General features: G+C 63.1%; 48 protein-coding genes and 1 pseudogene (2 of these 49 running past the window's edge). 23 read left to right on the forward strand and 26 right to left on the reverse strand.

What is annotated here, in order from left to right; genetic code table 11:
* A pseudogene (locus ACLEJW_RS10895) lies at nucleotides 1-570 on the reverse strand (BCCT family transporter) (it extends 986 nt beyond the left edge of the window).
* Between the two features lie 532 nt (nucleotides 571-1,102).
* Here ACLEJW_RS10895 and betI point away from each other — a divergent pair.
* From betI to selO, 6 genes are all read left to right on the forward strand, one after another.
* Nucleotides 1,103-1,759 carry a transcriptional regulator BetI gene (gene betI, locus ACLEJW_RS10900; protein ID WP_313298125.1) on the forward strand — a complete coding sequence of 219 codons (657 nt, stop codon included), beginning with the start codon at nucleotides 1,103-1,105 and terminating at the stop codon, nucleotides 1,757-1,759.
* A 39-nt stretch (nucleotides 1,760-1,798) separates the two neighbouring features.
* Nucleotides 1,799-3,271: a betaine-aldehyde dehydrogenase gene (gene betB / locus ACLEJW_RS10905; protein WP_313298122.1), complete on the forward strand. Its 1,473-nt coding sequence runs from the start codon at nucleotides 1,799-1,801 to the stop codon at nucleotides 3,269-3,271.
* A 156-nt stretch (nucleotides 3,272-3,427) separates the two neighbouring features.
* Nucleotides 3,428-5,119, forward strand: a complete 1,692-nt coding sequence (gene betA / locus ACLEJW_RS10910) for a choline dehydrogenase (protein WP_145191374.1) — start codon at nucleotides 3,428-3,430, stop codon at nucleotides 5,117-5,119.
* Nucleotides 5,120-5,283: 164 nt separating this feature from the next.
* Nucleotides 5,284-7,026, forward strand: coding sequence for a potassium/proton antiporter (locus ACLEJW_RS10915; RefSeq protein ID WP_313298175.1), 1,743 nt, complete (start codon nucleotides 5,284-5,286; stop codon nucleotides 7,024-7,026).
* Nucleotides 7,027-7,060: 34 nt separating this feature from the next.
* On the forward strand, nucleotides 7,061-10,369 hold the full coding sequence (gene mscK, locus ACLEJW_RS10920; protein WP_145191371.1) for a mechanosensitive channel MscK: 3,309 nt from the start codon (nucleotides 7,061-7,063) through the stop codon (nucleotides 10,367-10,369).
* A gap of 122 nt (nucleotides 10,370-10,491) precedes the next feature.
* Nucleotides 10,492-11,952: a protein adenylyltransferase SelO gene (gene selO, locus ACLEJW_RS10925; RefSeq protein WP_313458209.1), complete on the forward strand. Its 1,461-nt coding sequence runs from the start codon at nucleotides 10,492-10,494 to the stop codon at nucleotides 11,950-11,952.
* A gap of 24 nt (nucleotides 11,953-11,976) precedes the next feature.
* Here selO and ACLEJW_RS10930 read toward each other — a convergent pair whose 3' ends face one another.
* Nucleotides 11,977-12,750 (reverse strand): ParA family protein, encoded by a 774-nt coding sequence (locus tag ACLEJW_RS10930; protein ID WP_440777533.1) that lies wholly within the window; start codon nucleotides 12,748-12,750, stop codon nucleotides 11,977-11,979.
* A 104-nt stretch (nucleotides 12,751-12,854) separates the two neighbouring features.
* Entirely contained in the window at nucleotides 12,855-13,751 is an 897-nt protein-coding gene (locus ACLEJW_RS10935; RefSeq protein WP_313298112.1) for a LysR family transcriptional regulator, read from the reverse strand.
* Between the two features lie 108 nt (nucleotides 13,752-13,859).
* Between ACLEJW_RS10935 and ACLEJW_RS10940 the strand changes: the two genes are divergently transcribed.
* On the forward strand, nucleotides 13,860-15,101 hold the full coding sequence (locus ACLEJW_RS10940; protein WP_313458018.1) for an MFS transporter: 1,242 nt from the start codon (nucleotides 13,860-13,862) through the stop codon (nucleotides 15,099-15,101).
* A gap of 55 nt (nucleotides 15,102-15,156) precedes the next feature.
* On the opposite strand, the gene hemE is transcribed toward ACLEJW_RS10940, so the two are convergent.
* The 10 genes from hemE to pilM form a co-directional block, all read right to left on the reverse strand.
* Entirely contained in the window at nucleotides 15,157-16,221 is a 1,065-nt protein-coding gene (hemE, locus tag ACLEJW_RS10945; RefSeq protein WP_145191356.1) for a uroporphyrinogen decarboxylase, read from the reverse strand.
* A 150-nt stretch (nucleotides 16,222-16,371) separates the two neighbouring features.
* Nucleotides 16,372-17,790: an FAD-dependent oxidoreductase gene (locus ACLEJW_RS10950; protein ID WP_440777534.1), complete on the reverse strand. Its 1,419-nt coding sequence runs from the start codon at nucleotides 17,788-17,790 to the stop codon at nucleotides 16,372-16,374.
* A gap of 124 nt (nucleotides 17,791-17,914) precedes the next feature.
* Nucleotides 17,915-22,360 (reverse strand): glutamate synthase large subunit, encoded by a 4,446-nt coding sequence (gene gltB, locus ACLEJW_RS10955; RefSeq protein ID WP_145191327.1) that lies wholly within the window; start codon nucleotides 22,358-22,360, stop codon nucleotides 17,915-17,917.
* A gap of 371 nt (nucleotides 22,361-22,731) precedes the next feature.
* On the reverse strand, nucleotides 22,732-24,348 hold the full coding sequence (locus tag ACLEJW_RS10960; RefSeq protein ID WP_440777535.1) for an AAA family ATPase: 1,617 nt from the start codon (nucleotides 24,346-24,348) through the stop codon (nucleotides 22,732-22,734).
* 15 nt (nucleotides 24,349-24,363) lie between these two features.
* Nucleotides 24,364-25,461 (reverse strand): 3-dehydroquinate synthase, encoded by a 1,098-nt coding sequence (aroB, locus tag ACLEJW_RS10965; protein WP_145191321.1) that lies wholly within the window; start codon nucleotides 25,459-25,461, stop codon nucleotides 24,364-24,366.
* 94 nt (nucleotides 25,462-25,555) lie between these two features.
* Nucleotides 25,556-26,074, reverse strand: coding sequence for a shikimate kinase AroK (aroK, locus tag ACLEJW_RS10970; RefSeq protein WP_145191318.1), 519 nt, complete (start codon nucleotides 26,072-26,074; stop codon nucleotides 25,556-25,558).
* Nucleotides 26,075-26,078: 4 nt separating this feature from the next.
* Nucleotides 26,079-27,323 carry a type IV pilus secretin PilQ gene (locus ACLEJW_RS10975; RefSeq protein WP_440777536.1) on the reverse strand — a complete coding sequence of 415 codons (1,245 nt, stop codon included), beginning with the start codon at nucleotides 27,321-27,323 and terminating at the stop codon, nucleotides 26,079-26,081.
* A complete protein-coding gene (locus tag ACLEJW_RS10980; protein WP_440777537.1) occupies nucleotides 27,268-28,197 on the reverse strand; it encodes a pilus assembly protein PilP in 930 nt (309 codons plus the stop codon). Before ACLEJW_RS10980 ends, ACLEJW_RS10975 begins: the two co-directional genes overlap by 56 nt.
* A gap of 83 nt (nucleotides 28,198-28,280) precedes the next feature.
* Nucleotides 28,281-28,823, reverse strand: coding sequence for a PilN domain-containing protein (locus tag ACLEJW_RS10985; protein WP_313298093.1), 543 nt, complete (start codon nucleotides 28,821-28,823; stop codon nucleotides 28,281-28,283).
* Nucleotides 28,820-29,677 carry a type IV pilus biogenesis protein PilM gene (gene pilM / locus ACLEJW_RS10990; protein WP_313298090.1) on the reverse strand — a complete coding sequence of 286 codons (858 nt, stop codon included), beginning with the start codon at nucleotides 29,675-29,677 and terminating at the stop codon, nucleotides 28,820-28,822. The genes ACLEJW_RS10985 and pilM overlap by 4 nt, the downstream gene beginning before the upstream one ends.
* Before the next feature lie 175 nt (nucleotides 29,678-29,852).
* On the opposite strand from pilM, the gene ACLEJW_RS10995 reads away from it, so the two are divergent.
* Nucleotides 29,853-32,306, forward strand: coding sequence for a penicillin-binding protein 1A (locus ACLEJW_RS10995; protein ID WP_145191304.1), 2,454 nt, complete (start codon nucleotides 29,853-29,855; stop codon nucleotides 32,304-32,306).
* Between the two features lie 81 nt (nucleotides 32,307-32,387).
* On the opposite strand, the gene ACLEJW_RS11000 is transcribed toward ACLEJW_RS10995, so the two are convergent.
* From ACLEJW_RS11000 to rpmE, 3 genes are all read right to left on the reverse strand, one after another.
* Nucleotides 32,388-33,656 carry a malic enzyme-like NAD(P)-binding protein gene (locus ACLEJW_RS11000; RefSeq protein WP_145191300.1) on the reverse strand — a complete coding sequence of 423 codons (1,269 nt, stop codon included), beginning with the start codon at nucleotides 33,654-33,656 and terminating at the stop codon, nucleotides 32,388-32,390.
* A gap of 178 nt (nucleotides 33,657-33,834) precedes the next feature.
* A complete protein-coding gene (locus ACLEJW_RS11005) occupies nucleotides 33,835-34,653 on the reverse strand; it encodes a thermonuclease family protein (RefSeq protein ID WP_313298085.1) in 819 nt (272 codons plus the stop codon).
* 2 nt (nucleotides 34,654-34,655) lie between these two features.
* Complete coding sequence (rpmE, locus tag ACLEJW_RS11010) at nucleotides 34,656-34,871, reverse strand: 50S ribosomal protein L31 (RefSeq protein ID WP_054891182.1); 216 nt, start codon at nucleotides 34,869-34,871, stop codon at nucleotides 34,656-34,658.
* A gap of 167 nt (nucleotides 34,872-35,038) precedes the next feature.
* Between rpmE and ACLEJW_RS11015 the strand changes: the two genes are divergently transcribed.
* From ACLEJW_RS11015 to ACLEJW_RS11025, 3 genes are all read left to right on the forward strand, one after another.
* A complete protein-coding gene (locus ACLEJW_RS11015) occupies nucleotides 35,039-37,258 on the forward strand; it encodes a primosomal protein N' (RefSeq protein ID WP_440777538.1) in 2,220 nt (739 codons plus the stop codon).
* A gap of 162 nt (nucleotides 37,259-37,420) precedes the next feature.
* Nucleotides 37,421-39,157, forward strand: coding sequence for an arginine--tRNA ligase (gene argS, locus ACLEJW_RS11020; protein WP_145191292.1), 1,737 nt, complete (start codon nucleotides 37,421-37,423; stop codon nucleotides 39,155-39,157).
* 1 nt (nucleotide 39,158) lies between these two features.
* Entirely contained in the window at nucleotides 39,159-39,860 is a 702-nt protein-coding gene (locus tag ACLEJW_RS11025; protein WP_313297900.1) for an SPOR domain-containing protein, read from the forward strand.
* A 57-nt stretch (nucleotides 39,861-39,917) separates the two neighbouring features.
* Here ACLEJW_RS11025 and ACLEJW_RS11030 read toward each other — a convergent pair whose 3' ends face one another.
* Nucleotides 39,918-40,337: an NINE protein gene (locus tag ACLEJW_RS11030; RefSeq protein WP_440777539.1), complete on the reverse strand. Its 420-nt coding sequence runs from the start codon at nucleotides 40,335-40,337 to the stop codon at nucleotides 39,918-39,920.
* Nucleotides 40,338-40,503: 166 nt separating this feature from the next.
* On the opposite strand from ACLEJW_RS11030, the gene ACLEJW_RS11035 reads away from it, so the two are divergent.
* On the forward strand, nucleotides 40,504-41,133 hold the full coding sequence (locus ACLEJW_RS11035; RefSeq protein WP_145191283.1) for a C40 family peptidase: 630 nt from the start codon (nucleotides 40,504-40,506) through the stop codon (nucleotides 41,131-41,133).
* 51 nt (nucleotides 41,134-41,184) lie between these two features.
* Here ACLEJW_RS11035 and ACLEJW_RS11040 read toward each other — a convergent pair whose 3' ends face one another.
* On the reverse strand, nucleotides 41,185-42,183 hold the full coding sequence (locus tag ACLEJW_RS11040; protein ID WP_313297891.1) for a type IV pilus twitching motility protein PilT: 999 nt from the start codon (nucleotides 42,181-42,183) through the stop codon (nucleotides 41,185-41,187).
* Nucleotides 42,184-42,249: 66 nt separating this feature from the next.
* On the opposite strand from ACLEJW_RS11040, the gene ACLEJW_RS11045 reads away from it, so the two are divergent.
* From ACLEJW_RS11045 to ACLEJW_RS11085, 9 genes are all read left to right on the forward strand, one after another.
* Nucleotides 42,250-42,936: a YggS family pyridoxal phosphate-dependent enzyme gene (locus tag ACLEJW_RS11045; protein ID WP_145191277.1), complete on the forward strand. Its 687-nt coding sequence runs from the start codon at nucleotides 42,250-42,252 to the stop codon at nucleotides 42,934-42,936.
* Nucleotides 42,937-42,974: 38 nt separating this feature from the next.
* Nucleotides 42,975-43,793 carry a pyrroline-5-carboxylate reductase gene (gene proC, locus ACLEJW_RS11050; protein ID WP_440777540.1) on the forward strand — a complete coding sequence of 273 codons (819 nt, stop codon included), beginning with the start codon at nucleotides 42,975-42,977 and terminating at the stop codon, nucleotides 43,791-43,793.
* 10 nt (nucleotides 43,794-43,803) lie between these two features.
* Nucleotides 43,804-44,394, forward strand: coding sequence for a YggT family protein (locus tag ACLEJW_RS11055; RefSeq protein ID WP_145191271.1), 591 nt, complete (start codon nucleotides 43,804-43,806; stop codon nucleotides 44,392-44,394).
* A gap of 88 nt (nucleotides 44,395-44,482) precedes the next feature.
* Nucleotides 44,483-45,622, forward strand: a complete 1,140-nt coding sequence (metX, locus tag ACLEJW_RS11060) for a homoserine O-succinyltransferase MetX (protein WP_145191268.1) — start codon at nucleotides 44,483-44,485, stop codon at nucleotides 45,620-45,622.
* A 7-nt stretch (nucleotides 45,623-45,629) separates the two neighbouring features.
* On the forward strand, nucleotides 45,630-46,250 hold the full coding sequence (metW, locus tag ACLEJW_RS11065; protein ID WP_145191265.1) for a methionine biosynthesis protein MetW: 621 nt from the start codon (nucleotides 45,630-45,632) through the stop codon (nucleotides 46,248-46,250).
* Nucleotides 46,251-46,272: 22 nt separating this feature from the next.
* On the forward strand, nucleotides 46,273-46,707 hold the full coding sequence (locus ACLEJW_RS11070; RefSeq protein WP_313297881.1) for a DUF4426 domain-containing protein: 435 nt from the start codon (nucleotides 46,273-46,275) through the stop codon (nucleotides 46,705-46,707).
* Complete coding sequence (gene rdgB, locus ACLEJW_RS11075; RefSeq protein ID WP_440777541.1) at nucleotides 46,704-47,300, forward strand: RdgB/HAM1 family non-canonical purine NTP pyrophosphatase; 597 nt, start codon at nucleotides 46,704-46,706, stop codon at nucleotides 47,298-47,300. The genes ACLEJW_RS11070 and rdgB overlap by 4 nt, the downstream gene beginning before the upstream one ends.
* On the forward strand, nucleotides 47,297-48,472 hold the full coding sequence (gene hemW, locus ACLEJW_RS11080) for a radical SAM family heme chaperone HemW (protein WP_440777542.1): 1,176 nt from the start codon (nucleotides 47,297-47,299) through the stop codon (nucleotides 48,470-48,472). Before rdgB ends, hemW begins: the two co-directional genes overlap by 4 nt.
* A gap of 9 nt (nucleotides 48,473-48,481) precedes the next feature.
* Nucleotides 48,482-48,808, forward strand: coding sequence for a DUF3392 family protein (locus ACLEJW_RS11085; RefSeq protein WP_145191253.1), 327 nt, complete (start codon nucleotides 48,482-48,484; stop codon nucleotides 48,806-48,808).
* A 72-nt stretch (nucleotides 48,809-48,880) separates the two neighbouring features.
* Here the strand turns inward: ACLEJW_RS11085 and trmB are convergent, their stop codons facing one another.
* The 4 genes from trmB to ACLEJW_RS11105 all read right to left on the reverse strand — a co-directional run bounded on the left by trmB (nucleotide 48,881) and on the right by ACLEJW_RS11105 (nucleotide 51,166).
* Entirely contained in the window at nucleotides 48,881-49,603 is a 723-nt protein-coding gene (trmB, locus tag ACLEJW_RS11090) for a tRNA (guanosine(46)-N7)-methyltransferase TrmB (protein WP_440777543.1), read from the reverse strand.
* Between the two features lie 9 nt (nucleotides 49,604-49,612).
* Nucleotides 49,613-50,425: a thiazole synthase gene (locus tag ACLEJW_RS11095; RefSeq protein WP_145191247.1), complete on the reverse strand. Its 813-nt coding sequence runs from the start codon at nucleotides 50,423-50,425 to the stop codon at nucleotides 49,613-49,615.
* Nucleotides 50,426-50,491: 66 nt separating this feature from the next.
* A complete protein-coding gene (gene thiS / locus ACLEJW_RS11100) occupies nucleotides 50,492-50,692 on the reverse strand; it encodes a sulfur carrier protein ThiS (protein ID WP_060513567.1) in 201 nt (66 codons plus the stop codon).
* Nucleotides 50,693-50,794: 102 nt separating this feature from the next.
* A complete protein-coding gene (locus ACLEJW_RS11105; RefSeq protein ID WP_145191244.1) occupies nucleotides 50,795-51,166 on the reverse strand; it encodes a DUF423 domain-containing protein in 372 nt (123 codons plus the stop codon).
* A 64-nt stretch (nucleotides 51,167-51,230) separates the two neighbouring features.
* Between ACLEJW_RS11105 and mtgA the strand changes: the two genes are divergently transcribed.
* Entirely contained in the window at nucleotides 51,231-51,941 is a 711-nt protein-coding gene (mtgA, locus tag ACLEJW_RS11110; protein ID WP_145191241.1) for a monofunctional biosynthetic peptidoglycan transglycosylase, read from the forward strand.
* Between the two features lie 78 nt (nucleotides 51,942-52,019).
* On the opposite strand, the gene rpoH is transcribed toward mtgA, so the two are convergent.
* The 4 genes from rpoH to ftsY all read right to left on the reverse strand — a co-directional run bounded on the left by rpoH (nucleotide 52,020) and on the right by ftsY (nucleotide 56,176).
* Entirely contained in the window at nucleotides 52,020-52,874 is an 855-nt protein-coding gene (gene rpoH, locus ACLEJW_RS11115; RefSeq protein ID WP_145191238.1) for an RNA polymerase sigma factor RpoH, read from the reverse strand.
* 112 nt (nucleotides 52,875-52,986) lie between these two features.
* Entirely contained in the window at nucleotides 52,987-54,015 is a 1,029-nt protein-coding gene (gene ftsX / locus ACLEJW_RS11120) for a permease-like cell division protein FtsX (RefSeq protein ID WP_313458060.1), read from the reverse strand.
* Entirely contained in the window at nucleotides 54,012-54,683 is a 672-nt protein-coding gene (ftsE, locus tag ACLEJW_RS11125; RefSeq protein ID WP_145191232.1) for a cell division ATP-binding protein FtsE, read from the reverse strand. The genes ftsX and ftsE overlap by 4 nt, the downstream gene beginning before the upstream one ends.
* Before the next feature lie 2 nt (nucleotides 54,684-54,685).
* Entirely contained in the window at nucleotides 54,686-56,176 is a 1,491-nt protein-coding gene (gene ftsY / locus ACLEJW_RS11130) for a signal recognition particle-docking protein FtsY (RefSeq protein WP_313458063.1), read from the reverse strand.
* A 232-nt stretch (nucleotides 56,177-56,408) separates the two neighbouring features.
* Between ftsY and ACLEJW_RS11135 the strand changes: the two genes are divergently transcribed.
* Nucleotides 56,409-57,449 carry the 5' portion of a M16 family metallopeptidase gene (locus ACLEJW_RS11135; RefSeq protein WP_313297852.1) on the forward strand. 315 nt of this gene lie beyond the right edge of the window, so the window shows 1,041 of its 1,356 coding nt (coding positions 1-1,041); it begins with the start codon at nucleotides 56,409-56,411; its stop codon lies beyond the right edge, outside the window.

Genomic DNA, 57,449 nt, shown 5'->3' on the forward strand with positions numbered 1-57,449 from the left:
CCCCAGCAAGGTGACGAACATGCCGAAGATGTCCACGGCATTGCCCGCAGCGCCTTTGACCCAGCGCTCGCCGACCAACGGATACAGCGCCGAACGCAGCGCCAACGGCTGGTTGTGGCGATAGGCGAAGTAGCCCACGGCCAGGCCAACCAAGGCGTAGATCGCCCAGCCATGAAGCCCCCAATGCAGGAACGTCAACTGCAGCCCCTGACGCGCAGCCTCAAGGCTCGCCGGCGTGCCTTCAGGCGGGTTGAAGTAATGGTCCAGCGGCTCGGACGCGCCGAAGTACAGCAGCGAGATGCCGATCCCGGAGGAGAACAGCATGCCGGCCCAGGCGCCGTAGCTGAAATCGGGTTGATCGTCCTTGCCACCGAGCTTGAGGCTGCCGTAGTCGGAGAAAGCCAGGTAAATGACGAATACCAGGTACCCGCAGATGACCAGCATGTAGTACCAGCCAAAGGTGCGAGTCAGCCATTTCTGGGCAACCCCCAGGACCTGGCCGGCGGTTTCCGGTACGGCGATAAGCAAGGCAGTCAGAACGAGGATCATCAGCGCGGAGGTGAAGAACACCACGCGGTTGACCCGGACCCTCTCGGCGGGGGGTTGGGTGAGTGAGGCAGAAGTCATTGCACGAATGCTCCGGGCAGTGCGGCTGTGGAGGCTAATCAATCTTTCCCGAGCAATTGGTGGAATACCCCCACTGCGTCAGGTGTTATAAAAGCACCTTGGAAACCGTGAACCCGAATCGATACGTTGCAAAAAACAGACAGGTGGCCTGCTACAAATGCCTTCCCTCAGCCCGAGGTGCGCGCATTCGTCACAGAGCACCGCGCCCGCTCCAAGGGCCTGTCGCAAGGCCAGGGCCATACGACAGAATCTGCATTTCGCCACGCTCATACCCGTCAACGCCTTGTATTCCGGGGGTTACGCGATTTCCTGGGGTGTCAATCCGTGCGCTTTGAAACGCCCTTCAGGCTGTCAATGGCACAAATTGTCGCAGAGCTTATTCTTTATTGATTGAACGTTCAATCAAAACAAAATAGACTGGTCCTCGCCGAGTCAGCCGCATTTCGTCTGCTCGCAGGCCTGAGGAGAAAGCAAGATGCCCAAGGTCGGTATGCAACCCATCCGCCGCCAGCAGTTGATCGAAGCCACATTGCAGGCGGTCGATCAGGTCGGTCTGGGGGATGCCAGCATTGCGCTGATTGCCCGTTTGGCCGGCGTGTCGAACGGCATCATCAGTCACTACTTTCGGGACAAGAACGGCCTGATCGCAGCGACGATGGGTTACATCATGAACATGCTCAACGAAGGCGTTCGAGCACGTCGCCAGGCCCTTGCCGACGACAGCCCGCGCGCCCACCTGAAGGTGATCATCGAGGGCAACTTCGATGCCAGCCAGGTGAACGGCCCGGCGATGAAAACCTGGCTGGCCTTCTGGGCCTCCAGCATGCACCAGCCCGATTTGCACAGGTTGCAGCGGATCAATGACCACCGCTTGTACTCCAACCTGTGCTGCCAGTTTCGCCGCGTCTTGCCGCTCTACCATGCGCGCAAGGCTGCCCGCGGCCTGGCGGCCCTGATCGATGGCTTGTGGCTGCGTGGCGCGTTGTCGGGCGATGCCTTCGACACCGCCCAGGCAATACGGATTGCTTACGAATACATGGATCTACAACTGGCTAAGCAGCACACCCTGGGCACTGACGACCAGGCTGCTGACCCAACGCGCACGGCCCTTGTCGACCCGGCAGGAGCGTAACGCGCGAGCCTAACCACACACTGCACTTGCGAGGACACTATGGCCCGTTTCGGAACGCAAAAACTCTACATCGATGGCGCTTACGTCGACGCTGGCAGCGATGCCACCTTTGAAGCCATCAACCCGGCGACCGGCGAAGTCCTCGCCCACGTGCAACGTGCCACCGAGGCTGACGTCGAGAAAGCCGTCGAAAGCGCCGAGCGCGGCCAGAAAGTCTGGGCGGCGATGACCGCCATGCAGCGTTCGCGCATCCTGCGCCGCGCCGTCGACATCCTGCGCGAGCGCAACGACGAGCTGGCCATGCTGGAGACCCTGGATACCGGCAAGTCGTACTCCGAAACCCGCTACGTCGACATCGTCACTGGCGCCGATGTCCTGGAGTACTACGCAGGCCTGGTGCCGGCCATCGAAGGCGAGCAGATTCCACTGCGTGAATCGTCCTTCGTCTATACCCGCCGCGAGCCACTGGGCGTCACCGTGGGTATCGGCGCCTGGAACTACCCGATCCAGATCGCCCTGTGGAAGTCCGCGCCGGCCCTGGCTGCCGGTAACGCGATGATCTTCAAGCCCTCGGAGGTCACTTCGCTGACCACCCTGAAGCTGGCCGAGATCTACACCGAAGCCGGCCTGCCGAACGGGGTGTTCAACGTCCTGACCGGCAGCGGCCGCGAAGTCGGCACCTGGCTGACCGAACACCCACGCATCGAGAAGGTTTCCTTCACCGGCGGCACCACCACCGGCAAGAAAGTCATGGCCAGCGCCTCGAGTTCGTCGCTCAAGGAAGTCACCATGGAACTGGGCGGCAAATCGCCGCTGATCATCTGCGCAGACGCCGACCTCGACAAGGCCGCCGACATTGCCATGATGGCCAACTTCTACAGCTCCGGTCAGGTCTGCACCAACGGCACCCGTGTGTTCGTCCCGGCTGAACTGAAAGCCGCTTTCGAAGCCAAGATCGTCGAGCGCGTAGCCCGCATCCGTGCTGGCAACCCGGAAGACGAAAACACCAACTTCGGCCCACTGGTCAGCTTCCAGCACATGGAAAGCGTGCTGGGCTACATCGCCAAGGGCAAGCAGGAAGGCGCCCGTGTGCTGTGCGGTGGTGAGCGCCTGAACGAGGGTGAATTCGCCAAGGGTGCCTTCGTGGCGCCGACCGTATTCACCGACTGCCGCGACGACATGACCATCGTCAAGGAAGAGATCTTCGGCCCGGTGATGAGCATTCTGTCCTACGAGACCGAAGACGAAGTGATCCGCCGCGCCAACGACACCGAGTACGGCTTGGCGGCCGGCGTCTGCACCAACGACATCAGCCGCGCCCACCGCATCATCCACAAGCTTGAAGCCGGTATCTGCTGGATCAACGCCTGGGGCGAGTCGCCGGCAGAGATGCCGGTCGGTGGCTACAAGCAGTCGGGCGTCGGCCGTGAAAACGGCATCAGCTCGCTGGCTCAGTACACCCGCATCAAGTCGGTGCAGGTCGAACTGGGCGACTACGCGTCGGTCTTCTGATCTACCGCTGCAAGACGCACGCTTCAAGCTGCAAGAAGAGCCGGTCGGCACCCTGCCACCGGCCCTTGCAGGCCTCATTCATCCGCAAGCTTTGCGCGGCTGCCTGTTCTTGCAGCTTGCAGCGCCAAGCTTGCCGCTGCTTCCGGAGGAAGCTCCATGGAATATGATTACATCATCGTCGGCGCAGGCTCGGCCGGTAACACCCTGGCGACGCGCCTGACCGAAGACGCCAGCGTCACCGTGCTGCTGCTCGAAGCCGGTGGCCCGGACTACCGCTTCGACTTCCGCACGCAAATGCCGGCTGCACTGGCCTTCCCACTGCAAGGTCGGCGCTATAACTGGGCCTACGAAACCGACCCAGAGCCGCACATGGACGGCCGCCGCATGGAATGTGGACGCGGCAAGGGCCTGGGCGGTTCGTCGCTGATCAACGGCATGTGCTACATCCGTGGCAACGCCATGGACTTCGATGGCTGGGCCGAACTGCCAGGCCTGGAAGACTGGACCTACTCGGACTGCCTGCCGTACTTCCGCAAGGCCGAAACCCGCGACATCGGCCCCAATGACTACCACGGCGGCGAAGGCCCGGTCAGCGTCACCACACCCAAGGCTGGCAACAACCCGCTGTTCAACGCCATGGTCGAGGCCGGCGTGCAGGCCGGCTATCCGCGCACCGAAGACCTGAACGGTTACCAGCAGGAAGGCTTCGGTCCGATGGACCGTACCGTGACCAAGAAGGGTCGTCGCGCCAGCACCGCCCGTGGTTACCTGGACCAGGCCAAGAAACGCCCGAACCTGACCATCGTTACCCACGCCCTGAGCGACCGCGTGCTGTTCGAAGGCAAGCGCGCCGTTGGCGTGACCTACCTGGTGGGCGACAGCGAAGAGCGCGTCGAAGCCCGTGCGCGCAAGGAAGTCATCGTCAGCTCTGGCGCCATCGCTTCGCCGCAGCTGCTGCAACGCTCCGGCGTCGGCCCGCGCGCCCTGCTCGAAAGCCTGGATATCCCGGTGGTGCACGACCTGCCAGGGGTAGGTGAGAACCTGCAGGACCACCTGGAGCTGTACCTGCAGTACGCCTGCACTCAGCCAGTATCGCTGTACCCTTCGCTGCTCTGGTGGAACCAGCCGGCCATCGGCGCCGAGTGGCTGTTCAACGGTACCGGAATCGGCGCCAGCAACCAGTTCGAGGCAGGCGGTTTCATTCGCTCGCGTCCTGAGTTCGAGTGGCCGAACATCCAGTACCACTTCCTGCCGGTGGCGATCAATTACAACGGCTCCAAAGGCGTGCAGGAACACGGCTTCCAGGCGCACATGGGCTCGATGCGTTCGCCAAGCCGCGGGCGTATCCAGGCCAAGTCCAAAGACCCGCGTCAGCACCCGAGCATCCTCTTCAACTACATGGCCACCGAGCAGGATTGGCAGGAATTCCGCGACGGCATCCGCCTGACCCGGGAAATCATGGCCCAGCCGGCGCTCGACCCGTACCGCGGGCGCGAGATCAGCCCGGGCGAGCACGTGCAAACCGATGAAGAGCTGGACAAGTTCATCCGCGAGCACGCCGAAACCGCGTATCACCCGTCCTGTTCCTGCAAGATGGGCACCGACGAGATGGCTGTGGTCGATGGCGAAGGTCGCGTCCATGGCATGCAAGGTCTGCGCGTGGTCGACGCCTCGATCATGCCGATCATCATCACCGGCAACCTGAATGCCACCACGATCATGATCGCGGAAAAGATCTCGGACAAGATCCGTGGTCGCAAGCCACTGCCGCGCAGCACGGCCAAGTACTACAAGGCCAATGGTGCTCCGGTCAAAGGCAAGGCGATGCGCGAAGTGAAGCAGGGCTAAGCCAACCCTGGTTGGTGACCTGGCGGCACTGAAAGGCACCCTCGCGGTGCCTTTTTTACATCTGCAGAAACGCTTTACATGCTGCCAATTCATCAGGTTAGAATCGATTGGCACGCGACTTGCCCATTCAAGTTCCTTTCCGCACGACCCCGGAGTACCTGCCTTTGGATGCCAGCACCATCAACAGCCTGTTTCTGATCGGCGCATTGCTGGTGGGCGCGAGTATCCTGGTCAGCTCGCTGTCGTCGCGTCTGGGTATCCCGATTCTGGTCATCATCCTGGCGGTAGGCATGGTTGCCGGGGTCGACGGTGGCGGCATCATCTTCAACAACTACCCCACCGCTTACCTGGTAGGCAATCTGGCCCTGGCGGTGATCCTGCTCGATGGCGGGCTGCGCACACGGGTGGCGAGCTTTCGCGTGGCCCTGTGGCCGGCGCTGTCGCTGGCCACTGTCGGGGTGATGATCACCACGGCGCTGACCGGCCTGGTCGCGGCCTGGTTGTTCAACCTGAGCCTGATCCAAGGCTTGCTGATTGGTGCCATCGTCGGTTCCACGGACGCGGCGGCGGTGTTCTCGCTGCTTGGCGGCAAGGGCCTGAACGAACGGGTCACGGCCACCCTGGAAATCGAATCGGGCAGCAACGACCCGATGGCAGTATTCCTCACCGTTACCTTGATCGACATGATCGCCAGCGGCCAGACCGGCTTGCACTGGAGCCTGCTGACCCACCTGCTGCGCGAGTTCGGCATCGGCGGGCTGCTCGGCCTGGGTGGCGGCTGGCTGATGCTGCAACTGGTCAATCGCATCAACCTGGCCGGTGGCCTGTACCCGATTCTGGTGGTGGCCGGTGGCCTGGTGGTGTTCTCGCTGACCAACGCCCTGCATGGCAGCGGCTTCCTGGCCGTATACCTGTGCGGCCTGGTGCTGGGTAACAAGCCGATCCGCAGCCGCCACGGCATCCTGCACATGCTCGATGGCATGGCCTGGCTCGCGCAGATCGGCATGTTCCTGGTCCTGGGGTTGCTGGTCACGCCCCACGACCTGCTGCCGATCGCCGTACCGGCGCTGGGCCTGGCGCTGTGGATGATCCTGGTGGCGCGGCCGTTGTCGGTGGTGGCCGCACTGCTGCCATTCAAGGCCTTCCACGGCCGCGAAAAAGGCTTCATCAGCTGGGTCGGCCTGCGCGGTGCGGTGCCGATCATTCTGGCGGTGTTCCCGTTGATGGCGGGGCTGCCCGATGCGCAGCTGTTCTTCAACCTGGCGTTCTTCATCGTGCTGGTATCGCTGCTGGTGCAAGGCACCAGCTTGCCGTGGATGGCCAAGCTGCTGAAAGTCACGGTACCACCAGACCCGGCACCCATTTCCCGCTCGGCGCTGGAGGTGCATGTGACCAGCGAGTGGGAGCTGTTCGTGTACCGCCTGGGTGCGGAAAAGTGGTGCATCGGCGCAGCCTTGCGCGAATTGAAGATGCCCGAGGGCACACGCATCGCCGCCCTGTTTCGCAACGAGCAACTGCTGCACCCCTCGGGCAGCACGGTGCTGGAGGTGGGCGACATGCTCTGCGTGATCGGCCACGAACATAACCTGCCGGCCTTGGGCAAGCTGTTCAGCCAGGCACCGCAGCGCGGGCTGGACCTGCGCTTCTTCGGCGACTTCGTGCTCGAAGGCGATGCCGAGCTGGGCGCGGTCGCTGCGCTGTATGGCCTCAAGCTCGACGGCCTGGACGCGAAAATGCCGCTGGCGCAGTTCATCCGACAAAAGGTCGGAGGCGCTCCAGTAGTAGGCGACCAGGTCGAATGGCATGGCACGATCTGGACCGTGGCGACCCTGGACGGGAACAAGATCCAGAAAGTCGGCGTCAGATTCCCCGAAGGAACGCGACCCGGACCAGGATTGTTCCTCTAAACTCCGTTTCCGCCTGATCCAAAGTAGTCTGCCTATGTCCCTGCGCGTGTACCTTCGCACAGCCCTGCTCGGGTTGTGCCTGTGCCTTTGTTTCGCCGCCAACGCGGCAGAAGCCCCGACCACCGCCAGCATCCAGAGCAGCCTCGACAAGATTGCCGAGCGCAAGCTGCCCGAAGCCGATCAGAAGGCCTTGCAGCAGGTGCTGGAGCAAACCCTGGGCCTGCTCAACAGCAAGCAAGACAGCGAGCGCAAGCTGGCCGAGCTCAAGCAACAGTTGGCCGATGCGCCCAAGGAAACCAGCGACAATCAGAAGGAGCTGGCCAAGCTCAAGCAGAGCAAGGCGCAGCCGCTGGCTCAGCGCTACGCCAACTTGAGCGTACCGCAGCTCGAGCAGATGCTCAGTGAGCGCAACACCCAGCAGGGTGAGTTGCAAAAGGCCCTGTCCGAGGCCAACAGCCTGATCATCAACTCGCAAACTCGCCCTGAGCGTGCCCAGGCCGAGATCAGCAACAACCAGACCCGCGCCCAACAGATCAACAACAGCCTCAAGAGTGGCAAGGACGGCGGCAAGCCGATCAACGCCGACCAGCGCAACCAGTTGCTCGCCGAACTGGCCTCGCTCAATGCCACGACCTTGCTGCGCCGCCAGGAGCTGGCCGGCAACGGCCTGCTGCAGGACCTGGGCAATGCCCGCCACGACCTGCTCATCGAGCGTACCGCGCGCCTGGAGCAGGAAATCCAGGACTTGCAGACGCTGATCAACGAAAAGCGCCTGGCCCAGTCGCAGCAAACCGTCACCCAGCAGTCCATCGAGGCGCAGAAGGCCGGCGGCAGCAGCCTGCTGGCTACCGAAAGTGCAGCCAACCTCAAGCTGTCCGACTACCTGCTCAAGAGCACCGACCGCCTCAACGAGCTGACCCAACAGAACCTGCGCACCAAACAGCAGCTCGATAGCCTGACCCAGGCTGACCAGGCCCTGGACGAGCAGATCAACGTGCTCAAGGGCAGCCTGCTGCTGTCCAAGATCCTCTACAAGCAGAAACAGGCGCTGCCGCACCTGAAGCTGGACCGCGACCTGGCCGACCAGATTGCCGATATCCGCCTGTACCAGTTCGAGATCAACCAGCAGCGCGAGCAGATGAGCAGCCCGGTGACCTACGTCGACCGTTTGCTGGCCACTCAGCCCGAACAGGATGTCACCCCCCAGCTGCGCCGGGCCTTGCTCGAGGTGGCGATCACCCGCAGCGACCTGCTAGAGCGCCTGAACCGCGAATTGTCGGCACTGCTCAACGAATCGATCACCCTGCAGCTCAACCAGAAGCAACTGCTCGGCACCGCCATCGGCCTGCGCAACACCCTCGACGAACAGATGTTCTGGATTCCCAGCAACAAGCCGCTGGACTGGGATTGGTTGCGCCTGGTGCCAGAGCGCTTGCCGGAGCAGGTTGCCAGCCTGCCGTGGGCCTCGGGGGTCAAGGAACTGGGCGATGGCTTGATCCAGCGCCCGCTGCTGTTCCTGCCGCTGCTGCTGGTGATCGGCGCCCTGCAATGGCGGCGCAAGTACCTGTATCAGCGCCTGGGCAAGGTGCACCAGGATATCGGCCACTTCCGCCGCGACAGCCAGTGGCACACGCCCCAGGCGATCCTCATCAACATTCTCCTGGCAATGCCGGTCAGCCTGGGCCTGGCGCTTTGCAGTTATGCCTTGCAGATCGACGCCCGCGGGCAGAACGCCAACCTGGGTGCCGCCTTGTGGCAGCTGGCCCAGGCCTGGCTGGTGTTCTACACCGCCTATCGCATTCTTTCGCCGGGCGGGGTGGCCGAAATCCACTTCCGCTGGCACAAGCCGCAGGTCGAATTCCTGCGTGGCTGGGTGCGCCGCCTTGGCACGGTGGTGCTGGCGTTGGTCGGCGTGGTGGCGGTGGCCGAGCACCAGCCCTCGGCGCTGGCTGAAGATGTGCTGGGCATCGGTGTGGTGCTGACCTGCTACGCATTGATGGCCTGGTTGCTCAGCCGCCTGCTGTTGAGCAGCCCTGCGCATCGCGACACCTCGCTGTTCCGTAAGGCCGTGGGGGTGGCGTTCACCGCCCTGCCGATCGCCTTGTTCGTCGCGGTGTGCTTCGGCTATTACTACACCGCGCTGAAGCTCACCGACCGCTTGATCTACACCTTGTACCTGCTGCTGTTCTGGCTGGTGATCGAAGCGGCGTTCGTGCGCGGGCTGTCGGTGGCGGCGCGGCGCCTGGCCTATCAACGCGCCTTGAGCAAGCGTCAGGCCGCCAAGGAAGGGCTGGACGGCGAAGTGATCAGCGAAGAGCCCACCCTGGACATCGAGCAGGTCAACCAGCAATCGCTGCGCCTGATCCGCCTGGCGCTGCTGGGCGGCTTCATCGCCGGGTTGTACTGGGTCTGGTCGGACCTGCTGTCGGTATTCGCCTACCTCAACAACTTCGTCCTCTACGAATACACCAGCGGCACCGGCGCTGCCGCCAGCATGGTACCGATCAGCCTCGGCGACCTGCTCGGCGCCCTGGTGATCGTCGGCATCACCTTCGCCCTGGCGGGCAACTTGCCGGGCCTGCTCGAGGTGCTGGTGCTGTCGCGCCTGAACCTCGCCCAGGGCAGCGCCTACGCAACGACCACGCTGCTGTCCTACACCATCGTCGGCGTCGGGATCGTCAGTACGTTGTCGACCCTGGGGGTGAGCTGGGACAAGCTGCAGTGGCTGGTCGCGGCCTTGTCGGTGGGCCTGGGCTTCGGCATGCAGGAGATCTTCGCCAACTTCATCTCCGGCATCATGATCCTGTTCGAGCGCCCGGTGCGCATCGGCGACACCATCACCATCGGCAACCTGTCCGGCACCGTGAGCAAGATTCGCATCCGCGCTACCACCATCACCGACTTCGACCGCAAGGACATCATCGTTCCCAACAAGACCTTCATCACCGGGCAGTTGATCAACTGGTCGCTGACCGATACGGTCACGCGGGTAACACTGAAGCTGGGCATCGACTACGGCTCTGACCTTGATCTGGTGCGCGACCTGCTGCTCAAGGGCGCCCATGAAAACCCGCGGGTACTCAAGGACCCTGAGCCCATCGTGTACTTCCTGAACTTCGGCGAGAGCTCGCTGGACCACGAACTGCGCATGCATGTACGCGACCTTGGCGATCGCAACCCGACGCTCGACGAGATCAATCGCTACATCAACCGCGAGTTCAAGGCCCACGACATCAAGATCTCGGTGCGCCAGGTGGAAGTGTTCCTGATGGACCCCAAAGGCGGCAAGCAGCAGCTGATAGCGATGGAGCAGCCAAAATCGGATGGCACTGCTCCGGCTTGATGGGGCTCCAATACTTTACTCTGTGCACAATGCCGGGAAGGCTCGCCGCCAATCAGGGGCGAGCCGTCTTGCCCGCGTAGGGCCGCAAGGCGGCCCCAATGGCCCCCAACCAGGAGCAGCCTGTGAAAGCCCTCGACCAACTGACCTTCGACAACCGCTTCGCCCGTCTGGGCGATGCATTTTCCACCCAGGTGCTGCCCGATCCCATCGCCGACCCGCGCCTGGTGGTGGCCAGCGAGTCGGCCATGGGGCTGCTCGATCTCGACCCTGCCCAGGCGCAACTGCCGCTGTTCGCCGAGCTGTTCAGCGGCCACAAGCTCTGGGAAGAAGCCGACCCCCGCGCAATGGTCTACTCTGGGCATCAATTTGGCTCTTACAACCCGCGCCTGGGCGATGGTCGCGGTTTGCTCCTGGCTGAGGTGCGCAATGAGCGCGGCGAGCACTGGGACCTGCACCTCAAGGGTGCTGGCCAGACCCCGTATTCACGCATGGGCGACGGGCGCGCCGTGCTGCGCTCGTCGATCCGCGAATTCCTTGCCTCCGAAGCCCTGCATGCGCTGGGCATTCCCAGCAGCCGGGCACTCTGCGTAATTGGCTCGAGCACCACGGTTTGGCGCGAAACCCGCGAAAGCGCAGCGATGCTGACGCGCCTGGCGCCCAGCCACGTGCGCTTCGGCCACTTCGAGTATTTCTACTACACCAAGCAGCCTGAACAGCAACGGGTGTTGATCGACCACGTGCTCGCCGAGCATTACCCCGAATGCCGGGACGCCGAACAGCCCTACCTGGCCATGTTCCGCACCATCGTCGAACGCAATGCCGAGCTGATCGCCTACTGGCAGGCCTACGGTTTCTGCCACGGCGTGATGAACACCGACAACATGTCGATCCTGGGCATCACCTTCGACTTCGGACCGTTCGCCTTCCTCGATGATTTCAACGCCAACTTCATCTGCAACCATTCCGATGACCGTGGCCGTTACAGCTATGCCAACCAGGTGCCCATTGCCCACTGGAACCTCAGCGCCCTCGCCCAGGCCTTGACCACGGTGATCGAGGTCGAAGCGCTCAAGCAGACCCTGGAGTTGTTCCTGCCGCTGTACCAGGCCCATTACCTGGACCTGATGCGCCGCCGCCTGGGCCTGACCAGCGCCGAAGATGAGGACATGGCCTTGGTCGAACGGCTGCTGCAGCGCATGCAGAGCGGTGGCGTGGATTACACCTTGTTCTTCCGCAGGCTGGGCGAGCAGCCGGTGGCTGACGCCCTGCAGCTGCTGCGTGATGATTTCATCGACCTGGCCGGTTTCGACGCCTGGGCTGCCGACTACCTGGCGCGCTGCCAGCGCGAAGCCGACAATGCGACCGGCCGACGCGAGCGCATGCATGCGGTGAACCCGTTGTACATACTGCGCAACTACCTGGCGCAGCGGGCCATCGAAGCGGCTGAGGCAGGCGACTACAGCGAGGTGCGGCGCCTGCATCAGGTGCTGACCAGACCGTTCGAAGAACAGGCTGGCATGCAGGCCTATGCCGAGCGTCCACCTGAATGGGGCAAGCACCTGGAAATCAGCTGCTCCTCCTGACGACAGCTCGCGCCCGCGCGATCCTCAGCCATCGCCCTCAAGCAAATCGTGCAATTCGACAAACTGCTGGGTCAGCTTGTGCCGCGGCTCCAGATGGATCAGCGGCAGGCTTGCATGATGCGATTCGCGCATCTTTACCGAGCTGCCCAGATACACCGGTAGCACCGGCAGGCCCTCGGCCAGCAACTCATCGAGCATCTGCTGGGGCAGGCTGGCGCGGGACTGGAACTGATTGACCACGATGCCCTCGACCTCGAGAGCTTCATTGTGGTCGTCTTTGAGGTCATCGATTTCCGCTAGCAGGCCGTACAGGGCTTGCCGCGAGAAGCTGTCGCAGTCGAAAGGAATCAGTACGCGATCGGCGGCGATCAACGCTGATACGGCGTAGAAATTGAGCGCCGGCGGCGTGTCGATGTAAATCCGCTCATAGTCTTCGTCCAGCGCGTCGAGCAGCTTTCGCAGCTTGTTGATCTTGTGCTTGGCTTCGAGCTTGGGCTGCAGGTCGGCAAGCTCCGCAGTGGCGGTGACCACATGCAGGTTGTCGAACGGGGTTTCGTAGATATCGACCTTGTTCTTCTTGCTGAATGGCCCGCTGGACAGGCTCTGCTTGAAGAAATCGGCGATACCCATGGGGATGTCGTCGCCGGTCAGCCCGGTCAGGTACTGGGTCGAATTGGCCTGGGCATCCAGGTCGATCAGCAGGGTTCGGTAGCCTTCGCTGGCGCTCACCGCTGCCAGGTTGCAAGCGATGCTCGACTTGCCAACGCCACCTTTCTGATTGAACACCACGCGCCGCATGATTGACCTCCGTGTATCAACGAATGCCCGAGTATGTGTCGGTGCAGCGGCAATGGCCAGTACTGTCGATGGCTACCTGATGCCGGCTTGATCTCGGTTCGGATTCACTCGGCGTAGACCTGCCCGGTCACCAATTCGGCGAAAGCCCTGGCCATCGCCGAGCTGCCGCGCTCGCGCTGGACCAGCCACACGGCCGAAGTCGCCTCGGCATCGAGCAGCGTGCGATACACCACGCCTTCGATCTGCATGCGCTTGAACGACGCCGGCAGTACCGACACACCCAGCCCGGCCGATACCAGGCCGATGATGGTCATCGCCTCGCCCGCCTCCTGGGCAAAATGCGGACTGAACCCGGCCTGGCGGGCCAGGCTCAGCAGCTGCGCATACAAGCCGCTGCCGTAGCTGCGCGGGAAGAACACGAACGGCTCCTGCGCCAGCGCTGCCATGTATACGCCCTCGTCGCTGCCGTGGGCCAGAGGATGAGAGGCGTTGATCACTGCCACCAGCGGCTCGCGAAACAGTTCGGTAGCCACCAGCCCCTCAGGCAACGGCATCGGCCGCATCAGGCCAACTTCGATGGACTCATCGAAAACCCCCTCGGCGACATCGCGGCTGCTCATTTCCTGCAGGTGCAAATGGACCGCCGGAAAGCGCTGGCGAAACGCATGAATCGCCTTGGGAATCTTCGACGTGAAGGGTGCGGACGAGGTGAAACCGATCTTCATCTCGCCCAGCTCCCCCAACTGCGCCCGACGTGCCACATCCGCCGCTTTCTCGACTTGTGCCAGGACCTGGCGGGCCTCTTGCAGAAACAAGCGCCCAGCCTCGCTCAGCTCGACCCGCCGGTTGGTGCGTTCAAACAGGCGGGCGCCCAGTTCGTGTTCCAACGCCTGGATCTGCTGACTCAGCGGCGGCTGCGAGATCCCCAGCTGCTGGGCCGCACGGCCGAAATGCAGCTCCTCCGCCACAGCGATGAAATAACGCAGGTGCCGCAGCTCCATGAGCTTTCTCCAATAGGTCGCCAAACAACTTAAATAGGTCGAACAATATATTGGATCAAATCATTAGCCGGCTATATGCTTTTTTCATTGCACCAGAGGTACCGCCGCGTGAAAACTGCAGTCGCCCCCCTCCCCGCTTGCTCGGCAGCCATCGCACCGGACAGGTGGATCGAAAAAGGCACGCCCGCTTTTCTCAGGACCGTCCTGGCCTTGTTCAGCGGTGGCTTCGCCACCTTCGCCCTGCTCTACTGCGTGCAGCCGATGATGCCGCTGTTGTCCCAGGAGTTCGCCATCAATGCCGCGCAAAGCAGCCTGGTGCTGTCGGTAGCGACGGCGATGCTGGCCTGCGGCTTGTTGATCACCGGGCCGATTTCCGACCGCGTGGGCCGCAAGCCGGTGATGGTATTCGCCCTGGTGTGCGCGGCGCTTTCCACACTGGCCAGCGCCGTGATGCCAACCTGGGAGCTAGTGCTGGCCACGCGGGCGCTGGTGGGCCTGTCGTTGAGCGGCCTGGCGGCGGTGGCCATGACTTACCTCAGCGAAGAGATCCACCCGCAGCACATTGGCCTGGCCATGGGCTTGTACATCGGTGGCAACGCCATCGGCGGCATGAGCGGACGCCTGATCACTGGGGTGCTGATCGATTTCGTCAGCTGGCACACGGCAATGCTGACCATCGGTGCCTTGGCGCTGATCGCTGCCGTGGTGTTCTGGAAAGTGCTGCCGGAGTCGCGCAACTTCCGCGCCCAATCGATGAACCCGCGCAGCCTGCGCGACGGCTTTCTCATGCACTTCAAGGATGCCGGGTTGCCTTGGCTGTTCCTTGAAGCCTTCCTGCTGATGGGCGCTTTCGTCACCTTGTTCAACTACATCGGTTATCGCCTGCTCGCCGAGCCCTATCACATGAACCAGGCCTTGGTAGGACTGCTCTCGGTGGTCTACCTGTCTGGCATCTACAGCTCTGCCCAAGTCGGTGCCCTGGCCGACAAGCTCGGCCGGCGCAAGGTGTTCTGGGCCAGCATCGTGGTGATGGCCAGCGGTATGCTGATGACCCTGGCCACGCCCTTGCCGGTGGTGATCACCGGCATGCTGGTGTTCACTTTCGGTTTCTTCGGCGCTCACTCGGTAGCCAGCAGCTGGATCGGTCGCCGCGCGTTGAAGGCCAAAGGCCAAGCCTCATCCCTGTATCTGTTCAGCTATTACGCAGGTTCGAGCGTGGCCGGCACAGCCGGGGGCGTGTTCTGGCACCACTGGGGTTGGAATGGCATCGGCGTGTTCATTGGCGCCCTGCTGGCCGCAGCGCTGTTGATCGCCTTGCGCCTGAGCAGGCTGGCGCCGAAAACCGCATAGGCGACAGGCGAAAAAAAGCCCGGCTCAACAGGCCGGGCTTTGTCGTTTGCAGCGCCTAGCCGTGGTATTGCGCGGACAGTTCATGCACAGCGTTGATGAATGCACCGGCGTGCTCGGGGTCGACTTCCGGGGTGATGCCATGGCCCAGGTTGAAGACGTGACCGCTGCCATGACCGTAGCTGGCCAGGATGCGCGCCACCTCCTGGCGGATGGCCGCGGGCCTGGCGTACAACACGGTCGGGTCCATGTTGCCTTGCAGCGCCACTTTGTCGCCGACCCGGCGGCGGGCATCGCCAATGTCGCAGGTCCAGTCCAGGCCCAGGGCATCGGCCCCAGCCTCGGCGATGCTTTCCAACCACAGGCCGCCGTTCTTGGTGAACAGGATCACCGGCACCTTGCGCCCTTCGTGTTCGCGAATCAGACCGCTGACGATCTTGCGCATGTAGGCCAGGGAAAACTCCTGGTAAGCCGCGGCTGACAGGTTGCCACCCCAGGTATCGAAGATCTGCACCGCCTGCGCGCCGGCCAGGATCTGCCCGTTCAAGTAGCTGGTAACCGACTGGGCGAGCTTTTCCAACAGCAGGTGCAGGGCTTGCGGATTGTCGTAGGCCATGGCCTTGGTCTTGCGGAAGTCTTTCGACGAGCCGCCTTCGACCATGTACGTGGCCAACGTCCACGGGCTGCCGGAGAAGCCGATGAGCGGTACACGACCATTGAGTTCGCGGCGGATGGTGCTGACCGCATCCATCACGTAGCCGAGGTCTTTCTGCGCATCGGGCACCGGCAGTGCTTCGATGTCGGCCGGGGTGCTGACGACCTTCTTGAAACGCGGGCCTTCGCCGGTTTCGAAGTACAGGCCCAGGCCCATGGCATCCGGAATGGTGAGGATGTCCGAGAACAGGATCGCCGCGTCCAGAGGATAACGGTCGAGCGGCTGCAGGGTCACCTCGCAGGCGAACTGCGGGTTCTTGCACAGGCTCATGAAGTCACCGGCCTTGGCCCGGCTGGCACGGTATTCCGGCAGGTAACGGCCGGCCTGGCGCATCATCCAGACCGGGGTGACATCCACAGGTTGCTTGAGCAGCGCACGCAGGAAACGATCGTTCTTCAAGGCAGTCATGTCGGCATCCGGAAAAAGAGTGCCGGCATTTTCTCAGACGCGCGCATAAAAGGCACGGCCGAGGCCATGGGTTTTGGCTATCGCGTGCTGTAGATCAACTGATTTTGTATACAAAATGTGCTGGGGCTGGCTGACAGCCCCAGCTGGCGATCAGAGTTCCAGGTAGTCCAGGATCCCCTCAGCGGCGTTGCGCCCTTCGAAGATCGCCGTCACCACGAGGTCCGAGCCACGCACCATATCGCCCCCGGCGAAGATCTTCGGGTTGCTGGTCTGGTGCTTGAACTTGCCTTTCTCCGGCGCGACCACGCGACCCTGGCTGTCGAGCTGAATGCTGTGCTGCTCGAACCATGGCGCAGGGCTCGGGCGGAAGCCGAATGCGATGACCACGGCATCGGCCGGCAGGATCTGCTCGGAACCTGGAATCGGCTCAGGGCTGCGACGGCCGCGGGCGTCAGGCTCACCCAAGCGGGTCTCCACCACCTTCACCCCTTCGACCTTGTCTTCGCCGACGATAGCGATAGGCTGGCGGTTGTAGAGGAATTTCACGCCTTCTTCCTTGGCGTTCTTCACCTCTTTGCGCGAACCGGGCATGTTGGCCTCGTCGCGACGATAGGCGCAGGTCACCGACTTGGCACCCTGGCGAATCGAGGTGCGGTTGCAGTCCATGGCCGTGTCACCACCGCCGAGCACCACGACCTTCTTGCCCTGCATGTCGACGAAGTCTTCCGGCGACTTCTCGAAGCCCAGGTTGCGGTTGACGTTGGCGATCAGGAAGTCCAGCGCATCGTGCACACCCGGCAGGTCCTCACCGGGGAACCCGCCTTTCATGTAGGTGTAGGTACCCATGCCCATGAACACCGCATCGTATTCGGCGAGCAGCTGCTCCATGCTGATGTCGGTGCCCACCTCGGTGTTGAGGCGGAATTCGATACCCATGCCGGTGAAGACCTCGCGGCGGTGGCTCAGCACCGTCTTCTCCAGCTTGAATTCAGGGATACCGAAGGTCAGCAAACCGCCGATTTCCGGGTTCTTGTCGAACACCACCGGGGTCACGCCAGCGCGTACCAGCACGTCGGCGCAACCAAGGCCCGCCGGGCCGGCGCCAATGATGGCGACGCGCTTGCCGGTTGGCTTGACCTTGGACATGTCCGGGCGCCAGCCCATGGCGAAGGCGGTGTCGGTGATGTACTTCTCGACCGAGCCAATGGTGACCGCACCAAAGCCATCGTTGAGTGTGCAGGCGCCTTCGCACAGGCGGTCTTGCGGGCATACGCGACCGCACACTTCCGGCAGGGTGTTGGTCTGGTGCGACAGTTCGGCGGCGGCCAGGATGTTGCCTTCGGCGACCAGCTTCAACCAGTTGGGGATGAAGTTGTGAACCGGGCACTTCCATTCGCAATACGGGTTACCGCAGCCCAGGCAGCGATGGGCCTGCTCCACGGACTGCTGGGGCTTGAACGGCTCGTAGATTTCCACGAACTCTTTCTTGCGCTGGCGCAGCAGCTTTTTCTTCGGGTCCTTGCGGCCCACTTCGATGAACTGGAAGTCGTTGTTCAGACGTTCAGCCATTTTTCAAAACCTCTTTACAGCAGCTGCTAGCTACACGCTGCAAGCCGCAAGACGATCACTTAAGCCGGGCAAACCTCGTGCAGCTTCTGACTTGCAGCTCGAGGCTCGCCACTTGCAGCTGGTTTTACTGCGGATTGGCACGGGTGCTGGACAACAGCTGCTTGAGGTTGGCGGCCTTGGGCTTGACCAACCAGAAGCGGCGCACGTAGTCGTCCAGGTTCTCCGAGAGCTCACGCCCCCACGCGCTGCCGGTTTCTTCCACGTACTCGCCCAGAACCCGCGCCAGATGGCTGCGGTAGGCTTCCATCGCCTCACCACTGATGCGCTGGATTTCCACCAGCTCATGGTTGAGTTTGTCGACGAAGCTGTTGTCCATGTCGAGCACGTAGGCGAAGCCGCCAGTCATGCCAGAACCGAAGTTGTAACCGGTCTTGCCCAACACGCAGACAAAGCCACCGGTCATGTATTCACAGCAGTGATCGCCCGTTCCCTCGACGACCGCGTGGGCGCCGGAGTTACGTACAGCGAAACGCTCGCCGGCAGTGCCGGCGGCGAACAACTTGCCACCGGTGGCGCCGTACAGGCAGGTGTTACCAACGATGGCGCTGTGCTGGGTTTCGAACGGGCTGCCGGCTGGCGGCACGATGGTCAGCTTGCCACCCGTCATGCCCTTACCGACGTAGTCGTTGGCATCGCCCTCCAGGTGCAGGTTCAAGCCGCCGGCGTTCCAGACCCCGAAGCTCTGCCCGGCAGTGCCCTTGAAGCGGAACGTGATCGGCTTGGCGGCCATGCCCTGGTTGCCATACAGCTTGGCGATTTCACCGGAAATCCGCGCGCCGATGGAGCGGTCACAGTTGCAGATATCCAGATCGAACTCACCACCGGCCTGATCGCGGATCGCCGGCAACGCCATCTCGACCATCTTCTCGGCCAGCTCGCCCTTGTCGAACGGCGGGTTCTTGTCGACTTCGCAGAACTGCGGCTTGTCGGCCGGAATGTGCGAGCTGCCCAGTAAAGGCGTCAGGTCAAGGTGCTGCTGACGCTCGGTGTCGCCGGGCAGCACGTCGAGCAGGTCGGTGCGGCCGATCAGCTCGCCGAGGCTGCGAACGCCCAGCTTGGCCAGCCATTCGCGGGTTTCTTCGGCGACGAAGGTGAAGAAGTTGATCACCATGTCGACGGTGCCGATGTAGTGGTCCTTGCGCAGCTTGTCGTTCTGCGTGGCAACGCCGGTGGCGCAGTTGTTCAGGTGACAGATACGCAGGTATTTGCAGCCCAGGGCGATCATTGGCGCGGTGCCGAAGCCAAAGCTCTCGGCGCCGAGGATCGCCGCCTTGATCACGTCCAGACCGGTTTTCAAGCCACCATCGGTCTGCACCCGGACCTTGCCGCGCAAGTCGTTGCCGCGCAGGGTCTGGTGGGTTTCCGCCAGGCCCAGTTCCCATGGGGCGCCGGCATACTTGATCGAGGTCAGCGGCGAGGCGCCGGTGCCGCCATCGTAGCCAGAGATGGTGATCAGGTCGGCATAGGCCTTGGCCACACCTGCAGCGATGGTGCCGACGCCGGCTTCTGCTACCAGCTTGACCGACACCAGCGCCTGCGGGTTGACCTGCTTGAGGTCGTAGATCAGCTGGGCCAGGTCTTCGATCGAATAGATGTCGTGGTGCGGTGGCGGCGAGATCAGGGTCACGCCCGGCACTGCATAACGCAGCTTGGCGATCAGGCCATTGACCTTGCCGCCGGGCAGCTGACCGCCCTCGCCAGGCTTGGCACCCTGGGCCACCTTGATCTGCAGCACTTCGGCATTGACCAGGTACTCCGGCGTCACACCGAAGCGGCCGGTCGCGACCTGCTTGATCTTGGAACTGCGCACGGTGCCGTAGCGGGACGGGTCTTCTCCACCCTCCCCGGAGTTGGAGCGCGCGCCCAGGCGGTTCATCGCCTCGGCCAACGCCTCGTGCGCTTCCGGCGACAGCGCGCCCAGCGAGATGCCGGCTGAGTCGAAGCGCTTGAGGATGGCTTGCAGCGGCTCGACCTCGTCCAGCGCCAGGGGCTGCTCGGCCACTTTCACCTTGAGCAGGTCGCGGATCATCGACACCGGGCGCTGATCGACCAGCGTGGTGTATTCCTTGAATTTGGCATAGTCGCCCTGCTGCACAGCCGCTTGCAGGGTGTTGACCACATCCGGGTTGTAGGCGTGGTATTCGCCACCGTGGACGAACTTGAGCAGGCCACCTTGCTGGATGGGCTTGCGCGCGCTCCAGGCTTCGGCGGCCAGCAGCTTCTGGTCGCTTTCCAGGTCGACGAATCGTGCGCCCTTGATGCGGCTGGACACGCCCTTGAAGCTCAGGCCGACGACTTCCTCGGCCAGGCCCACCGCTTCGAACAACTGCGCGCCGCGGTACGAGGCGATGGTGGAAATGCCCATCTTCGAGAGGATTTTCAGCAGGCCCTTGGAAATGCCCTTGCGGTAGTACTTGAACACTTCGTCCAGATCGCCCAGCACTTCACCGGTACGAATCAGGTCGGCCAGCACTTCATAGGCCAGGTACGGGTAGACCGCCGAGGCGCCGAAGCCCAGCAGCACGGCGAAGTGATGCGGGTCACGCGCAGTGGCAGTCTCTACCAGGATGTTGCTGTCGCAGCGCAGACCCTGTTCGGTCAGGCGGTGGTGCACGGCACCCACCGCCAGCGAAGCGTGCACGGGCAGCTTGCCGGGGGCGATGTAGCGGTCGCTCAGCACCAACTGAGTCTTGCCGGCACGAACGGCTTCTTCAGCCTGGTCGGCGATGTTGCGAATCGCCGCTTCCAGGCCCAGGCCTTGCTCGTAGTTGAGGTCGATCAGCTGACGGTCGAAACCTTCGCGCTCCAGGTTCATCAGCGAGCGCCACTTGGCGGGCGAGATCACCGGCGAGCTGAGGATGACCCGCGAAGCATGCTCCGGCGACTCCTGGAAGATATTGCGCTCGGCACCTAGGCAGATTTCCAGGGACATGACGATCGCTTCGCGCAGCGGGTCGATCGGCGGGTTGGTCACCTGGGCAAACTGCTGGCGGAAGAAGTCGTAAGGCGAACGCACCCGCTGCGACAGCACCGCCATAGGCGTGTCGTCACCCATCGAACCCACGGCTTCCTGGCCTTGCTCACCGAGCGGGCGCAGCACCTGGTCACGCTCTTCGAAGGTGACCTGGAACATCTTCATGAATTGCTTGAGCTGGTCAGCGTCGTAGCTGGCCACGCCCTGATCGTCGCTCAGCGTGGCCTGGATGCGCGTAGCGTGCTGACGCAGCCAGCGCTTGTACGGATGACGCGACTTCAAACGGTTGTCGATGGCGTCGGTGTCGAGAATCTGACCGGTTTCGGTATCCACCGCCAGGATCTGCCCTGGGCCGACACGGCCCTTGGCCACGACGTCTTCAGGCTGATAGCCCCAGACACCGATTTCCGACGCGATGGTGATGTAGCCGTTGGTGGTGGTGACCCAACGCGCCGGACGCAGGCCGTTACGGTCGAGCAGGCACACTGCGTGGCGGCCCTCGGTCATGACGATACCGGCCGGGCCATCCCACGGCTCCATGTGCATGGAGTTGTATTCGTAGAAGGCGCGCAGGTCGGCGTCCATGGTCTCGACGTTCTGCCAGGCTGGTGGCACCAGCATGCGCACGCCACGGAACAGGTCGATGCCGCCGGTGACCATCAGCTCGAGCATGTTGTCCATGCTCGAGGAGTCGGAGCCGACACGGTTGACCAATGGGCCGAGGGCCTCGAGGTCGGGAATCTGGTCGTTGGCGAACTTGGTGCGACGGGCCATGGCCCAGTTGCGGTTGCCGGTGATGGTGTTGATTTCGCCGTTGTGGGCGAGGAACCGGAATGGCTGGGCCAGCGGCCATTTCGGCAAGGTATTGGTGGAGAAACGCTGGTGGAACACGCAGATCGCGGTCTGCAGGCGTTCGTCACCGAGGTCTGGATAGAACGCCGCGAGATCGCGCGGCATCATCAAGCCCTTGTAGATGATGGTCTTGTGCGAAAAGCTGCAGATGTAGTGGTCGGCATCGTGGGCGTTGGCTACCGACGAACGGCGGCGGGCACTGAACAGCTTGATGGCGAACTCCTGGTCGCTCAGGCCATCAGCGCCGATGAACACCTGCTCGATCTGCGGCAGGCGCTCGAGGGCCAGGCGACCCAGCACGCTGGTGTCGATCGGGACTTTGCGCCAGCCTACCAATTGCAAGCCGGCTGCCAGGATTTCACGATCCATGTTGGCACGAGCGGCCTGGGCTTTGACCGGGTCCTGGTTGAAGAACACCATGCCGACGGCGTACTGCTTGGGCAGCTCTACGGCGAAGTGTTCCTGGGCCACTGCACGCAGGAAACGGTCAGGCTTCTGCATCAACAGACCGCAACCGTCGCCGGTCTTGCCGTCGGCATTGATGCCGCCACGGTGGGTCATGCACGTCAGCGCCTGCATGGCGGTTTGCAGAAGGTGGTGACTTGGCTCGCCCGTCATATGGGCGATCAGGCCAAAACCACAGTTGTCCTTGAATTCTTCGGGATGGTACAGACCTGTTTTCATAGACACTTTCTCACCAGGTTCACCTCTCAACCGGAGGCAAATCTCTTTTATGTACAACCACTTACCATCCACGCCGATCAAACGCCAGCTTTTTTGCGGTGGCCATGGAAAACCATTGTTGCACAGCGACAGTCTTGCCCACAAATTTTCATGTCTCACCATTGAAAATTTATGTCGCTATTTTGAATGTTTTTAGCCGCAAACCATGGGTTGGCAGGGCTTGACTCTGAAGCGTTTCAGCCAACACTGCGCGCGGGGCTTGTGGCCGGCAGGCTGGGACAGAAAAGCCTGCCGCGCAGGGCGCAGCAGGCTTATCAGGTGTCAGTAATCGCTCAGCAACTGGGCGGCGGGGTGGTGCCGCCCGGCAGGTATCAGCGGGCCGAGGCCAGCTCTTGTTGGACGCTGGCGACAGTACGTGGCCAAGGTTTACCAGCCTGGACCTTCGCTGGCAAGTTCTTGATTGCGGCAACTGCCGCATCACGGTTGGCAAAGTTGCCATAGGTGACCACATACAGGGGTTTGCCCTGCAGGTTCTTCTTGAAGTAGCGATAGTCGCCACCCTGCGCCTTGACGAAGGCCTGGGCCGACGCCTCGGAGCTGGTACCGAGGATCTGCACCACGTAGTTGCCAGGCTTCTGACCACTGTACCAGCCGCTGTTGCCGGCACCGGCCGCTGCCGCAGGCTTCTCGGTGGCCTTGACCGCCGGCTTGGCACTGGCCACCTGGGTTGGCGCAGGCGCAGGCTTGGCCACCGGCTTGGCCGGTTGGCTGGTGACTGGATTGGCCACAGGCGCGGCAGGCTGGGACGGCGCGGTCGCCTGGGCCATGCTCGGTGCCGGACCCGCCGCGACGCCCTGCGGCGGTGCGGTGGTGGTCACGGTCGGCGGCGCTGAAGGTTGCAGGGCAGTGTTGCCTGCCGGCCCACCCTCTTCACCGTCGCCCATGCCAGCAGCCTGGGCCAGCGGCTCACGCATCACCGGTTGCGACTGGCCCACCAGCGGCAACGGCATCGGCTGGGACTGGCCGGAGAATTCGATGGCCGGGTTGCCGTTATTGGATTGAGCAGCACCTGGCTGGCCCTCGCCCAAGGGCAACTGGGCCTGCGCCACCGGCGCCTCGCTTGGCGCCTTGTCGCTTTTCTTGGGCATCAGCACCGCAGCGCCTACGGCAACCACGACGACTGCGGACAGCGCGAGCACGTGTTTCTTAGGCATTTTGAACCCCATGGATGGTCGCTTCACCGTGGTCCGGCTAGCGATCATGGCTTCGATCAAGGTATCGCGGGCGACCTGGTTGATGTTGCCAGGCCATCCGCCAGAGTTTTCGTGGATATCGACCAGCTGCTCGCGGGTGAACACCTCGATGCCCCGGCCCGCGCCATCCAGACGCTGCTCCAGGTATTCGTTGGTTTCCTCCTCGCTGTAGGGGGCGAGTTCGATGACGTGGAAACGCTCTTCCTCGACCTCGATCTCATCCAACCCGGCAATCAGCGACGGTTCGCCAAACAGGAACACATGCGGGCGCGCCTCTGGCAAGCCGCCGGCCAGTTCCAGCAACGCTTGGAGTGCCGACTCGTCAAGTTGTTCCGCATCGTCCACCAACAGATAGACTTCCTGCCCGGTGAGTGCCAACTGCACCACCTTGTTCAGGATCGCCTGGACCTCGGGCTGGGCCACCTCCAGGGTCTGCGCCACTTGCCCGAGGACGCTGGCCGCATCGCTGGCACCGCGAGCGGAAACCACGACGCTCTGTACCGATTGCTTGTTGGTGCTGGCCACCAGGGCCTGGCGCAGCAGCGTCTTGCCACTGCCCAACGGCCCTGTGACCACCAGCATCAATTGGCTGTAGCGTGCCAGATGATGCAGTTGGCCAAGCACCGGCTTGCGCTGGGCGGGGAAGAATTTGAAGCCGGGCACACGCGGCGCGAACGGATCGTGGCTCAGCTGGTAGTGATCGAGAAACGCCTCATCGGCATGCAAACTGGTCATTGCGCTGTCACAACCTCAAAGCTGGGCCACGATCGCGCGGTAATCCGCCGACAGCGTGGCCTGAAGAATCTCTTTCGGATAGTCGTCGGTGATCACCGCATCGCCCAGCTGGCGCAGCAGCACCAGACGCAAGCGACCGTCGAGCACCTTCTTGTCGACCGCCATATGCTCCATGAACTGCGCCGGGGTCATTTCCTGTGGAGGCACCACCGGCAACCCTGCGTGCTGCAGCAAGCGAATGCCGCGATCACGTTCGGCCTGATCGATCCAACCCAGGCGCATGGACATTTCCAGGGCCATGACCGTACCCGCAGCTACTGCCTCGCCGTGCAGCCAGACCCCGTAACCCATATGGGTCTCGATAGCGTGGCCAAAGGTGTGGCCCAGGTTCAGCGTGGCACGCACGCCCGATTCGCGCTCGTCGGCGCCTACTACCGCAGCCTTGGCGGCGCAGGAGCGGCGAATCGCTTCCGTCAGCGCGGCAGGCTCGAGCGCCCGCAGGGCCGGCATATGTTCTTCGAGCCAGGCCAGGAACGGCTTGTCGCAGATCAGGCCGTACTTGATCACCTCGGCCAGACCAGCGGAGAGCTCGCGAGCAGGCAGTGTGTTCAGGCTGGTAGTGTCGATCAGCACCGCGTTGGGCTGGTAGAACGCACCGACCATGTTCTTGCCCAGCGGGTGGTTGATGCCGGTCTTGCCACCCACCGACGAGTCCACCTGGGACAACAAGGTGGTCGGCACCTGGATGAAGTCGACCCCGCGCTGATAGCAGGCGGCCGCGAACCCGGCCATGTCACCGATGACGCCGCCACCCAGGGCGACCACGGTGGTCCGCCGGTCATGCCGTGCCGTCAGCAGGCCGTCGAAGATCAGCTGGAGCGTCTGCCAGTTCTTGTAGGCTTCGCCGTCAGGGAGAATCACCGACTGCACCGCATAGGCACCGAGGGTCTTGCTCAGGCGTTCCAGATACAGAGGTGCGACGGTCTCGTTGGAAACGATCGCCACCTGCCGCCCGCGAATGTGCGGCGCCAGCAGCTCTGGCTGATCCAGTAGGCCTTCGCCAATGTAGATCGGGTAGCTACGCTCGCCGAGATCGACCTTAAGTGTCTGCATGTGTCCCCACAGTGTACTTGGGCGTGGCGCCGGCTGTGCGACCCACGCGCTTACGTTGAACCTTGCCCCGGCGCTGGCCGAGAATAGTCCCGGCTTAGCGGGGCGGCAACTGCTGCAGGCGCTCGAGAATATCCAGCACCACCATACGCGGCGGCCGTTCGTCGGTTTCCACCACTAGGTCGGCGATCTCCCGATACAGCGGGTCGCGGGTTTCGAGCAGATTGCGCAGGGTCGCCTCCGGGTTGGCCGTGCGCAGCAACGGACGGTTGCGATCCCGCGCGGTACGCCCTACCTGCTGCTCGACCGAGGCGTGCAAGTAGATGACGCGGCCGCCGGCATGCAGCGCCTGGCGATTTTCCGCACGCATGACGGCGCCACCGCCGGTTGCCACGACCACGCCATCAAGGGCGCAGAGCTCGGCGATCATCGCCTGCTCACGGTCACGAAAACCCGGTTCGCCTTCTTTATCGAAGATCCACGGGATGTTGGCGCCGGTGCGCAGTTCGATTTCCTTGTCGGAATCTTTGAACAGCAGGCGCAGCTCTTTGGCCAACAGGCGCCCGATGGTGCTCTTACCAGCGCCCATGGGCCCTACAAGTATCAAATTTCGCACAGAATCAACGACTCACAGCAATCGCCTGGTCATTCATGATACGCGGAGTCAGGAAGACCAGCAGCTCGGATTTTTTCTCTTGTAATGCATCGCGTCGAAATAGCCGCCCAACATACGGCAGATCGCCGAAAAATGGCACCTTGGCGACCACATTGTTTTGCGTGGTGGAATACACCCCGCCGATCACGATGGTATCGCCATCGGCCACCCGAACCTTGGCATTGACCTCGTTCTTGCGAATCGGCGGCACGTCGTTCAGGGCATTGACGTAGTCGGGTTCATCCTTGGTCACCTTGACCGTCATGATGACCTTGCCGTCCGGGGTGATCTGCGGGGTGACCTCAAGCGACAGCGAGGCCTCGCGAAACGCCACCGAGGTCGCGCCATTGCGGCTGGTTTCCTGGTATGGCACCTCGGTGCCCTTGAGGATCCTCGCGGTCTCTTTGTCTGCCGTGACCACCTTGGGCTGCGAGATGATTTCGCCATTGCCGCTTTTTTCCATGGCGCTGAGTTCCAGATCCAGCAACAGGCCGCCACGCAGCAGGCCAACGGCAACGCTGCCAGTGGCGCGCTCCAGCCCCAGGTCAACGAATACATCCTTGCCCAACTGCGGTGCTTCGCCGTGAAACTGCCGCCCCCAACGCACGCCAAGGCCGTTCTCGTAGTCGACGTTGGCCTCGACGATGCGCGCCTCGATCTCGACCTGGCGCACCGGTACATCGAGCTGGGCCACCAACTGGCGCAGCTCCGCCAGGCGCTCGGCCGGTTGGTGCGCGATCAGGGTGTTGGTACGGGCATCGACACTCAAGCTGCCGCGCCCGGTCAAAATGCCCTCGTCGGCCAGCGCGGCCAGCAACAGCTCGGCAAGATCTGCCGCCCTGGCGTGATGAATCGGCAGCAATTCACGGCGCAAGGGCGGCAGCTGTGCGTCCATCTGCTCACCACCGGCAGCCATCGATTGTTCGGCAAGCTCGGCGGCGGGCGCGATCAGCAACACATTGCCCTGCTCATGGCGCCCCAGCCCTTTGCTGCGCAGTACCGCCTCAAGGGCCTGGTCCCAAGGCACATCATGCAGGCGCAAGGTCACCTGGCCCTGCACCGAGTCGCTGGCCACCAGGTTGATGTCAGCGAAATCTGCCAATACCTGCAGCGCCGAGCGCACTTCCACATCCTGGAAATTGAGCGATATGAGCTCATCCCGAAGGGGCGCTGCGGCGCACCACGGGCTGAGCGACAGGCCTACTATCATCGGTATCCACAGCTGTCTCATCGTCTTGCCTGGCCTCCGTTGCCACTCGCCTTGCCAGCGCCAGCGTCACCAGACGCTCACGCGGCTCACCTTCAAGCAGCACGCGTTCGAGCACCTGCACCTGGTGTTCGCCGACGTGCTGTACCACACCATCCTCTTGCCCGAGCCGGTCGCCTGGGCGCACGCGATGGAGGCGACCGGCCGCCGCCAACAGCGCTTCTTGCGATGCCCCACGGCGCAAGAAGCCGACCATTTGCATCTGGGTCAGCGGGAGGTTGGCGAGGTCGACCTGGGCGTTGCCCAAGGCCGAGCGGGAAAAAGGATCGACCCGCACCGGCTGTGCTTGCGCGCGGGCTGGCCAATCTGCAAGCCCCGCCGGCGCCGCGAGTGGCTCGTCGGCACGGTAGGCCTGCACGCGCATGTCCAGGCGCAACGCCTCAGGGCTGCCCTCGACAGGCGTCAGCTGCAATGTCTCGCTGCGCAGCAGGCGCATCTGCCCCAGCCAGTCGTCCAACCACGGGCGCAGGCCCGCGTAGGGACCGACGACTCGCACATCGATCGGCGTCTGCCAATAACCGGGTTGCTGCTGTGCAGCCCCTACATCGACCTGTTCGATACGCAAGCCATGGGCATGACCGGAAGCCGCGAACTGCTCCAACAGGTCGCTCATGTCGCCATCGGCTGCCAGGCGCCAGCGCGCCGCTTGCAACCGCTGCTGCGCATCCGCCAACGCCACGCGTGCTGGCGCCAAGGCCTGAAGTTGCAAGCGCTTGGCGGCGTGGGCTTCGAGCAACAGCCGCTGCCTGGCAAGTTCTGCCTGCTGAAGCAGCCACCAGTGCGGCCAACGCCAGGCGCAGCCGAGCGCGATCACCATACAGCCTGCTGCCCATGGCAAAGCCAGCCTCAATAAACGCGGGCGCTCCAGCAGGACCTGCCGCAAACGACCTGACAGCACGTTCATGACCACTGGGCGGACAAACGGACCAACAGCTCGAAGCGCTTGCTTTGCGCCTGGCTTTCGAGGCTTTTCAACTGCGGGTCGTGCAACACCTGCGAGTGCTGCAGATTGCGAATGAACTGCGCTACCGCCGCGCTTGAAGCCGCCAGCCCGAACAAGCGCAGCGCGGTGCCTTGCTGCAGCTCTAGTTTCACCAGCCGCATACCGGGCGGCAGCGCTCGCTCCAGATCGGCGAACACCGCCGTCGGCAGGCCCTGCTGGGCGCGCAGCTTGGCCAGCGCTGCGGCCTCGTCACGCACCGCCTGCAAGGCCGCTGCGAGGCGTTCCCGTTCTGCCAACTGCGCCCGTAGCGCGTGGTTCACAGCCTGCCGCTGGTCATTGGCGGCAACCTGCTGGCGGTGTCGCTGGCGGGCCAACTGGTCCACCAGTAGCACCACGCACAGTGCGGCTATCACTGCGCCTACCAGGGTCACGCGCAAGCGTCGCAGTGCCGCCTGGCGCTCTCGCTCCCGCCAGGGCAGCAAATTCAAACGCAAGGTCATTTCAGCCCCCCTAAGGCCAGGGCACAGGCCAGCGCCATGCCGCCATCGGGACTGACCAGGCCGTTGGGATCAGGCAGTGGTTCGCATGGCACGCCACAGGCTTGGCCCAATCGCGCCAATGTGGCCTGGGCTGATTGCGCCGGACCCACCACCAGCAAGCGCTGTGGCCAGGGCATGCCTTCGCTGCCCTCGGCGCCAACAGGCAGCGCATCGGGCAACACCTCCCGACGCAGCGGCAACATGCCCTGCTGCCAGCCGTGCAGCGTCGCTCCGTCTGCTTCAACACGCAGCAACCCTGCAGCTGCGTTCGATTCAACGGGCATCAGCCTGCGCAAGGCGATGGTATCGACTTCTACAACCTGCAGATCCAGGCCGGCTGCTTCAAAGACCGCTTGCAGGGCCTGCAGGGCGCTGTGTCGACTGGCGGCGATCAGCACATCCAGCGCGTCTGGCGCGCTTCTCGAGGCGCCAAGCACCTGAAAGTCCAGGGCCAGGTCTTCCAGAGGGAAAGGAAAGAAGCGGTCCGCTTCCGCCAGCAGATGCGCCTCTACTTGCTGGCTGCCCAGGCGAGCTGGCAGCTGGCAGATCTTGCAGATCACTTGCGAGGCCGGCACCGCCACCGCAGCACGCCGCTGGTGGCTGCCCGAGGATTGATGGGCACTGCGCAGTGCCGCCACCACTCGATCAGGCTCACGCAGGCTGTCGCCAGCACTCGGCGGCCCGAATGCCTGCTGGACCCAGGCCATCTTTTCATACCGCCCCTTGTGGCGGCGGACTTGAGCGATTCGAACGCAACCGCTGGCGATTTCTATCCCTAACAGTGAACTGGCGTCCCTGCCATAACGTCCAAGCATCGCGACTTCCTTGTTACAACCATGAACCGCCTTACCGCCGGGCGCTGGCGGCCAGACGGTACAGCGAGCCGCCCGGCCGGTCACCCGGCAAGGCGAAAAGTGCTTATAATGCCCGGCGTTTTTTCGTCCGCCGGCCCCGTGCGCAATTCACCCTCAATCTGGACACCGAAAAGCCTTGATACGCCTGCTAAAGTTCTTCTGGTGGTCTTTCATCGCAGTCATCTGCGCGCTCGTCCTCGGTCTGAGCGGTGCGTTTCTGTATCTTAGCCCCAACCTGCCGTCGGTCGATTCGCTCAGAAGCATCCAGTTGCAGATCCCCCTGAGGGTATATAGCAGCGACGGCAAGCTGATTGCCGAGTTTGGCGAGATGCGCCGCTCCCCGATCCGCTTCGCGGACATTCCGCCACAGTTCATTCAGGCGCTTCTGTCAGCTGAGGACGACAATTTCCTCAACCACTACGGGGTCGACCCGAGCAGCCTGATGCGCGCCGCCACCCAGTTGGTAAAAACCGGTCATATCCAGACCGGCGGCAGCACCATCACCATGCAGGTGGCGAAGAACTTCTTTCTCACCAGCGAGCGCAGTTTCTCGCGCAAGACCAACGAGATCCTCCTGGCCTTACAGATCGAGCGTGAGCTGACCAAGGACGAGATCCTCGAGCTGTACGTCAACAAGATCTACCTGGGTAACCGGGCCTACGGCATCGATGCTGCCGCGCAGGTGTACTACGGCAAGTCGATTCGCGACGTGAGCCTGGCGCAGATGGCGATGATCGCCGGCTTGCCCAAGGCACCCTCGCGCTTCAACCCGCTGGCCAACCCGGTGCGTGCCAAGGAGCGTCGCGACTGGATCCTGGGCCGCATGTACAAGCTCGGCAAGATCGACGAGGCCAGCTATCAGGCCGCGTTGGCCGAACCGCTCAATGCCAGTTACCACGTGCCGACTCCGGAAGTGAACGCGCCCTATGTCGCGGAAATGGCCCGCGCCGAAATGGTCGGCCGCTATGGCAGCGAGGCCTATACCGAAGGCTTCCGCGTCACCACGACGGTGCCCAGCGACATGCAGGACATGGCCAACAAGGCCATCCTCAATGGCCTTTCCGATTACGACGAGCGTCACGGCTACCGCGGCCCGGAAGCCCGCTTCCCCGGCAAGCCCCTGGCGGCCTGGAAGCAGGAGTTGAACAAACAGCGCACGCTCGGCGGACTGGAGCCGGCGATCGTTACCCGCGTGGACAAGACTGCCCTGCACGTATTGACCCGCGGCGGCGAGGAGGCAGACGTCGCCTGGGACACCATGAAGTGGGCGCGTCCGTTCATCAACACCAACGCCCAGGGCCGCGCACCGCAGTCGCCAGCAGATGTGGCCCAGGTCGGTGACCTGATCCGCGTGCAGCGCCTGGACGACGGCACCCTCAAGTTCAGTCAGGTGCCAGGGGCGCAAAGCGCGCTGGTCACCCTCGATCCTTACAACGGTGCGATCCGTGCGCTGGTGGGCGGTTTCTCGTTCGAGCAGAGCAACTACAACCGCGCCATGCAAGCCAAGCGTCAGCCTGGCTCGAGCTTCAAACCCTTCATCTATAGTGCTGCGCTGGACAGCGGCTATACCGCATCGAGCCTGGTCAACGATGCACCGATCGTGTTCGTCGACGAGTCGGTGGACAAGGTGTGGCGTCCGAAAAACGACACCAACACCTTCCTGGGCCCGATCCGCATGCGCGAAGCGCTGTACAAGTCGCGCAACCTGGTGTCGATTCGCCTGCTGCAGGCCATGGGGGTCGACCGCACCATCGACTACATCGCCAAGTTCGGCTTCAACAAGCAGGACCTGCCGCGCAACCTGTCGCTGGCGCTGGGGACCGCGACCCTCACGCCGATGGAGATCGCTACCGGCTGGAGCACCTTTGCCAACGGCGGCTACAAGATCAACCCGTACCTGATCGACCGCATCGAGAGTCGTGACGGCCAGGTCCTGTTCACCGCCAATCCGGCTCGCGTGCCGCAAGGTGCGCAGGATGATGCCGGCCAGGCAGCACCCGAGCAGCCGATCAGCACGGCTACGCTGCCCGGCGAGGCGCCTTCGGCGCTGGGTCAGATCGCCCCGCCACCGCAAACGCCGGCGGTGGCCGAACAGATCGTCGATGGCCGTACGACCTATATCCTCACCAGCATGCTGCAGGATGTGATCAAGCGCGGCACCGGGCGCCGGGCGCTGGCGCTCGGCCGTACCGACCTGGCAGGCAAGACCGGTACCACCAACGAGTCCAAGGACGCCTGGTTCTCGGGTTACAACGCCGATTACGTGACCACCGTATGGGTCGGTTTCGATCAGCCGGAAACCCTCGGTCGTCGTGAATACGGCGGTACCGCCGCCCTGCCGATCTGGATGGGCTTCATGGGCGCTGCGCTCAAGGACAAGCCCAACCACCCGCCGGCCGAACCAGAGGGCATCCTCAGCCTGCGCGTCGACCCGGTCAGCGGCCGGGCGGCTTCGCCCAGCACGCCAAACGCCTACTTCGAGCTGTTCAAAGCCGAAGACTCACCGCCGTCGGTGGATGAACTGGGCAACGGCGCAGCGCCTGGCAGCCCGCTGCCAGCCGATGAAGCGGCGCCAATGGACCTGTTCTGATCCGAACTCGAGTCGATCGATAGCGCAACAAAAAGCCCCGACTCTCACGAGCCGGGGCTTTTTGTGTCGCAACGGCAGGGATCAGCCGTTGAACACTTCATCCACGCTGTTCAGCGGGTAGTGCTTCGGATACGGCAGGGTCGCTACGCCGGATTCGATGGCAGCCTTGGCCACCGCGTCGGAGACGACAGTGATCAGACGCGCGTCCAGCGGCTTCGGAATGATGTATTCACGGCCGAATTCCAGACCTTCGACGCCGTAGGCCTCGCACACTTCCTTGGGCACCGGCAGCTTGGCCAGGTCTTTCAGGGCGATGGCGGCGGCAATCTTCATTTCTTCGTTGATGCGCTTGGCGCGAACGTCCAGTGCGCCACGGAAGATGAACGGGAAGCCCAGTACGTTGTTGACCTGGTTCGGATAGTCGGAACGACCGGTGGCCATGATCACATCGTTGCGCGTGGCGTGGGCCAGCTCCGGGGAGATCTCCGGATCCGGGTTCGAGCAGGCGAACACGATCGGGTTGGCAGCCATCGACTTCAGGCCTTCCGGGCTCAGCAGGTTCGGGCCGGACAGGCCAACGAACACATCGGCACCGTCCAGGGCGTCGGCCAGGGTGCGCTTGTCAGTGGCGTGAGCGAACTGTGCCTTGTACTGGTTGAGGTCTTCGCGGCCAGCGTGGATCACACCGCTACGGTCGATCATGAAGATGTTCTCGACCTGAGCGCCCATGCTCACCAGCAGCTTCATGCACGAAATGGCGGCAGCACCGGCGCCCAGGCACACGATCTTCGCTTCTTCGAGCTTTTTACCAGCGATTTCCAGGGCGTTGATCATGCCAGCGGCAGTGACGATGGCGGTGCCATGCTGGTCATCGTGGAAAACCGGAATATCGCACTGCTCGATCAGGGTGCGTTCGATCTCGAAGCACTCAGGCGCCTTGATGTCTTCGAGGTTGATGCCACCGAAGGTGATCGAGATACGCTTGACGGTATCGATGAAGGCCTGCGGGCTTTCCGAATCGACTTCGATGTCGAACACGTCGATGCCAGCGAAACGCTTGAACAGAACACCCTTGCCTTCCATGACCGGCTTGGACGCCAGTGGGCCGAGGTCACCCAGACCGAGGATGGCAGTGCCATCGGAAATCACCGCGACCAGGTTGCCCTTGCCGGTGTATTTGTAGGCCAGCTCAGGGTCACGGCCGATTTCACGCACCGGCTCTGCAACGCCTGGGCTGTAGGCCAGGGCGAGATCACGGGCGGTGGCAGTGGGCTTGGAGAGCTCGACGCTCAGTTTCCCCGGACGAGGCTGAGCGTGGTACTCGAGAGCGGCGGTTTTCAGGTCTGACATGGTGGGCATTCCGCTATTTACTGTTCTGACGGACCGCCGAGGATACGCAAAGAGCCGGGGAGCCACAAGACTGGTCGGTCACTTGTGTCAAGGCCTCTGGCCTACGACTTTAAGCTATCACGCACGGGGGCATTCGAGTGACAGTGTGTACAATCCAATATCGAACTGTCTACATCTTTCAGCCAGATGTGCGCTCGAGCATGCTCGGATCCGTAAGCGGCAGCACCCAGCGGCGCTGCCCCGGCTTGCGGCTTTTGCCGGTGCGTTCGCGCACCCAGCCACGGGCTTCGATCCGCTGCCCTTTGAGATTAGCGAAGAACGTAGTGGGGAAGCTGCGCTGCAGACGAGCGGGGATGTGCAGCACCAGCGCCTCGTCCAGTTCCAGCCAGACGCCGCCGCGATTGCGCTCGATGCTGCGCAGGGTGCCGGCAACGACGGCAAAGCCCGAGCGCCTGAGTTCGCCGGCCTTGCGCACCGGCAGCGTGCGCCAGATGCCAGCGCGCGCCTGGCGCGCCGAGCGCTCGGCGGTTTGCTGGCAGCCGGCCAGGCGGACATTGGGAGCCACTGCAACGCGAAAGCCAAGCCCCTCGCTGAGCAGGCGTGCTTCCAGATTGTCGCCATGGCGACCGTACACATGGGCCAGGGTACGACCGTATTTGTCTTTGCTTTCGACGCCTGGTACCAACCCAACGCGCCCGTCATTGGCTTTGACCAGCGCTTGCAGCCGCTGGCGCGCGGCCTGTGCGTAGGGTTCGCTGGGGCGTCCCTTGCGCCCGATTTCCGGCGTGTTGATACCGATCATGCGCACGCTGCGACCGTCGGTCAGGCGCAAGGTATCGCCATCGACAACCTGGCGCACGGCCACCGTCTGCACCTTGGCCGGTAATGGGCAAAAAGCCAGCGCGGGCAGGTGCCAAACCGCGCCGACAAAAAAGGCGCCCACAAGGGGCGCCTTCTTCAGCAACAACGCGAAGCCCGAAGGATTCGCCATGCGCATGATTACTTCTTGGTACCGAACATACCGAAGCGATCGGCGAACTTCTGTACGCGACCACCGGTGTCCAGGACTTTCTGCTTACCGGTGTAGAACGGGTGGCACAGGTTGCAAACGTCGATCGCCAGGGTGTTGCCCAGGGTCGAACGCGTTTCGAATTTGTTGCCGCAGCTGCAGGTGACTGCAACTGCTTCGTAGTTCGGATGAATATCTGCTTTCATGGTCACTTCCTCGAGCTGCGTGCCGCCACCCAACACCAATTGTTGAATACCGCACGTAATTAGGCGGCAAATAATACCAGAGCATCACGCCAGCGCAAGTTGTCGCTTGCACCGGCTGTCGTCTGCTAGGCTCGCCACTCTTTGAAACGCCCTGCGAGACCTTCCGCGTGTCCGACGTCATCCTGCGCCTTGCCCTGCCCTCGCCCCTGCGGCGCCTGTTCGACTACAAGGCGCCGGCGAGCATGGCGCGCCAGGCCCTGACCCCGGGGATGCGCATTCGCGTACCGTTTGGCCGACGCGAGATGATCGGTGTGCTGGTCGAAGTCTGTCAGCACAGCGAGGTGCCGGCGGACAAGCTCAAGCCGGCCAGCGCCCTGCTCGATCCGGTCTCGCCGATTCCACCGGCGCTGTTCAAGCTGTGCCTGTGGACTGCCCAGTATTATCAGCACAGCCTTGGCGATACCCTGAGCTGGGCGCTACCGACGCTGCTGCGCCAGGGCGAACCTGCCGAAATGCGCCAGGAGCGCTTCTGGCACGTGGCCCCCGACGCCCGTCTTGAGGATCCGCGCATCGCACGCGCGCCACGCCAGCGCGATGTCTTGAGGACATTGGCCCAGCACCCGCACGGGGTGGCGCACAGCCTGCTCAGCAAGCTCAACCTCAACAAGGACAGCCTTGACCTGTTGCTGGCCAAGGAATTGGTACAGCTGGAGGTACGTCGCCACCAGCCGCCTCAGCGCCAGGAACACTGGTTGGCGCAACCTGAGTTGCCCCTGAACGAAGAACAGCTCGAAGCGTTCGATGCCGTGCTCGAAGGTTTCGGCAAGTTCGGCGCCTTTCTGCTGGCAGGCGTCACCGGCAGCGGCAAGACCGAGGTCTACCTGCAACTGATCCGCGAAACCCTGGAAGCCGGCAAGCAAGCGCTGGTGCTGATTCCCGAAATCAACTTGGGCCCGCAGACCCTGGCGCGTTTCGAGCAGCGCTTCAACGCCCGCATCGCCCTGGTGCATTCGGCGGTGAACGACCGCGAACGGCTCGATGCCTGGCTGGCCGCCCGCGACGGCGAGGCCGACATCATCATTGGTACGCGCTCGGCGCTGTTCACACCGATGAAGAACCCCGGGCTGATCATCATCGATGAGGAACATGACGGTTCCTATAAACAGCAGGAAGGTCTGCGCTACCACGCCCGCGACCTGGCCCTGGTACGCGCCCATCAGGAAAACGTGCCGATCCTGCTTGGCTCGGCCACGCCGTCACTGGAGACCTTGCACAATGCCCTGACTGGGCGCTACCGCCTGCTGCGCATGAATCAGCGCGCGGGCGGCGCGCGGCCACCGCGCATGTTGCGCCTGGACGTCAAGAGCCTTCCGCTGGACAGTGGCATCAGCGGCCCGTTGCAGCAGGCGATTCGCCAGACGCTCGAGGCCGGCCAGCAGGTCCTGGTGTTCCTCAACCGTCGCGGCTTCGCTCCGACCTTGCTGTGCCATGACTGTGGCTGGCTGTCCGAATGCCCGCGCTGCGATGCGCGCATGACCGTGCATCAGCGCTCCGGCGTGCTGCGTTGCCATCACTGCGGCTACGACGAGCGCCTGCCGCAGCAGTGCCCGCAATGCAATCACGTCGACCTGCGCCCGGTCGGTGCCGGCACCGAGCGCGCCGAAGAGCGTCTGAAGGTGTTGTTCCCGGACTACCCGATCCTGCGCGTGGACCGTGACAGCACGGCGCGCAAGGATGCCATGCACAACCTGTTCAGCACGATCCAGCGTGGCCAGCCGAGTATCCTGGTCGGCACCCAGATGCTGGCCAAGGGGCATCACTTCCCCAGGGTGACGCTGGTAGCAATCCTCGATGCCGACGGTGGCCTGTTCTCCGGGGACTTCCGCGCCAGCGAGCGCATGGCGCAGCTGATCGTCCAGGTGGCCGGTCGCGCCGGACGCGCTGACGAGCCTGGCAAGGTGATCATCCAGACGCACCTGGCCGACCACCCGCTATTGGTGCAATTGACCGAGCAAGGCTACTTCGCCTTCGCCGAGCAAGCCTTGGACGAGCGCCGCAATGCCGGCCTGCCACCGTTTGCCCACTTGGCCTTGCTGCGTGCCGAGGCGCACAAGCCCGGGCAAGCGGAAAGCTTTCTCGACGAAGCCTGCGCTGGCGCCGAGCGCCTGGTCGCCGAGCAGCGCCTGCCCGGCATCGAACTGCTCGGCCCGGTGCCTGCACCGATGGAACGCCGCGCCGGGCGTTACCGCGCACAATTGCTGCTGCAAGCCAGCACCCGAGCGCCGCTGCATCGACTGATCAGCGCCTGGTTGCTAGTGTTGGAGCAATTGCCGAGCGGGCGCCAGGTGCGCTGGTCGCTGGACGTCGATCCCGTTGACCTTTATTGAGAAGGGGGCTCGAAGCTGCAAGCTGCAAGCAAAAGCAAAAGCTTGCGGGGCGGTCTTGGAGCTTGAAGCTTGCGACTTGCCGCTCAAAGTCTGGATAATACCCAGTTTTTCCACCTGCGCATCGAGGCGCTCCACCGCGCTTGCGGTCGAAAAGAGATTCCCATGAAAGACACCATTCGCCAGCTGCTCCAGCAAGCCCTCACCCAACTCGTCGCCGACGGTGTGCTGCCTGAAGGGCTCTCGCCGGCGATTCAGGTGGAAAACGCCCGGGACAAGACCCACGGCGACTTCGCCAGCAACATCGCCATGATGCTGGCCAAGCCGGCCGGCATGAAACCCCGCGACCTGGCCGAGAAACTCATCCAGGCGCTGCCGGCCAGCACCGACATCAGCAAAGTCGAAATCGCCGGCCCTGGCTTCCTCAACTTCTTCCAGAACACCGACGCCCTGGCCCAACGCCTGGACGCGGCCCTCGCCGATGACCACCTGGGGGCGCGCAAGGCCGGCCCTGCGCAGAAAGTGGTGGTCGACTTGTCGGCGCCGAACCTGGCCAAGGAAATGCACGTTGGCCACCTGCGCTCGACCATCATCGGTGACAGCGTTGCCCGCGTACTGGAATTTCTCGGCGACCAGGTCATCCGCCAGAACCACGTCGGCGACTGGGGTACCCAGTTCGGCATGTTGCTGGCCTACCTCGAAGAAAACCCCATCACCAGCGATGAGCTGTCGGACCTGGAAAACTTCTACCGCGCGGCCAAGAAGCGCTTCGACGAATCCGAGCAGTTCGCCACCCGCGCGCGCAGCCTGGTGGTCAAGCTGCAGGCTGGCGATCCGGAATGCATGGCCCTATGGACACGCTTCAAGGACATCTCCTTGTCGCACTGCCAGAAAACCTACGAGCTGCTCAACGTCAAGCTGACCATGGCCGATGTCATGGGCGAAAGCGCATACAACGCCGACCTGGCCAATGTGGTTGCCGACCTCAAGGCCAAGGGCTTGCTGGTCGAGGACCAGGGCGCACAATGCGTGTTCCTGGAAGAATTCAAGAACAGCGAAGGCGAGCCACTGCCGGTGATCGTGCAGAAGGCCGATGGTGGCTATCTGTACGCCACCACTGACTTGGCCGCGGTGCGTTATCGCAGCAACGTGCTCAAGGCCGACCGCGCCTTGTACTTCGTCGACCAGCGCCAGGCCCTGCACTTCAACCAGGTGTTCGAAGTGGCTCGCCGCGCCGGCTTCATCGGCCACCCGATGCAGATGGAGCACATGGGCTTCGGCACCATGAACGGCGCCGATGGCCGCCCGTTCAAGACCCGCGATGGCGGTACCGTCAAGCTCATCGATCTGCTCACCGAGGCCAAGGAGCGCGCTTACACCCTGGTCAAGGCGAAGAACCCGAGCCTGGCCGAGGACGACCTTCGCCGCATCGCTGAAGTGGTCGGCATCGGCGCCGTGAAGTACGCCGACCTGTCCAAGCACCGCACCAGCGACTACAGCTTCAACTTCGAGCTGATGCTCAACTTCGAAGGCAATACCGCGCCGTACCTGCTCTACGCCTACACCCGCGTCGCCGGCGTGTTCCGCAAGCTGGGCAAGGGCTTCGATGAAATCGATGGCCACATCGTGCTGCAAGCGGCGCACGAGCAGGACCTGGCTGCGCGTCTGGCGCAGTTCGGCGAGATTCTCAACAACGTCGCCGAGAAGGGCACGCCGCACGTGCTGTGCAGCTATCTGTACGACCTCGCCGGGCTGTTCTCGAGCTTCTACGAAAACTGCCCGATCCTCGCCGCCGACACCTCGGAGCAGCAGCAAAGCCGTCTGCGCCTGGCTGCTCTGACCGGCCGCACCCTCAAGCAAGGTCTGGAGCTGCTGGGCCTGGAAACCCTGGAGCGCATGTAAGTTGGCTGCCAAGAAAAAACCTGCTCCCAAACGCGGTGCCAGCCGTCAAAGTGCCCCTGCCAAGCAGCCGATCCCAGGCTGGGTGTGGCTGGCGGTCGGGCTGACGGTCGGTGCTTTCATCGTCTTTCTGATGAAGCTCGAGCCAGGCGGGGGAGATATCAAACGCACCAAGCCTGAGCAGCAGAAGCCGGAAAAGGTCGCCGAAGCGAGCAAGTCGACGGCCACCGCGACAGCGCAACAGCCGGTCAAGCCCAAGTACGACTTCTACACGCTGCTGCCTGAGTCGGAAGTGATCGTGCCGCCCGAAGCAGTGCCTGAGAAGACACCACCGGTTCCGGCGCAGCCGGTTACCCCGGTCACGCCGGCAGAGGCGGCAAAAATCGACACCGCCCGTGCCCAGGCCGCCTTGCTGGGGCAAACCCCACCGCCTGCGCCACCGGTGATCAAGCCCGCAGCGACCACGCAGTACTTCCTGCAGGCAGGCTCGTTCCGCAAGCAGGCCGATGCCGACAAGGTTCGCGCGCAGATCATCCTGCTTGGCCAGGTGGTCAAGGTCGAATCAGGCACCGTCAAGGAAGAAACCTGGTACCGGGTCCTGGTTGGCCCGTTCAGCAATCGCGAGCAGCTGACCGGTGCCCAGAAGCAACTGGCCGGCGCAGGCTTCAGCAACTTGCTGCTGCAGCAGCGACAGACCCGCCAGTGACGAAAGAGGCCTTGCCGCATTGCGCGGCAAGGCTTTTTTTTCGCTTCCGACGCGGGTTTAGCGACGACGCGCGTTGGCTTCGGAAATCTGCCCGTTCAGGGTCCAGAAGTCATACAGCACGCCGACCAGGAACAGGCCGCCGGTGAAGAAGTAGATGACCGCCGTGATCCATTTGCCCTGGTACAGGCGGTGGGCCCCGAAGATCCCAAGGAATGTTAGCAGGATCCACGCAATGTTGTAGTCGGTGCGCCCGGACTGAAAACGCAGGTCGGCTTCGCGGTCCATCGCCGGGATCAGAAACAGGTCGATCAGCCAACCGATGCCCAGCAAGCCCAACGTGAAGAACCAGATGGTCCCGGTGATCGGCTTGCCGTAGTAAAAACGGTGCGAGCCGGTGAAGCCGAAAATCCACAACAGGTAGCCGATGACTTTGCTGTGGGTGTCGTGGGACGGAGCCCTGTGCTGGTAGGTATTCATCGATTGCCCTCGTGGCTTATCCAAAAATTTTCTAAACAAAAATGTGACTTTTCTGTCCAAGGCCGACATACGGCAGCATGACAATCGACCAACGGCTCAGAAACTGATTAAAAAGCTGTTATAAAGTTGCGCGCCAATACACACAACTTTCATAAGAGCTTCAACTATGCCGCCTTTGATCAAGACATGGCTGACCCTCTGCCTATTATTGCCCCTGGCCGCCCACGCCACCAATCGTGAGCAACGTCTTCCCAACGGTTTCACCGGCTACACCACCAACGCCTCGGTGAAACGCGCCCCCGTCAAGCATGCGACCCTCGAGGCACGCACCAGCGCCGCTGGCAAGGGTCACAAGCTGCCTGCCGTGGCGGCAATGTCGCCCAAGCAGAGCAGCGACGTGCTCAGCCGCGCGGTCAACGTCCTCGGTACCCCTTATGTTTGGGGCGGCAGCAGCCCGAAAAAAGGCTTCGACTGCAGTGGCCTGGTCAAATACGCCTTCAACGACGTGGCAGATGTCGATTTGCCGCGTACTTCCAATGCCATGGCCCAGGGCCACGGCGTCAAGGTGGCGAAAAACGACCTCAAACCCGGCGACCTGATCTTTTTCAACATCAAGAGTCGGCGGGTCAACCATGTTGCCATCTACCTGGGTAACGACCGCTTCATTCATGCCCCGCGCCGCGGCAAGCGGGTGAGCATCGACAACCTGAGCAAAGCTTACTGGCAGAAGCACTACGTGGTCGCCAAGCGGGTACTGCCCAAAGCGTCGCAGCAGCTGAACCTGGCCAAGCGTTGAGTCGATTCCCGCGTCTTTGCGACAGCGCCGGCAAAGGCATGGGAAACGGCACTAGCCAGCACTGATCTGACCTTGCTCCCGTAACACTTGCAGCGCGCTCTCCATGGTGCGCATACCCTGCGCCGCGCCCGCCTGCATCACCGAGCACAGCTGCGCGACCCGCCCCTCGCGAATCAGGTTGCGCACCGCTGGCGTCGCTACCAGCACCTCGCGCGCCGCTACCCGCCCGGGCCCCACGCGTTTGATCAGGCGCTGCACCACGACCAAACGCAGCGAGTCTGCCAGCAGGGTCCGCACCAGCGGTTTTTCTTCGGCAGCGAATACCTCCACCAGGCGATCGATGCTGCCGGCAGCCGAGCGTGTGTGCACGGTGGCCAGTACCAGGTGACCGGTCTGCGCCGCGCGCAGGGCCAGGCGAATGGCTTCGAGGTCACGCAGTTCGCCAACCATGATGACATCGGGGTCCTGGCGCAGGGCGCTGCGCAGGCCTTGGGCCACATCCCGGCAATGCCGGCCGATTTCACGCTGGTTGACCAGGCTGCGATGGCCGCTGTGGATGACTTCCACAGGGTCTTCGAGGGTGACGATATGCAGTGCACGTTCCCGATTGAGTCGGTCGATCAACGCGGCCAGGGTGCTGGACTTGCCACTGCCGGTGGGCCCGCCGATCAGCACCAGGCCGTCTGCCTGCGCAGCAACAGCCTGGTATACCTGGTCAAGATCCAGCTCTGTGACACTGGCGATGCGCGGCGCTATCAGCCTGAACGCGGCGGCCAGACCATTGTGCTGCCGAAACAAATTGACGCGAAAACGCCCAAGCCCGTCCAGATCGAGCGCCAGGTCCAGTTCGTCACCTTGCAACCACTGCTGACAGTGGTGCCGCTCAAGCAGTGGCGCCAGGGCGTCGCGCAGCGCCGGCGTGCTCACGCGCGGCTGCGCCATGCGCTGCAGTGCGCCATCGATGCGCAGCATGGGTACATCGCCCGCAGCCAGATGCAGGTCACTCGCCCCTGCATCAGCGGCCCGGGCCAACAGGTCGGTCACGTCCATGAGACTCCCCAAAGGCCATCAAGCAGGTAGAATGCCGCAGACCTTCAGAGCCGACGGCAGCGATCCATGTCCACCATAGCAGACAACCTAAGCGCCCTCGCCGCCCGCATCGAGCGCGCCGCACTGGCAGCCGGGCGCGATCCGGCGAGCGTCCGCCTGCTGGCGGTGAGCAAGACCAAACCGGCCAGCGCCATTCGCGAGGCCCACGCTGCCGGCGTGCTCGACGTCGGCGAGAACTACCTGCAAGAGGCCTTGGCCAAACAGCTCGAACTCGCTGAACTGCCCTTGATCTGGCACTTCATCGGCCCTATTCAGTCGAACAAGACCAAGGCCATTGCCGAACATTTCGACTGGGTGCACTCCGTGGACCGTTTGAAGATCGCCCAACGCCTGTCCGAACAGCGCCCTGCGCACCTGGCACCGCTGAACATCTGCCTGCAAGTCAATGTCAGCGGCGAGGACAGCAAATCCGGCTGCGCACCGGCCGACCTGGCCTCACTGGCCAACGCTGTTGCGGCGCTGCCCAACCTGCGTCTGCGCGGTTTGATGGCGATCCCCGAGCCGAGCGATGACCGCGCCAGCCAGGAAGCTGCGTTCGCCACCCTGCGCCAGTTGCAGCACGGCTTGGATTTGCCCCTGGACACCTTGTCGATGGGCATGAGCCATGACCTGGAAGCAGCCATTGCCCAGGGAGCGACCTGGGTGCGCATCGGTACCGCCTTGTTCGGCGCTCGCGACTACGGGCCGCTTTGATTCCATGCTTTACTCACTCTTTCCCTCAAGGACCTGACATGAGCAAAACGCGTATTGCCTTTATCGGCGCCGGCAACATGGCCGCCAGCCTGATCGGCGGGCTGCGTGCGCAAGGGATGGACGCGGCGCAGATCCGCGCCAGCGACCCCGGCGCCGACACCCGCAGCCGGATCCAGGCCGAACACGGCATCGAAGCCTTCGAGGACAACGCCCAGGCCATCGACGGCGCTGACGTGGTGGTGCTGGCGGTCAAGCCGCAGGTCATGAAGGCGGTGTGCCAGAGCCTGCAGCCGACCCTCAAGGACGGCCAGCTGATCGTCTCGATCGCGGCCGGCATCACCTGCGCCAGCCTGCAGCAGTGGCTCGGGGCGATCCCGGTGGTACGCTGCATGCCCAACACGCCAGCGCTGCTGCGCCAGGGCGTCAGCGGCCTGTACGGCACCGCCGAGGTCAGCGATACGCAACGGCAACAGGCGCAGCAGCTGCTGTCGGCTGTCGGCACTGCGCTGTGGCTGGAACAGGAGCAGCAACTGGACGCCGTGACCGCGGTTTCCGGCAGTGGTCCTGCGTATTTCTTCCTGCTGATCGAAGCGATGACCGCCGCCGGCGAAAAGCTCGGCCTGCCGCGCGAAACCGCCTCGCAGCTGACCCTGCAAACCGCGCTGGGCGCCGCGCACATGGCCGCGGCCAGCGATGTCGATGCCGCCGAGCTGCGGCGCCGGGTCACCTCGCCAGCCGGTACCACCGAAGCGGCGATCAAGTCTTTCCAGGGCAATGGTTTCGAAGCCATCGTCGAGCAGGCGCTGCGAGCGGCGTCCACGCGCTCCGCCGAGCTGGCCGAACAACTGGGCAAATAAGGAGCTGTCAATGAATGCACTGTCCGGCGCCGCGATTTTCGTGGTGCAAACCCTGGTCAGCCTGTACCTGGTGATCGTCCTGCTGCGCTTCGTGCTGCAACTGGTCAAGGCCAACTTCTACAACCCGCTGAGCCAGTTCGCCGTACGTGCGACCCAGCCGCTGCTCAAGCCCATTCGCCGGGTAATTCCGAGCATCGGCGGCCTGGACACCTCGTCCTTGCTGCTGGCGATCGTCATCCAGGCCCTGCTCATGGGCTTCGTGTTGATGGTCACCTACGGCACCTTCGGTGACGTGCTGCACCTGCTGATGTGGGCCATCATCGGCATCACCTCGCTGTTCCTGAAGATCTTCTGGGTGGCGATGATCGTCATGGTGATCGTTTCCTGGGTCGCGCCTAACAGCAACAATCCGGCCGCCGAGCTGGCCTGGCAGATCAGCGAGCCGGTGTTGGCGCCGTTCCGTCGCATCGTGCCCAACCTGGGCGGCATGGACATCTCGCCGATCTTCGCCTTCCTCGCCATCCAGGTGATCCAGTCGTTCGTCATGCCTCCGCTGGCCGCCTACGCCGGCATGCCCCAGGAACTGTGGCGCATGATCTGACCCTTGTAGCCCGCCGCGGCAAGCCTGCGCTTGCCGCTGGGGGGAGTGCTCTTTAGACTTACGCCTCCGTCAAGCGTGAGCAGGGTCGATGTCCACTGTCCTTCCCGAAGATTCCGTCGGTCTGGTTACACCGCAAATTGCCAGGTTCGACGAGCCCCTGGCCCTGGCCTGCGGCCGGTCGCTGCACAGCTACGAGCTGGTCTACGAAACCTACGGCACCCTGAACGCCAGCGCGAGCAACGCCGTGCTGATCTGCCATGCCCTCTCCGGCCATCACCACGCTGCTGGCTATCACGCCGTCACCGACCGCAAGCCGGGCTGGTGGGACAGCTGCATCGGCCCAGGCAAGCCGATCGACACCAACCGCTTTTACGTGGTGAGCCTGAACAACCTCGGCGGCTGCAACGGCAGCACCGGCCCAAGCAGCATCAACCCCGCCACTGGCAAGCCCTACGGCGCCGAGTTTCCGATCCTGACCGTGGAAGACTGGGTACACAGCCAGGCGCGCCTGGCCGATCGCCTGGGCATCGCCCAGTGGGCCGCCATCGTCGGCGGCAGCCTCGGCGGCATGCAGGCCCTGCAGTGGACCATGACCTATCCAGAGCGCGTGCGTCACTGTGTCGACATCGCTTCGGCACCCAAGCTCTCGGCCCAGAACATCGCGTTCAACGAAGTGGCGCGCCAGGCCATCTTGACCGACCCCGAATTCCACGGTGGCTCGTTCCAGGACCAAGGCGTGATTCCCAAGCGAGGGTTGATGCTGGCGCGCATGGTCGGTCACATCACCTACCTGTCCGACGACTCGATGGGTGAGAAATTCGGCCGTGAGCTCAAGAGCGACAAACTCAACTACGACTTCCACAGCGTCGAGTTCCAGGTCGAGAGCTACCTGCGCTATCAGGGCGAAGAGTTTTCCGGTCGCTTCGACGCCAACACCTACCTGCTGATGACCAAGGCCCTGGACTACTTCGACCCGGCAGCGGCCAATGGCGGCGATCTGGCAGCCACCCTGGCGCATGTAACTGCAGACTACTGCATCATGTCGTTCACCACCGACTGGCGTTTCTCCCCGGCACGCTCGCGGGAAATCGTCGACGCGCTGATGGCCGCGCGCAAGAACGTCTGTTACCTGGAGATCGATTCGCCCTATGGGCACGATGCCTTCCTGATCCCCACACCTCGCTACATGCAAGGTTTCGCGAACTATATGAATCGCATCGCCATTTGAGGACAGCATGAGAGCCGACCTGGAAATCATCCACGAGTGGATCCCTGCCGGCAGCCGGGTCCTCGACCTTGGCTGCGGCAGCGGCGAGCTGCTGGCTTCGCTGCGTGATCGCAAGCAAGTCACCGGCTATGGCCTGGAAATCGATGCCGACAATATCGCCGCGTGTGTGGCCAAGGGCGTCAACGTCATCGAGCAGGACCTGGACAAGGGCCTTGGCAACTTCGCCAGCAACAGCTTCGACGTGGTGGTGATGACCCAGGCCCTGCAGGCGGTGGAATACCCCGACCGCATTCTCGACGAAATGCTGCGGGTGGGCCGCCAGTGCATCATCACCTTCCCCAACTTCGGTCACTGGCGCTGCCGTTGGTACCTGGCGACCAAGGGCCGCATGCCGGTGTCGGACTTCATGCCCTACACCTGGTACAACACGCCGAACATTCACTTCTGCACCTTCGCCGACTTCGAAGAGCTGTGCCATGAGCGTCAGGCCAAGGTGCTGGACCGCCTGGCCGTCGACCATCTGCACCGCAACGGGTGGGGCGGTCGGCTTTGGCCTAATCTTCTGGGTGAAATCGGCATCTACCGTGTCAGCAGCCCAGGTTTGCAGGAGCACAAACTGGCCGTTTGACGCCTACTCGAGGAATTGCACCATGCGTCGCCTAGCCCTGCTGCTGATGTGCCTGTGCCTGAGCTTCCCCGTGCTGGCGGCCGATGCCGCCAGCGGCGAGCGCAAGGCGGTGTTCGGTGATGTCACGGTGCACTACAGCGCCTTCACCTCGAGCATGCTGCAACCGGCCATCGCCGCCAGCACCGGACTTGACCGCAGCAAGAACCAGGGGGTGCTCAATGTGGCAGTGATCAAGACCGGCAAGCCCGCCACGGCGGTAGTCAGCGGTACGGTCAAAGACCTCACCGGTCGCGCCAGCCCGCTGTCGTTCCGGCAGATCATCGATCAAGGCTCGGTGTACTACATTGCCCAATTCAAGATCGATCAGGCCCAGACCCTGATCTTCGACCTCAACGTCGAAACCGGTGGCGTCAGCCATCCACTGAGTTTCAACCAGCAAGTGTTCCCCGGAGAATGATGAATTTCCAGCAGCTCGTATTGGCCAGCCACAACGCCGGCAAACTCAAGGAACTTCAAGCCATGCTTGGCCAATCGGTGCAATTGCGCTCGATTGGCGAGTTCAGTCAGGTCGAACCTGAAGAAACCGGTTTGTCCTTCGTCGAGAATGCCATCCTCAAGGCCCGCAACGCCGCGCGCATTTCCGGCCTGCCAGCGCTGGCGGACGATTCAGGTCTTGCCGTCGACTTCCTCGGTGGGGCACCGGGCATCTATTCGGCGCGTTATGCCGATGGCCAGGGCGATGCGGCGAACAACGCCAAGCTGCTCGATGCCTTGAAAGATGTTCCGCAACAAGAGCGCGGCGCGCAATTCGTTTGCGTGCTGGCCCTGGTGCGCCACGCCGATGACCCATTGCCGATCCTCTGCGAAGGCCTGTGGCATGGCAGCATCCTGTTCGAGGCCAGTGGTGAGCATGGGTTTGGCTACGACCCACTGTTCTGGGTACCGGAGCGCAAGTGTTCGAGCGCCGACCTCGCGCCGGCCGACAAGAATCAGCTCAGCCACCGCGCCCGGGCCATGACCCTGCTGCGCCAACGTCTGGGCCTGGCATGATCGCCACGCTGCCCCAGAACGGTGCGCAGGCGCTAGCAGGCCTGCCGCCCTTGGCGCTGTACATCCATATTCCGTGGTGCGTACGCAAATGCCCGTACTGCGACTTCAATTCTCACGCTGCCGGGCCAGCGTTGCCGGAAGAGGCCTACGTCGACGCGCTGCTGACCGACCTCGACCTTGAGATGCCTGCGGTGCAGGGCCGTCAGCTGTCGTCGATCTTCTTTGGCGGCGGCACGCCTAGCTTGTTCAGCGCCCAAGCCCTGGGCCGCCTGCTGCGCGGTGTGGAGCAGCGCATAGGGTTCGCTGCGGATATCGAAATCACCCTGGAGGCCAACCCCGGTACATTCGAGCAAGACAAATTCAAAGCGTACCGGCAAACCGGCATCAACCGCCTGTCCATCGGCGTGCAAAGCTTCCAGCCAGCCAAGCTGGAGGCGCTCGGCCGGATCCACAACGGTGACGAAGCGATCCGCGCCGCTGGCATGGCGCGTGCGGCAGGCTTCGACAACTTCAACATGGACCTGATGCATGGCCTGCCCGAGCAGTCCCTCGGTGACGCCCTTGCCGATCTGCGTCAGGCCATTGACCTTGGGCCAACGCACCTGTCGTGGTATCAGCTGACGGTCGAGCCCAACACGGTGTTTTGGAACCAGCCACCGGAGCTGCCGGAAGATGACATCCTGTGGGACATCCAGGAAGCCGGCCAGGCGCTGATGGCGGCCAATGGCTTCAAGCAGTACGAGGTTTCAGCCTATGCCCAGGCCGATCGCGCGGCGCGCCATAACCTCAACTACTGGCGCTTTGGTGACTTCATCGGCATTGGCGCCGGTGCGCACGGCAAGCTGACATTCACCGACGGTCGTATCGTGCGTACCTGGAAGACCCGGCTGCCCAAGGACTACCTGAACCTGGCCAAGCCCTTCAAGGCCGGCGAGAAACCGTTGCCGGTGGATGAGTTGCCGTTCGAGTTTCTAATGAACGCCCTGCGCCTGACGGATGGCGTTGAAGCCGAGTTGTTCACCCAGCGCACCGGGCTGCCGTTGGCGCAGCTGGCCGAAGCGCGCCGCGCTGCCGAACAAAAAGGCCTTTTGCAGGTCGAACCGGGTCGTCTGGCGGCCACCGCGCGCGGCCAGCTGTTCCTCAATGACCTGCTGCAGTATTTCTTGACCTAAGGATGATCCATGGACCTGGTACTCGACCTGCTCGCCACGGTTTCGCGCTGGAGCCGCAGCAACCTCTCGGAGATTTCGCTGGCGCTGGTGGGTTGCCTGCTGGTGCTGTTTGGTACTGATATCAAGGGTTGGGTGGAGCAACGCCTGGGCGGCCTGGCCGGGGCGCTGCGCGTCCCGTTCATGGCCCTGCTGGTGATGCTTGGCAGCGGCGCCGCACTGATCTACGCCACACCTTGGGTGATCAAGGGTCTTGGCCAGTTCAACAACTATGCGCTGGCGCCCGTGTTGGTGGTGGTGCTGGTGCTGATAGGGGTGGTGGCGGACCGCCGCGGCTGATGTAGATCCCATAAAAAAACCGCTCTTCTCAGAGCGGTTTTTTGGCTCATCGCGAACGATGCGGTCGGTCGCTCAATCGACTTTCTCGAACTTCAGATCCCATACGCCATGCCCGAGCCGCTCGCCGCGACGCTCGAACTTGGTGATCGGCCGCTCCGGCGGTCGTGGCACGTAGGCACCATCCTCGGCGCGGTTACGGTAGCCCGGCGCTGCGCTCATCACTTCCAGCATGTACTCGGCGTACGGTTCCCAGTCGGTCGCCATGTGGAATACACCACCCGGCTTGAGCTTGCGGCGCACCAGTTCAGCGAACTCCAGCTGGACGATGCGGCGCTTGTGATGGCGCGCCTTGTGCCATGGGTCGGGGAAGAACAGCATCAGGCGGTCGAGGCTGTTGTCGGCAACGCAGCGGTTGAGTACTTCGATGGCGTCGCAATCGTAGACCCGCAGGTTGGTCAGGCCCTGGGTCAACACGCCATTGAGCAGCGCGCCGACACCCGGACGGTGCACTTCGACACCGATGAAATCCTGCTCAAGGGCAGCCGCAGCCATCTCCAGCAGGGAGTGGCCCATGCCGAAACCGATTTCCAGGGTACGCGGCGCCGAACGGCCAAATACCTGGTCGTAGTCCACCGGGGCTTCGGCCAGCGGCAGAATATACAGCGGGCCGCCCTGGTCGAGGCCGCGTTGCTGGCCTTCGGTCATGCGCCCAGCACGCATCACGAAGCTCTTGATGCGGCGGTGCGGGCGCTGGTCGCCGTCGGCGGCGATCGGCGTATCTTGCGAATCAGTCATCGGGAGCTCTTACTTGATCAGACCATCCAGCGGCGAGGAAGCGCTGGCATAGAGTTTTTTCGGCATGCGGCCGGCCAGGTAGGCCATGCGGCCGGCGACAATGGCGTGTTTCATGGCTTCGGCCATGAGCACCGGTTGCTGGGCGTGGGCGATGGCGGAGTTCATCAACACCGCTTCGCAGCCCATTTCCATGGCGATGGTGGCATCGGAAGCGGTACCGACACCGGCATCGACCAGGACCGGGACCTTGGATTCTTCCAGAATGATTTGCAGGTTGTAGGGGTTGCAGATGCCCAGGCCAGTGCCGATCAGCCCAGCCAATGGCATGACCGCGATACAGCCTGCCTCGGCCAGTTGCCGGGCGATGATCGGGTCGTCACTGGTATAGACCATCACGTCGAAGCCATCCTTGACCAGCACTTCGGCAGCCTTGAGGGTTTCGATGACATTGGGGAACAGGGTTTTCTGGTCGGCCAGCACTTCCAGCTTCACCAAGGTTCGCGACTCGTGCGACTTGCGGCCATCGAGCAGTTCACGGGCCAGGCGGCAGGTACGCACGGCTTCGACGGCGTCGAAGCAACCAGCCGTGTTCGGCAGGATGGTGTACTTGTCGGGCGACAGCACGTCGAGCAGGTTCGGCTCGCCAGCGTTCTGGCCCAGGTTGGTCCGGCGCACGGCCACGGTGACGATCTCCGCGCCAGACGCTTCGGTCGCCAGACGGGTTTCTTCCATGTCACGGTATTTGCCGGTGCCCACCAGCAGGCGCGACTGGAAAGTGCGCCCGGCCAGGACGAAAGGCTTGTCGCTGCGAACGTTGCTCATCGATGTTCCTCTGCAAAGGTTACGGGGCTATCAGGTGAATCACGCAGGTGAATCGCGGCAGACGGCTCAGCCGCCACCGATGGCGTGAACCACTTCGACCTGATCGCCTTCGTTAAGCTGGGTGCTGTCGTGCTGGCTGCGCGGCACGATATCCAGGTTGAGCTCTACCGCCACCCGGCGCCCGGCAAGTTCAAGGCGCGTCAGCAGGGCCGCGACGCTCTCGCCAGCAGGCAATTCATAAGGCTCACCGTTCAGTTGAATGCGCATGTGCACGGCCACCGTTGTGCTTTGGGGCCCGCATTCTAGCGCCGATCAACATCCGAACCCAAGGGTGCTGCGCGCCATTAGTCGCGATTGTGGACCGCTTGGTCAGCCTAAACGCCAGGCCGCCAGGCCCAGGCACAGCCAACCGGCGAGAAAGCACAGGCCACCGATCGGCGTGATGATGCCCAGCTTGCCCAGGCCACTGAGGGTGAGCAGGTAAAGGCTGCCGGAGAACAGCACGATCCCCAAGGCGAACAGCCCCCCGGCGTAGCCGACCAGCCGACCCGGCAAGTGCGCGGCCAACAGCGCGACGCCAAAGATGGCCAAGGCGTGCACCAGTTGATAGGTCACGCCGGTGTGGAAGATCGCCAGGTAATCGGCGCTCAGGCGGTTTTTCAGCCCATGTGCGGCGAATGCGCCGAGGGCGACGCCGGTAAAGCCGAAGAAGGCAGCAAGCATGAGGAAGCTGCGAAGCATGGGACGACTCCTTGTATCGGGTCTGTATAATGGCCCGTTCCAACGGTCCGGCCAAGTCATCGCCATGCTGTCATCCCTTCTGCGCCGCCTCGTACGTGCCCTGCTCTGGTTCGCTGCCGCCAGTATCGTGCTGGTTCTGGTGTTTCGCTGGGTGCCGCCGCCAGGTACGGCCCTGATGGTCGAGCGCAAGGTGCAATCCTGGCTCAGCGGCGAAGCCATCGACCTGCAGCGAGACTGGCAGCCCTGGGAAAACATCTCGGATGAACTCAAGGTCGCGGTAATCGCCGGTGAAGACCAGAAGTTCGCCAGCCACTGGGGCTTCGATATTCCCGCGATCCAGGCTGCGTTGGCTTACAACGAACGCGGCGGCAACATCCGCGGGGCCAGTACGCTGACCCAGCAGGTGGCCAAGAACCTGTTCCTGTGGTCCGGCCGCAGTTGGTTGCGTAAGGGGCTGGAAGCCTGGTTCACGGCGCTGATCGAGCTGTTCTGGTCCAAGGAGCGCATTCTCGAGGTCTACCTCAACAGCGCCGAATGGGGCCCGGGCGTCTTCGGTGCCGAGGCTGCAGCACGTTATCACTTCGGCACCGACGCCAGCCGCCTGAGTCGCCAGCAGGCAGCACAGCTGGCGGCGGTTTTGCCCAGCCCGATCAAATGGAGCGCCGGCCGACCCAGCGCCTATGTGGCCAGCCGGGCCGGGTGGATTCGCCGGCAGATGAGCCAGCTTGGCGGCCCCGGCTATCTCATGCAGCTGGATACCTCGCGCAAGCTATAACGGCCCGTCTGAGGTCACGAGCAATAAAAAAAGCCGCTTACCCATGAGGGCGAGCGGCTCTTTTGCAACCAAGGTCGATCAGGCGGCGATCAACGCCTTGACCTTGTTCATGGCGTTTTTCTCAAGCTGACGAATGCGCTCCGCCGAGACACTGTACTTGTCAGCCAGCTCATGCAAAGTCGCTTTCTCCTCTGCCAGCCAACGCTGGTAGAGGATATCGCGGCTACGTTCATCCAGACCCTGCAAGGCTTCATGCAGGTTGCTGGTGGAGTTGTCGCTCCAGTCAGCGTCTTCGAGCTGTACCGCCGGATCGTAGCGGTGGTCTTCAAGGTAGTGTGCCGGCGACTGGAAGGCGCTGTCGTCGTCCGCTTCGGCGGCCGGGTCGAAGGCCATGTCCTGGCCACTCAGACGGCTTTCCATCTCGCGCACTTCACGTGGCTCGACGCCGAGGCTTTCGGCAACGCGATGCACCTCTTCGTTATTGAGCCAGGCCAGGCGTTTTTTCTGGCTGCGCAGGTTGAAGAACAACTTGCGTTGCGCCTTGGTGGTCGCGACCTTGACGATGCGCCAGTTGCGCAGGATGAACTCGTGAATCTCGGCCTTGATCCAGTGCACGGCGAACGACACCAGCCGCACACCCATTTCAGGGTTGAAACGCTTGACCGCCTTCATCAGGCCAACGTTGCCTTCCTGGATCAGGTCAGCCTGGGCCAGGCCATAGCCTGCGTAGCTGCGCGCGATGTGCACGACGAAGCGCAGGTGGGCCATCACCATTTGCCGAGCGGCCTCAAGATCCTGCTCGTAGTAGAGACGCTCGGCCAGATCTCGCTCCTGCTCGACAGACAGCAGCGGGATGCTGTTGACCGTGTGCACGTAGGCTTCCAGGTTTGCACCAGGCACCAGGGCATAGGCAGGTTGCAACGATGTGGTCATTCAAGAACCTCCGACTTGCTAGATTCGCGCCTTGTGAGCGCTACCAACATTGACCAGGGAACCACTATGCAAGTTCCCTTGTGAATGATTTGTCAATACTGGCGAGTAAAAACTATCGCGGTGCCAGCTCGTTCAGGTGGCGTGCGACCGCAATCCAGGCACCGATATACCCTAACAATACCGCCCCGATCAAGAGCGAGAACCCATCTGATGCCGGCACGCCTGCAAGGGCGAAATCGCTGCCGTACAAGCCCGAGAGCCCTACCACGGCATCGTTCAGCCAGTTCAGGCCGAACGCCAGGATGCCCCACGCCAGCACTCCAGCACCCAAGCCATACAGGGCCCCCATGTAGAGGAAAGGCCGGCGTACGTAGCTGTCGGTGCCCCCGACCAACTTGATCACCTCGATCTCGATGCGGCGGTTCTCGATATGTAGACGAATTGTGTTACCGATTACTAACAGCAGTGCCGAGATAAGCATCACCGCCAAACCGAACACAAAACGGTCACCCAGCTTGAGGATGGCTGCCAGGCGCTCGACCCAGACCAGGTCGAGCTGGGCATTTTCCACCCGCGGCAGCTCGGCAAGGCGCTGACGCAAGGCCTCCAGAGCAGGCTTGTCGACCTCGGTCGGGGTCACCACCACCACACCAGGCAATGGGTTGTCGGGCAGTTCGCGCAGGGCTTCGCCCAGCCCGGACTGCTGCTGGAACTCTTCCAGCGCCTGTAGGGGGCTGATGTACTGCGCTTCGGCGACACCCGGCATGCGCAGGATTTCATCGCGCAGGGCTTGGCCTTGCTGGTCAGCGGCATCGAGCTTGAGGTACAGCGAGATCTGCGCCGCCCGCTGCCAGGAGCCGCCGAGCTTCTCGACGTTCTTGAGCAGCAGCGAAAGGCCCATGGGCATGCTCAGCGCCACCGCCATCACCAGGCAGGTGAAGAAGCTGCCAATCGGCTGCTTGCCCAGGCGCCGCAAGCTGTCGGCCAGACTGGCACGGTGGCTTTCCAGCCAGGCATGCAGCAGGGTGCGAAAATCCGGACCGTCGTCGTCGTGATCGCCGCGTTTCTTTTTACCGGGCTGCGGATCGGCAGCCTTGGGCGCCACGCGCTCGGAAACCTTGGGTGTACGTGTGGTGCTCATTGCCCGGCCTCCCCGTCGCCGATCAGACGACCGCGCTGCAGCGTCAACATGCGGTGGCGCATACGCGCAATCAATGCCAGGTCGTGGCTGGCGATCAGCACCGTGGTGCCCAGCCGGTTGATGTCCTCGAACACGCCCATGATCTCGGCGGCCAGGCGCGGGTCGAGGTTGCCGGTCGGTTCGTCCGCCAACAACAGCGCTGGCTGATGGACGATGGCCCGGGCAATGCCAACGCGCTGCTGCTGCCCGGTCGATAGATCGGCCGGGAACAGCTCGCCCTTGTCGGACAGCGACACCCGCTCGAGTGCCGAGTCGACGCGCTTGGCGATCTCGGCCTTGGACAGGCCAAGAATCTGCAGCGGCAGGGCGATGTTGTTGAATACCGTGCGATCGAACAGCAGCTGGTGATTCTGGAACACCACGCCAATCTGGCGACGCAGGAACGGAATCTGCGCGGTGCTGATCTGGCCAAGGTCCTGTCCGGCCAGCATCAACTTGCCGCTGGTTGGGCGCTCCATGGCCAGCAGCAGACGCAGCAAGGTGCTCTTGCCTGCCCCCGAGTGCCCGGTGACGAACAGGAACTCACCCCGCCGCGCCCGAAAACTGAGCTCATGCAAGCCGACATGGCCATTGGGGTAGCGCTTGGCAACCTGCTCGAATCGGATCATGGTCAGTCTCGCTCGGCGAACAGGGCCTTGACGAACGGCTCTGCTTCGAAGGTACGCAGGTCGTCGATGCCTTCGCCGACACCAATGAAGCGGATCGGCAGCTTGAACTGCTTGGCCAGGGCGAAGATCACCCCGCCCTTGGCGGTGCCATCGAGCTTGGTCAGCGCCAGGCCTGTCAGCGCCACACTCTGATTGAAGTACTTGGCCTGGCTGATCGCGTTCTGCCCGGTGCCCGCGTCGAGCACCAACAGCACTTCGTGCGGCGCCTCGGCATCGAGCTTGCCGATCACTCGGCGGACCTTTTTCAGTTCTTCCATCAGGTTGTCTTTGGTATGCAGGCGCCCGGCGGTATCGGCGATCAGCACATCGACACCACGGGCCTTGGCAGCCTGCACCGCATCGAAGATCACCGAGGCGGAATCGGCGCCCGTATGCTGGGCGATCACCGGGATCTGATTGCGCTCGCCCCACACCTGCAGCTGCTCCACTGCCGCGGCGCGGAAGGTGTCGCCAGCAGCCAGCATGACTTTCTTGCCGTCCTGCTGCAGCTTCTTGGCCAGCTTGCCGATGGTGGTGGTCTTGCCGGCGCCATTCACGCCGACCACGAGGATGACGTACGGCTTGTTCTGCGCCTGGACCTGCAACGGTTGCTCGACAGGGCGCAGCAACGCGGCAAGTTCTTCCTGCAGCGACTTGTAGAGGGCGTCGGCATCGGCCAGTTGCTTGCGGGCAACCTTCTGCGTCAGGTTCTGCACGATGGCCGAGGTCGCCTCGACGCCAACGTCGGCGGTCAGCAGGCGGGTTTCGATTTCGTCGAGCAGGTCGTCATCGATGACCTTCTTGCCCATGAACAAGCTGGCCATGCCCTCGCCGATGCTCGCGCTGGTCTTGGACAGACCCTGCTTGAGGCGGGCGAAGAAGCCCGGCTTGGCTGGCTCGACAGCGGCCGCCACTGGCGCTGGCTCAGGCTGCGCAGCGACTTCGGGAGTGGCTTCAGGCGCCGCGACAGGTTCAGCGGCGGGCTGCGATGCGGGCGCTGCGACCGGCGCAGGTACCACAGGCGCGGCCACGGCAGGCTCTGGTGCTGGGCGCACCGGGATCGCAGGCGGCGGCGTCGGCTCCAGGTCCGGTACCAGCGCCACAGGCTCCTCGGCCACCGGCAGCACCAGGTTGCTTACGGGTGCAGCAGGCTCTGCCGGTGTGGCTGGCACAGGTACGCTGGCAACTGGCTCGGGCGCTGCCTGCGGTTCGTGCGCCGCTGCTGCTTCAGCGGCCGGCAGGGGTTGCGGGGCCCGGACGGGTTCAGCGACCTGTGGCGCATGGCCTGCAGACTCCTCGACAACAGGGGCTGCAGGTTGCTCGACGGCAGGGGCTTCTTCGGCGGGCGAATCCGCTTGCACAGGTGGCTGCGGCTTCTTGCGAAACCAGCTGAACAGGCCTTTTTTCTCGCCAGCCTCAGCCGGCGCTTTTTTGTCGTCGTTGGAACCAAACATGGAAGACGGCTATCTCAGGGTAGCGATGGGCCAGCAACTGGCGCATCGGGAATTCTCTCAACGCAGAACAGACTATTTTGAAGCCGGCTGGTTCATGCGCAATGTTTTGTCTTAATGGACCTGTGGGCCAGAACGGCGACAGGCATGGTCGCCAGGCAACCGGATCAGTATCCTAGCACCTCCTGGCCCGCCGACGCTAAACCAGCAGGCCGCCGAACAGGTTAATCACCGTATGAATGCTCTAGCCCGCCGCGCCGCTGGCCTGTTGCTCAGCACGCTCTGCCTGCCACTGGCAGCTTTCGCCGCCGATGTGCAACCCACTCACGAATTCATCCTCGACAACGGCCTCAAGGTGGTGGTGCGCGAAGACCATCGTGCGCCGGTAGTGGTGTCGCAGATCTGGTACAAGGTCGGCTCCAGCTACGAAACCCCAGGCCAGACCGGTTTGTCCCATGCCCTGGAACACATGATGTTCAAGGGCAGCGCCAAGATCGGCCCAGGCGAAGCGTCGCGCATCCTGCGCGACCTTGGCGCGGAAGAAAACGCCTTCACCAGCGACGACTACACCGCCTACTATCAAGTGCTGGCCCGTGACCGCCTGCCGGTGGCACTGGAGCTTGAAGCCGATCGCCTGGGCAGCCTGCGCCTGCCGGCCGACGAATTCGCCCGCGAGATCGAGGTGATCAAGGAAGAACGCCGCCTGCGCACCGATGACCAGCCGACGTCCAAGGCCTTCGAGCTGTTCCGCGCCATGGCTTATCCAGCCAGCGGCTATCACACCCCGACCATCGGCTGGATGGCCGATCTCGAGCGCATGAAGGTCGAGGAACTGCGCCACTGGTACGAGTCCTGGTACGCACCGAACAACGCGACGCTGGTGGTGGTCGGCGATGTCACCGCCGATGAAGTCAAGCATCTGGCCCAGAAGTACTTCGGCAACATTCCCAAGCGTAGCGTGCCGCCCGCCAAGCTACCGCTGGAGCTTGCCGAACCCGGCCAACGCCAGCTCACGCTGCATGTGCGCACACAGCTGCCAAGCTTGATCTACGGCTTCAACGTGCCAGGCCTGGCCACGGCCAAGGACCCACGCACTGCACATGCCCTGCGCCTGATATCGGCCCTGCTCGACGGTGGCTACAGCGCCCGCATGCCGGCACGCCTGGAGCGTGGCCAGGAATTGGTGGCCGGGGCATCGTCGAGCTACAACGCCTTCACCCGCGGCGACAGCTTGTTCCTGATTTCAGCCACGCCCAATGTGCAGCAGCACAAGACC

The organism is Pseudomonas sp. SMSB3 (assembly GCF_052041965.1).
Classification (GTDB): Bacteria; Pseudomonadota; Gammaproteobacteria; order Pseudomonadales; family Pseudomonadaceae; genus Aquipseudomonas.

Excerpts from the sequence above, each read along its gene's own strand:
- betI (WP_313298125.1), top strand. The coding sequence starts at position 1,103 with ATGCCCAAGGTCGGTATGCAACCCATCCGCCGCCAGCAGTTGATCGAA.
- betB (WP_313298122.1), top strand. The coding sequence starts at position 1,799 with ATGGCCCGTTTCGGAACGCAAAAACTCTACATCGATGGCGCTTACGTC.
- betA (WP_145191374.1), top strand. The coding sequence starts at position 3,428 with ATGGAATATGATTACATCATCGTCGGCGCAGGCTCGGCCGGTAACACC.
- mscK (WP_145191371.1), top strand. The coding sequence starts at position 7,061 with ATGTCCCTGCGCGTGTACCTTCGCACAGCCCTGCTCGGGTTGTGCCTG.
- ACLEJW_RS10930 (WP_440777533.1), bottom strand. The coding sequence starts at position 12,750 with ATGCGGCGCGTGGTGTTCAATCAGAAAGGTGGCGTTGGCAAGTCGAGC.
- ACLEJW_RS10935 (WP_313298112.1), bottom strand. The coding sequence starts at position 13,751 with ATGGAGCTGCGGCACCTGCGTTATTTCATCGCTGTGGCGGAGGAGCTG.
- hemE (WP_145191356.1), bottom strand. The coding sequence starts at position 16,221 with ATGACTGCCTTGAAGAACGATCGTTTCCTGCGTGCGCTGCTCAAGCAA.
- ACLEJW_RS10950 (WP_440777534.1), bottom strand. The coding sequence starts at position 17,790 with ATGGCTGAACGTCTGAACAACGACTTCCAGTTCATCGAAGTGGGCCGC.
- gltB (WP_145191327.1), bottom strand. The coding sequence starts at position 22,360 with ATGAAAACAGGTCTGTACCATCCCGAAGAATTCAAGGACAACTGTGGT.
- ACLEJW_RS10960 (WP_440777535.1), bottom strand. The coding sequence starts at position 24,348 with ATGACCAGTTTGCATGCCGATGAGGCGTTTCTCGATCACTACCAGCTG.
- aroB (WP_145191321.1), bottom strand. The coding sequence starts at position 25,461 with ATGCAGACACTTAAGGTCGATCTCGGCGAGCGTAGCTACCCGATCTAC.
- ACLEJW_RS10975 (WP_440777536.1), bottom strand. The coding sequence starts at position 27,323 with ATGATAGTAGGCCTGTCGCTCAGCCCGTGGTGCGCCGCAGCGCCCCTT.
- ACLEJW_RS10980 (WP_440777537.1), bottom strand. The coding sequence starts at position 28,197 with ATGGTGATCGCGCTCGGCTGCGCCTGGCGTTGGCCGCACTGGTGGCTG.
- ACLEJW_RS10985 (WP_313298093.1), bottom strand. The coding sequence starts at position 28,823 with ATGACCTTGCGTTTGAATTTGCTGCCCTGGCGGGAGCGAGAGCGCCAG.
- pilM (WP_313298090.1), bottom strand. The coding sequence starts at position 29,677 with ATGCTTGGACGTTATGGCAGGGACGCCAGTTCACTGTTAGGGATAGAA.
- ACLEJW_RS11000 (WP_145191300.1), bottom strand. The coding sequence starts at position 33,656 with ATGTCAGACCTGAAAACCGCCGCTCTCGAGTACCACGCTCAGCCTCGT.
- ACLEJW_RS11005 (WP_313298085.1), bottom strand. The coding sequence starts at position 34,653 with ATGCGCATGGCGAATCCTTCGGGCTTCGCGTTGTTGCTGAAGAAGGCG.
- rpmE (WP_054891182.1), bottom strand. The coding sequence starts at position 34,871 with ATGAAAGCAGATATTCATCCGAACTACGAAGCAGTTGCAGTCACCTGC.
- argS (WP_145191292.1), top strand. The coding sequence starts at position 37,421 with ATGAAAGACACCATTCGCCAGCTGCTCCAGCAAGCCCTCACCCAACTC.
- ACLEJW_RS11030 (WP_440777539.1), bottom strand. The coding sequence starts at position 40,337 with ATGAATACCTACCAGCACAGGGCTCCGTCCCACGACACCCACAGCAAA.
- ACLEJW_RS11035 (WP_145191283.1), top strand. The coding sequence starts at position 40,504 with ATGCCGCCTTTGATCAAGACATGGCTGACCCTCTGCCTATTATTGCCC.
- ACLEJW_RS11040 (WP_313297891.1), bottom strand. The coding sequence starts at position 42,183 with ATGGACGTGACCGACCTGTTGGCCCGGGCCGCTGATGCAGGGGCGAGT.
- ACLEJW_RS11045 (WP_145191277.1), top strand. The coding sequence starts at position 42,250 with ATGTCCACCATAGCAGACAACCTAAGCGCCCTCGCCGCCCGCATCGAG.
- proC (WP_440777540.1), top strand. The coding sequence starts at position 42,975 with ATGAGCAAAACGCGTATTGCCTTTATCGGCGCCGGCAACATGGCCGCC.
- ACLEJW_RS11055 (WP_145191271.1), top strand. The coding sequence starts at position 43,804 with ATGAATGCACTGTCCGGCGCCGCGATTTTCGTGGTGCAAACCCTGGTC.
- metX (WP_145191268.1), top strand. The coding sequence starts at position 44,483 with ATGTCCACTGTCCTTCCCGAAGATTCCGTCGGTCTGGTTACACCGCAA.
- metW (WP_145191265.1), top strand. The coding sequence starts at position 45,630 with ATGAGAGCCGACCTGGAAATCATCCACGAGTGGATCCCTGCCGGCAGC.
- ACLEJW_RS11070 (WP_313297881.1), top strand. The coding sequence starts at position 46,273 with ATGCGTCGCCTAGCCCTGCTGCTGATGTGCCTGTGCCTGAGCTTCCCC.
- rdgB (WP_440777541.1), top strand. The coding sequence starts at position 46,704 with ATGATGAATTTCCAGCAGCTCGTATTGGCCAGCCACAACGCCGGCAAA.
- hemW (WP_440777542.1), top strand. The coding sequence starts at position 47,297 with ATGATCGCCACGCTGCCCCAGAACGGTGCGCAGGCGCTAGCAGGCCTG.
- ACLEJW_RS11085 (WP_145191253.1), top strand. The coding sequence starts at position 48,482 with ATGGACCTGGTACTCGACCTGCTCGCCACGGTTTCGCGCTGGAGCCGC.
- trmB (WP_440777543.1), bottom strand. The coding sequence starts at position 49,603 with ATGACTGATTCGCAAGATACGCCGATCGCCGCCGACGGCGACCAGCGC.
- ACLEJW_RS11095 (WP_145191247.1), bottom strand. The coding sequence starts at position 50,425 with ATGAGCAACGTTCGCAGCGACAAGCCTTTCGTCCTGGCCGGGCGCACT.
- thiS (WP_060513567.1), bottom strand. The coding sequence starts at position 50,692 with ATGCGCATTCAACTGAACGGTGAGCCTTATGAATTGCCTGCTGGCGAG.
- ACLEJW_RS11105 (WP_145191244.1), bottom strand. The coding sequence starts at position 51,166 with ATGCTTCGCAGCTTCCTCATGCTTGCTGCCTTCTTCGGCTTTACCGGC.
- mtgA (WP_145191241.1), top strand. The coding sequence starts at position 51,231 with ATGCTGTCATCCCTTCTGCGCCGCCTCGTACGTGCCCTGCTCTGGTTC.
- rpoH (WP_145191238.1), bottom strand. The coding sequence starts at position 52,874 with ATGACCACATCGTTGCAACCTGCCTATGCCCTGGTGCCTGGTGCAAAC.
- ftsX (WP_313458060.1), bottom strand. The coding sequence starts at position 54,015 with ATGAGCACCACACGTACACCCAAGGTTTCCGAGCGCGTGGCGCCCAAG.
- ftsE (WP_145191232.1), bottom strand. The coding sequence starts at position 54,683 with ATGATCCGATTCGAGCAGGTTGCCAAGCGCTACCCCAATGGCCATGTC.
- ftsY (WP_313458063.1), bottom strand. The coding sequence starts at position 56,176 with ATGTTTGGTTCCAACGACGACAAAAAAGCGCCGGCTGAGGCTGGCGAG.